Origin of the sequence: Nocardia spumae, assembly GCF_020733635.1 — a bacterium.
GTDB classification, from domain to species: domain Bacteria; phylum Actinomycetota; class Actinomycetes; order Mycobacteriales; family Mycobacteriaceae; genus Nocardia; species Nocardia spumae.
The window spans coordinates 4,882,030-4,939,700 of the sequence record NZ_JAJFZL010000001.1 but is presented as its reverse complement, the minus strand read 5'-3'; the positions used below and the strand labels follow the sequence as shown (position 1 = coordinate 4,939,700).

The 57,671-nt window shown below is 67.8% G+C and carries 44 protein-coding genes and 1 other RNA gene (2 of these 45 only partly in view); 13 read left to right on the top strand and 32 right to left on the bottom strand.

The features are described from left to right. Positions 1-557: the start of an alpha-hydroxy-acid oxidizing protein gene (locus LKD76_RS22065; protein WP_227983304.1), read on the bottom strand. It extends 607 nt beyond the left edge of the window; the window shows 557 of its 1,164 coding nt (coding positions 1-557); the start codon lies at positions 555-557; its stop codon lies off the left edge, out of view. A gap of 166 nt (positions 558-723) precedes the next feature. Here LKD76_RS22065 and rnpB point away from each other — a divergent pair. Further along, an RNA gene (rnpB, locus tag LKD76_RS22060) (RNase P RNA component class A) lies at positions 724-1,141 on the top strand. Positions 1,142-1,232: 91 nt separating this feature from the next. On the opposite strand, the gene LKD76_RS22055 is transcribed toward rnpB, so the two are convergent. The 7 genes from LKD76_RS22055 to LKD76_RS22025 all read right to left on the bottom strand — a co-directional run bounded on the left by LKD76_RS22055 (position 1,233) and on the right by LKD76_RS22025 (position 17,091). Beyond that, positions 1,233-2,813 carry an MFS transporter gene (locus LKD76_RS22055; protein WP_227983303.1) on the bottom strand — a complete coding sequence of 527 codons (1,581 nt, stop codon included), beginning with the start codon at positions 2,811-2,813 and terminating at the stop codon, positions 1,233-1,235. Between the two features lie 21 nt (positions 2,814-2,834). Beyond that, positions 2,835-5,153, bottom strand: coding sequence for a hypothetical protein (locus LKD76_RS22050; protein WP_227983302.1), 2,319 nt, complete (start codon positions 5,151-5,153; stop codon positions 2,835-2,837). A gap of 462 nt (positions 5,154-5,615) precedes the next feature. Further along, positions 5,616-6,395, bottom strand: coding sequence for an ATP/GTP-binding protein (locus LKD76_RS22045; protein ID WP_227983301.1), 780 nt, complete (start codon positions 6,393-6,395; stop codon positions 5,616-5,618). A gap of 31 nt (positions 6,396-6,426) precedes the next feature. After that, on the bottom strand, positions 6,427-7,386 hold the full coding sequence (locus LKD76_RS22040) for an AvrD family protein (protein WP_227983300.1): 960 nt from the start codon (positions 7,384-7,386) through the stop codon (positions 6,427-6,429). Further along, positions 7,383-13,688 (bottom strand): type I polyketide synthase, encoded by a 6,306-nt coding sequence (locus tag LKD76_RS22035; protein ID WP_227983299.1) that lies wholly within the window; start codon positions 13,686-13,688, stop codon positions 7,383-7,385. The genes LKD76_RS22040 and LKD76_RS22035 overlap by 4 nt, the downstream gene beginning before the upstream one ends. Before the next feature lie 183 nt (positions 13,689-13,871). Beyond that, complete coding sequence (locus LKD76_RS22030; RefSeq protein WP_227983298.1) at positions 13,872-16,115, bottom strand: MMPL family transporter; 2,244 nt, start codon at positions 16,113-16,115, stop codon at positions 13,872-13,874. Between the two features lie 49 nt (positions 16,116-16,164). Beyond that, positions 16,165-17,091, bottom strand: coding sequence for a ParB/RepB/Spo0J family partition protein (locus LKD76_RS22025; protein WP_227983297.1), 927 nt, complete (start codon positions 17,089-17,091; stop codon positions 16,165-16,167). 162 nt (positions 17,092-17,253) lie between these two features. Between LKD76_RS22025 and LKD76_RS22020 the strand changes: the two genes are divergently transcribed. Beyond that, entirely contained in the window at positions 17,254-17,805 is a 552-nt protein-coding gene (locus LKD76_RS22020; protein WP_227983296.1) for a TetR/AcrR family transcriptional regulator, read from the top strand. A 243-nt stretch (positions 17,806-18,048) separates the two neighbouring features. On the opposite strand, the gene LKD76_RS22015 is transcribed toward LKD76_RS22020, so the two are convergent. The 3 genes from LKD76_RS22015 to LKD76_RS22005 all read right to left on the bottom strand — a co-directional run bounded on the left by LKD76_RS22015 (position 18,049) and on the right by LKD76_RS22005 (position 19,603). After that, complete coding sequence (locus LKD76_RS22015; RefSeq protein ID WP_227983295.1) at positions 18,049-18,222, bottom strand: hypothetical protein; 174 nt, start codon at positions 18,220-18,222, stop codon at positions 18,049-18,051. A 108-nt stretch (positions 18,223-18,330) separates the two neighbouring features. Further along, positions 18,331-18,729: a nuclear transport factor 2 family protein gene (locus LKD76_RS22010; protein WP_227983294.1), complete on the bottom strand. Its 399-nt coding sequence runs from the start codon at positions 18,727-18,729 to the stop codon at positions 18,331-18,333. Positions 18,730-18,769: 40 nt separating this feature from the next. Beyond that, the gene (locus tag LKD76_RS22005) at positions 18,770-19,603 is read right to left on the bottom strand and encodes an oxidoreductase (protein WP_227983293.1); all 834 of its coding nucleotides are present in this window, start codon (positions 19,601-19,603) and stop codon (positions 18,770-18,772) included. Positions 19,604-20,434: 831 nt separating this feature from the next. On the opposite strand from LKD76_RS22005, the gene LKD76_RS22000 reads away from it, so the two are divergent. Next, positions 20,435-20,767, top strand: a complete 333-nt coding sequence (locus LKD76_RS22000; RefSeq protein ID WP_227983292.1) for a hypothetical protein — start codon at positions 20,435-20,437, stop codon at positions 20,765-20,767. Positions 20,768-20,782: 15 nt separating this feature from the next. Beyond that, complete coding sequence (locus LKD76_RS21995; protein WP_227983291.1) at positions 20,783-22,234, top strand: RNB domain-containing ribonuclease; 1,452 nt, start codon at positions 20,783-20,785, stop codon at positions 22,232-22,234. Positions 22,235-22,243: 9 nt separating this feature from the next. Here LKD76_RS21995 and LKD76_RS21990 read toward each other — a convergent pair whose 3' ends face one another. From LKD76_RS21990 to panB, 5 genes are all read right to left on the bottom strand, one after another. Continuing rightward, entirely contained in the window at positions 22,244-23,107 is an 864-nt protein-coding gene (locus LKD76_RS21990) for a CHAD domain-containing protein (protein WP_227983290.1), read from the bottom strand. Continuing rightward, a complete protein-coding gene (gene pip / locus LKD76_RS21985; protein ID WP_227983289.1) occupies positions 23,104-24,066 on the bottom strand; it encodes a prolyl aminopeptidase in 963 nt (320 codons plus the stop codon). Before pip ends, LKD76_RS21990 begins: the two co-directional genes overlap by 4 nt. Continuing rightward, positions 24,066-24,512: a hypothetical protein gene (locus LKD76_RS21980; protein WP_227983288.1), complete on the bottom strand. Its 447-nt coding sequence runs from the start codon at positions 24,510-24,512 to the stop codon at positions 24,066-24,068. Before LKD76_RS21980 ends, pip begins: the two co-directional genes overlap by 1 nt. 106 nt (positions 24,513-24,618) lie before the next feature. Further along, the gene (locus tag LKD76_RS21975; protein ID WP_227983287.1) at positions 24,619-25,530 is read right to left on the bottom strand and encodes a hypothetical protein; all 912 of its coding nucleotides are present in this window, start codon (positions 25,528-25,530) and stop codon (positions 24,619-24,621) included. A gap of 87 nt (positions 25,531-25,617) precedes the next feature. Further along, positions 25,618-26,496, bottom strand: coding sequence for a 3-methyl-2-oxobutanoate hydroxymethyltransferase (gene panB, locus LKD76_RS21970; protein ID WP_227983286.1), 879 nt, complete (start codon positions 26,494-26,496; stop codon positions 25,618-25,620). Between the two features lie 220 nt (positions 26,497-26,716). On the opposite strand from panB, the gene LKD76_RS21965 reads away from it, so the two are divergent. From LKD76_RS21965 to LKD76_RS21950, 4 genes are all read left to right on the top strand, one after another. After that, a complete protein-coding gene (locus LKD76_RS21965) occupies positions 26,717-28,255 on the top strand; it encodes an alpha/beta hydrolase (RefSeq protein WP_227983285.1) in 1,539 nt (512 codons plus the stop codon). Between the two features lie 73 nt (positions 28,256-28,328). Then, positions 28,329-29,666, top strand: coding sequence for a type I glutamate--ammonia ligase (glnA, locus tag LKD76_RS21960; RefSeq protein ID WP_227983284.1), 1,338 nt, complete (start codon positions 28,329-28,331; stop codon positions 29,664-29,666). 197 nt (positions 29,667-29,863) lie between these two features. Then, positions 29,864-32,872 (top strand): bifunctional [glutamine synthetase] adenylyltransferase/[glutamine synthetase]-adenylyl-L-tyrosine phosphorylase, encoded by a 3,009-nt coding sequence (locus tag LKD76_RS21955; RefSeq protein ID WP_227983283.1) that lies wholly within the window; start codon positions 29,864-29,866, stop codon positions 32,870-32,872. Positions 32,873-33,353: 481 nt separating this feature from the next. Then, complete coding sequence (locus tag LKD76_RS21950) at positions 33,354-34,757, top strand: bifunctional lysylphosphatidylglycerol flippase/synthetase MprF (RefSeq protein ID WP_227983282.1); 1,404 nt, start codon at positions 33,354-33,356, stop codon at positions 34,755-34,757. On the opposite strand, the gene LKD76_RS21945 is transcribed toward LKD76_RS21950, so the two are convergent. Beyond that, positions 34,736-35,230 (bottom strand): hypothetical protein, encoded by a 495-nt coding sequence (locus LKD76_RS21945; protein ID WP_227983281.1) that lies wholly within the window; start codon positions 35,228-35,230, stop codon positions 34,736-34,738. The genes LKD76_RS21950 and LKD76_RS21945 overlap by 22 nt on opposite strands. 285 nt (positions 35,231-35,515) lie before the next feature. On the opposite strand from LKD76_RS21945, the gene LKD76_RS21940 reads away from it, so the two are divergent. Beyond that, positions 35,516-36,970, top strand: coding sequence for a neutral zinc metallopeptidase (locus tag LKD76_RS21940; protein ID WP_227983280.1), 1,455 nt, complete (start codon positions 35,516-35,518; stop codon positions 36,968-36,970). A gap of 46 nt (positions 36,971-37,016) precedes the next feature. On the opposite strand, the gene LKD76_RS21935 is transcribed toward LKD76_RS21940, so the two are convergent. From LKD76_RS21935 to LKD76_RS21915, 5 genes are all read right to left on the bottom strand, one after another. Continuing rightward, complete coding sequence (locus tag LKD76_RS21935) at positions 37,017-37,484, bottom strand: 6,7-dimethyl-8-ribityllumazine synthase (protein ID WP_227983279.1); 468 nt, start codon at positions 37,482-37,484, stop codon at positions 37,017-37,019. A 9-nt stretch (positions 37,485-37,493) separates the two neighbouring features. Continuing rightward, on the bottom strand, positions 37,494-38,330 hold the full coding sequence (locus LKD76_RS21930; RefSeq protein ID WP_227983278.1) for an alpha/beta hydrolase: 837 nt from the start codon (positions 38,328-38,330) through the stop codon (positions 37,494-37,496). 122 nt (positions 38,331-38,452) lie between these two features. Then, complete coding sequence (locus LKD76_RS21925) at positions 38,453-38,860, bottom strand: DUF3224 domain-containing protein (RefSeq protein WP_227983277.1); 408 nt, start codon at positions 38,858-38,860, stop codon at positions 38,453-38,455. A gap of 37 nt (positions 38,861-38,897) precedes the next feature. Beyond that, a complete protein-coding gene (locus LKD76_RS21920; RefSeq protein WP_227983276.1) occupies positions 38,898-40,247 on the bottom strand; it encodes a M20/M25/M40 family metallo-hydrolase in 1,350 nt (449 codons plus the stop codon). 63 nt (positions 40,248-40,310) lie between these two features. Further along, positions 40,311-41,222, bottom strand: a complete 912-nt coding sequence (locus LKD76_RS21915) for an oxygenase MpaB family protein (protein WP_227983275.1) — start codon at positions 41,220-41,222, stop codon at positions 40,311-40,313. A 188-nt stretch (positions 41,223-41,410) separates the two neighbouring features. Here LKD76_RS21915 and LKD76_RS21910 point away from each other — a divergent pair, with 188 nt between their 5' ends. Continuing rightward, a complete protein-coding gene (locus LKD76_RS21910; RefSeq protein ID WP_227983274.1) occupies positions 41,411-41,578 on the top strand; it encodes a hypothetical protein in 168 nt (55 codons plus the stop codon). An 8-nt stretch (positions 41,579-41,586) separates the two neighbouring features. Here LKD76_RS21910 and LKD76_RS21905 read toward each other — a convergent pair whose 3' ends face one another. Then, positions 41,587-42,084, bottom strand: a complete 498-nt coding sequence (locus LKD76_RS21905) for a pyridoxamine 5'-phosphate oxidase family protein (protein ID WP_227983273.1) — start codon at positions 42,082-42,084, stop codon at positions 41,587-41,589. Between the two features lie 195 nt (positions 42,085-42,279). After that, positions 42,280-43,716: a type I glutamate--ammonia ligase gene (gene glnA / locus LKD76_RS21900; protein ID WP_227983272.1), complete on the bottom strand. Its 1,437-nt coding sequence runs from the start codon at positions 43,714-43,716 to the stop codon at positions 42,280-42,282. A 461-nt stretch (positions 43,717-44,177) separates the two neighbouring features. On the opposite strand from glnA (LKD76_RS21900), the gene LKD76_RS21895 reads away from it, so the two are divergent. Beyond that, positions 44,178-44,639 (top strand): RDD family protein, encoded by a 462-nt coding sequence (locus LKD76_RS21895; protein ID WP_227983271.1) that lies wholly within the window; start codon positions 44,178-44,180, stop codon positions 44,637-44,639. 44 nt (positions 44,640-44,683) lie between these two features. On the opposite strand, the gene LKD76_RS21890 is transcribed toward LKD76_RS21895, so the two are convergent. After that, entirely contained in the window at positions 44,684-45,238 is a 555-nt protein-coding gene (locus tag LKD76_RS21890; protein WP_227983270.1) for a TetR/AcrR family transcriptional regulator, read from the bottom strand. A gap of 88 nt (positions 45,239-45,326) precedes the next feature. Here LKD76_RS21890 and LKD76_RS21885 point away from each other — a divergent pair, with 88 nt between their 5' ends. Then, positions 45,327-46,190 carry an aldo/keto reductase gene (locus LKD76_RS21885; RefSeq protein WP_227985362.1) on the top strand — a complete coding sequence of 288 codons (864 nt, stop codon included), beginning with the start codon at positions 45,327-45,329 and terminating at the stop codon, positions 46,188-46,190. Here the strand turns inward: LKD76_RS21885 and LKD76_RS21880 are convergent, their stop codons facing one another. The 4 genes from LKD76_RS21880 to LKD76_RS21865 form a co-directional block, all read right to left on the bottom strand. Further along, positions 46,191-47,687: an aldehyde dehydrogenase family protein gene (locus tag LKD76_RS21880; protein WP_308188565.1), complete on the bottom strand. Its 1,497-nt coding sequence runs from the start codon at positions 47,685-47,687 to the stop codon at positions 46,191-46,193. A gap of 87 nt (positions 47,688-47,774) precedes the next feature. Further along, a complete protein-coding gene (locus LKD76_RS21875) occupies positions 47,775-48,410 on the bottom strand; it encodes a helix-turn-helix domain-containing protein (protein ID WP_227983269.1) in 636 nt (211 codons plus the stop codon). A gap of 10 nt (positions 48,411-48,420) precedes the next feature. Beyond that, positions 48,421-49,605, bottom strand: a complete 1,185-nt coding sequence (locus LKD76_RS21870; RefSeq protein WP_227983268.1) for an alpha/beta hydrolase family protein — start codon at positions 49,603-49,605, stop codon at positions 48,421-48,423. Further along, positions 49,602-50,855 (bottom strand): homogentisate 1,2-dioxygenase, encoded by a 1,254-nt coding sequence (locus LKD76_RS21865; RefSeq protein WP_227983267.1) that lies wholly within the window; start codon positions 50,853-50,855, stop codon positions 49,602-49,604. Before LKD76_RS21865 ends, LKD76_RS21870 begins: the two co-directional genes overlap by 4 nt. Positions 50,856-52,415: 1,560 nt before the next feature. Between LKD76_RS21865 and LKD76_RS21860 the strand changes: the two genes are divergently transcribed. Beyond that, the gene (locus tag LKD76_RS21860) at positions 52,416-53,816 is read left to right on the top strand and encodes a cytochrome P450 (RefSeq protein WP_227983266.1); all 1,401 of its coding nucleotides are present in this window, start codon (positions 52,416-52,418) and stop codon (positions 53,814-53,816) included. Positions 53,817-53,865: 49 nt separating this feature from the next. Here LKD76_RS21860 and LKD76_RS21855 read toward each other — a convergent pair whose 3' ends face one another. From LKD76_RS21855 to LKD76_RS21845, 3 genes are all read right to left on the bottom strand, one after another. Next, entirely contained in the window at positions 53,866-56,130 is a 2,265-nt protein-coding gene (locus LKD76_RS21855; protein ID WP_227983265.1) for an ATP-binding protein, read from the bottom strand. 353 nt (positions 56,131-56,483) lie between these two features. Further along, positions 56,484-57,227 carry a DUF4191 domain-containing protein gene (locus tag LKD76_RS21850; protein WP_227983264.1) on the bottom strand — a complete coding sequence of 248 codons (744 nt, stop codon included), beginning with the start codon at positions 57,225-57,227 and terminating at the stop codon, positions 56,484-56,486. Positions 57,228-57,350: 123 nt separating this feature from the next. Further along, a protein-coding gene (locus tag LKD76_RS21845) for an elongation factor G-like protein EF-G2 (protein WP_227983263.1) crosses the window boundary here: on the bottom strand, positions 57,351-57,671 show its end. The gene runs 1,890 nt beyond the window's last position; the window shows 321 of its 2,211 coding nt (coding positions 1,891-2,211); its start codon lies beyond the right edge, outside the window; its stop codon occupies positions 57,351-57,353.

The window sequence follows — 57,671 nt, the reverse complement described above, 5'->3', positions numbered from 1 at the left end:
CAGCCGGTGATCCAGGTGTCGAGGGTGACGACGATGCCCTTGTATCCGGCGTGCTCGGCCCGCTGCACCAGACTCGCCGCCAGATCGCGATCGGTGGGCGTGTAGAGCTGGAAGAACCCGGGAGTGTCCCCGAATTCGGCGGCGACGTCCTCCAGTGGATCCACGGTCAGAGTCGAGGCGACCATGGGGACACCGGTGCGCGCGGCGGCGCGGGCGGTGGCCAGATCACCGTGCCCGTCCTGCGCGCACAATCCGATCACGCCCACCGGTGCCATGAAAAGTGGTGTGGGAAGGGTTATTCCGAACAGGTCCACCGACAGGTCCCGCTCCTTCGCGCCGACGAACATGCGGGGGATGAGCCCCCACCGGTCGAAGGCGGTGACGTTGGCCCGCTGGGTCCGCTCATCGCCCGCACCGCCGGCCACATAGGACCAGATCGAGGGTGGCATCGCCGCCCGGGCGCGCTCTTCCAGTTCGGCATGGGCGACCGGGTATTCCGGGACCACGCCGCGCAGACCCTGGAAGTAGATCTCGTTCTGGAAATCTCCGAAACCCATATGCGCCGCCCTTCTGCCGTCGGTTCACCCCGGGCACACGCGCCGGGGTGAATGCGGGCTTCACTGTATGCGTAACCAGCGGTACCGCGCCACGACCCGCGCGACACCGGCGGCAGCGGGGGCCGGGGTGCGGGAGGCCGGGGGCGCCCGGCACAATGGTGCGCGACGAGTCGGTCGGGCGACCGCGTCGACGGGAACGGGCACCGCGGTGCCGCCGCCCGTCGCCGAGGAAAGTCCGGACTCCACAGAGCAGGGCGGTTGTTAACGGCAACCCGGGGTGACCCGCGGGACAGTGCCACAGAAAACAGACCGCCGGCGGCCTCTCCGGAGGTCCGCCGGTAAGGGTGAAACGGTGCGGTAAGAGCGCACCAGCGCCCCGGGTGACCGGGGCGGCTCGGTAAACCCCGCCCGGAGCAAGGTCGAAGGTCGCACTCTCACGAGTGCGACTGCGCAGGTGTTCGAGGGCTGCTCGCCCGAGCCTGCGGGTTGGCTGCTCGAGGTGCCCGGTGACGGTGCACCCAGATGGATGGTCGCCCCCCGGTGCGAACCGGGGACAGGATCCGGCTTACAGACCGGCTCGTCACCCTCAGGGGCACGCCGCACACCGCTACCCGCGGTGCGGCGGCGGCACCGCTGCGCGCCGCTCTCCGCGGAGTGCCGCGGGAGCCTTCGGAATCATTGTGGCGGAGACTGAGCCGGTGATTCGGACGCTGTAGTGGTGGGCAGCTGGTGCGGACCTCTCTCCGGCATCGACGCGGTCTCATGAGGTGCGGGCGGGGCGAGCTCGGCGGGTGGCGGTACTGCGGGCGCGGTGCGGACCTCGGCTTTCGACAACGGATCGGTGATGTCTTCCAGGGATTTGCCTTCGGCATCGACACCGAAGACCCATGCGATGATGCCGCCCGAGATCATCGCGGTCGCGCCGATGAGGTAGCCGATGGTCAGCGGTAGACGGTCGGTGGCGTCACCGATCAGCCGGCTGAACAGGAAGGGGGCGAGAACACCGCCTGTGCCTTGGGCGATGGCGAAGAAGAACGAAATGGCTTGTCCGCGCAGCTCCAACGGGAAGATTTCGCTGACGGTGAGGTAGGCCGAGGACGCGCCGGCGGAGGCGAAGAAGAAGATGACACACCACAGCATGGTCTGGGTGACGGCATCGAGCGCACCGGATTGGAATGCCCACGCCGAGAGCGCCAGGAGCGCACCGGAGCCGACATATGTCGCGAAGATCATCCTTCGGCGGCCGATACTGTCGAAGAACGGTCCCAGCACCAGCGGTCCGATGAGATTCCCCAGGGCGAAGGGGAAGAAATAGTATCCGATGTGGTGGTCGGGCACACCGTAGAAGTTGGCGAGTACCAACCCTTCGGTGAAGAAGATCGCGTTGTAGAGGAAGGCCTGCGTCGCCATCATCGTGAAGCCGAGAAACGAGCGTGAGGGATAGCGACCGAAGAAGATCTTGGCCATTTGCAGGTAGGAGATCCGTTCGGCATCAACGATCTCGAGGGTCTTGCCGTCGTCGACCGGAGGCAAGTTCACGCCCTGGGCGCGGGCCTGTGCTTCGATGTCGGCGACGGTCCGTTCGGCTTCCTCGGCCCGGCCGTGGGTCAGCAGCCAGCGCGGGCTCTCCGGGATATGGCGGCGCAGGAAGATGATGACGCATCCGAGCATCGGCCCGATGAAAAAGCCCAGCCGCCAGCCCCATTCGTTCGGGACCAATTGTTCGTTGAACAGGAACAGGCTCGCCATCGCGCCGATTGCCGCGCCGCCCCAGTAGGTTCCGTTGATCGCGATATCGACACGGCCCCGGTATTTCGCCGGCATGAATTCATCGATCGCGGAATTGATCGCGGTGTACTCGCCGCCGATTCCGGTGCCTGCGATGAATCTGAAGAGGTACAGCGACCACACGCTCCAGGACAAGCCCGCCAGGCCGCTGCCGACGAGATAGATCGCCAGGGTCAGGATGAACAGTCGTTTGCGCCCGAGTCGGTCGGTGAGCCGGCCGAATCCGAGTGCTCCGACGACCTGACCAGCCAGGTACCACGAGGCCATCGCCCCGACCTGGCCGCTTGTCAAGTGCATGGTATCCGCATGTTGCAGCGGCCCGCCCATACTGCTCACGATCTGAATCTCGATGCCGTCCAGAATCCACGACACACCCAGACCTATGACGATGAGATTATGGAATTTCGTCCACGGCAACCGATCCATACGTGCTGGAACGAGGCTGCGTACCGATTGTATGTGTGTCATTTATCCATCCCCGGTCATCTGTCAGTTCGTCCACGGCCCGATATTCGTACCAGAAATCCCCAAATCGATATTCAGGGCACGGTTCTTTCTTCTTCGTGCTTCTGCCAGTAGTGCATCGGAGGGATTCAGGTCATAATCACGGGATACATTCGCGAGGTCCCGGGCCAGTCTGCTGCCGATGTATCGGCGGGTATCCTCATCGGCCCGCTGCCACCTCTCCGGCGTGACCACCCTGCTGAACTCCTCGAAGTTCCGATAGTCGCGCAGCGAGTCTCGAACCAGTTGATTTCTCTCCCATTCCGCGTCTGTGCGAACTCGGCCGGGGCGGGGTGCGAGGCGGTAGAACATGGCCGCGGATTCGGCGAACTGCGCATTGTGCGCGGCTTGCTCCGGTCCCCCGTGGTCCCGGGCGCTCTCGGCCAGATCCAGTGCCGCGGCCGTCTGCGCCAGCGGCGAATACTGAATCTGGTTCTCGGCAGCCGATGTCATGACGCGGGCGTGAGCTTCGGCCGCCCACCTCCGGGTAGCCACCGGGAATCGGGTGGCGGCCAGAGCGGCCATGGCGTCGGCTCGGTCACCGCCGAGTCCGAGGACGGTCGTCATGGTCGCCGCGGCGGCCCGCGGGTTGGTGCCGCCGAATCCCGATGCCGCCGTTCTGGCCGCACTGTCATGCATATTCTTGCCGGTGGTGAGTCGCGCCATCCAGCTGTTGGCGGCCCGGGCCGGTACATTTCCGCGCAGTAACTCGTAATTCAGGTAGTTCATTTCCTGCATATGCTTGGAGTAGTAACTCAACGGCGACGAGCGTCCGAATATCCATGATGCGGCGGGGTTCGAATTGAATTCGGCGGCCCGACGCAGTGCCGCCCCCGCCGCGCGGCCCGGTGACAGGGCGTACCGCAGACTTCCTTCATCGATTCCGGAGGATCCTCCGCCGGCCGGTGCGGGTTTGCCTTCGAGTACCGCGCGCAGTCTGTCCGCGATGCGGCGCTGGCCGCCGATCATGTCCAGATCGAGCCGCTTCAACAGGATGAAGCCCGCGCTCGTTGCGAGCCCGCCGACGAATATGACGGCGATGCCGTTATCGGGTGCGGATCGGAACAAGGCGTCGAAGACGAGATCGTAGGTGCCCAGAAACAACGTGAAGGCCATCAGTGAGGCCGCGTCGCCGACCATCTCGACCAGGTTGCGAAGCAGGAACGCCTGGGTCGGACCGTAGATGAATCCGCCTGCGGCAAAACCGAATATGGCCAGGATGGCGTGGAAAACGGAGGACAATGCGGCGAGGAAGATCTTGACCGCGAGGTAGGCGAGAAACATCAGCAGGATCGCGCCGAAGACGAGGAGCACCAGCCCGGTGCCGATCTGCCCGTAGCTGGGGTTCTCGATCTTGCGGGCGGCGCTGTTGTCGCCGCAGCCTCGCATCTCTCGCGCCAACTGTGCGTCACTGCCCGTCCGCACGGCCGACGACCATGCCGCGCGACAGCGTGGTGAGTCGTCGACCACGTGACCGAGATTCCAGAGCTGTACCGGGTGGCGCGCGAAGTTGTCGGCAAGGGTCGCGTTCAGCCGGCCGACGATCGACTGCGCGTTCGGCTCGGAATCCCCGGTGAGCCCCGCCGCGACCGATATTCCGACGTCGCGTCCCTTGGCCAGTAAGCCGTTGGGCGAGAGCACATCGGCGACCGGATGTGCCAGATACAGGGTGCCGAACATGGCGACCAGGACCATCGTCAGCACTTGCAGCGTCGCCTTGGCGTGGTACCCGCGCAGAACGAACCACGCCACAAATAACGCGCCGATGGATACCGACACGGTCGCCATGAGCGGGGTGGCGATTTGACCGCTGAGACTGTCTGCGACCGCCGTCAGGGGTTTGCTCAGCCACTCCAGCCACCGGAAACTCACCACGAAGCCGGTCAGCCAGATCGCGCTGATCACGGTGACCATGAAGGCCGCGAAGAACATCCCGAGCACCATCGCCAAACCGGATGCCTTGGGGTTGAGGATGCTGGTCTCTGTGGCGAACATGTAGTCCGACAACGGAACTCCGTATGAGTCGCGAACGTCGGTCCAGGACAACCCGTCGATTGCCGACGCCGAGTGGCGCTCGGTCGCGGTGCTGGTGCGTGCGCGGGCCGGGCTGCCGCAGGCGACCCATGCCACCGCGAAGATCAGCGCCGCGACGAATAGGCGTGTCGCCATCCGCCGTATCCGGGTGGCGCGGGCCCAGGTGCGGTATCGAACCCGGATCGCCCGCGGGGTCCACGCCTCCGGATCCCAGGTCAGCTCGCGGCGAGCGGTGGATTCTGGATGAAATCTCGGCAGATGCAGTCGCATGTACCCTCACCTCGCGCTGACGTTCCACGTTGCCGTCGAGTGACGTCTTTGTTGAACCATCATTAAACGTCCCGTTACTTGGCGGCTCAATGTGTCACAGAGTAACTGAAACTTCGGCAGGCTGTGTACGGGATAGCGAAGGTTTTGCTAAAAGCGTTGCGGGAAGGCAACTTCCGTGCTCTGGGAGGACGTCGGCGCGAATTCCTCGACTGCTGATCGAGGGCGAAATGTGTTGCACGGTAACGGGTTCTGGCGCTGAGTGTGCGACTGTTGCGCGAATTACGCTGCGCTGAACACAGTTTCGACGCCGGCGCGTTCGGTCCGCGAGCGGTGATCGAGGATCGAACGCGCCGGTGACGGCACAGTGGTCGGACGCGGTGACGTCGGTCGCGCCGCGGCCGGCCCGCGCGTACGCGAGCCGGCCGCGATATCGGGCCTCGTCCGGTCTGCCGGACCGCGGTGCTACACCCGGACCGCGAAGCGGATCTTGCGGCCCATCGTGTGCGGTTGCGCCTGCGAGATGATCATCTCCTGGACTCGCTCGCGGCTGGTGCGCACGAATTCGACGGCCTCCTTCACCGCCACGTCGATATCCATGACGGTCGGGATGTCGAGCACCTTCACGATCTGCTCGAGCCGCTGTTCGGGAGTGCCGCGGACGGTCACCACCGGCACCCCCAGCTCACTGATGGTGTGCAGCAGTTTGCCGTCGGAGATGGCCCGATAGCGCTCATCCACCGGACGATGTCCGTCCGGATCCATGGGCACCTCCACCGGGAGGTGGAAGAAGATGTCGTACCCCTTGCGGGCGCGCTGGCGCGCCATCTCTCCGTAGGCGTTCAGGTAGCGCCGGAAGAACGGGCGGCCCGGCAGGGTCACGGTGTTCTTGACGATCTTGTGCCAGCGGCTGGATCCCGGATTGGGGCCGGTGACCAGACGGGTGGCGCCGTAGACCCACTCGTTGAGCACCGATCCGTCGGCGATGAAACCGTTGCCCTGCGCCTCCAGCAGGGTTTCCGCCTCGATGCGCAGTTCGAGGCGCCGGAAACCCAGCGCCATGAGCTCGGTGGTGCTCAGGTCCTGAAAGCGCATCCCCGGGAAGAATTCGGTCACCACCTCCCGGGCCGAGGAGGCGTCGACCCGGGGGATTCCGGTGAGCAGCGCCAGCGCGGTGGACGTCGTGGTCTTGCCGGTGGAGTAGGTGCCGGACACGACGATGCGTCGATAATCTGTTCCCGACATGGAAAGCCTTTCGAGAGAGGATGTTCGAGGTTCAGGCGGGTAGCTGATGGGCGAGGTCGTAGCGGATCGAGCAGCCGGCGAACTCCGCCTCCCAGTTCGAGATCCGCCACTTTCCCCCGCCGAAGCCCAGGACCATCGAGCGCGCCATGCGCGTGGTGGCCGAACCCGGGGTGTACGGCGGTGGGGGTGCGTCCGCGCGCGCGGTCATCCGGCGCATCCACAGCGTCTCGCTGTCCTTGCGGGCGATGTTGTCCAGCTCGTACAGCACGACCTGGGAGAGTTGGGCCAGGATCACCGTGGCATCGACCAGGGTGATCGAGGGCTGATAGGAATCCGCGACACCGGTGCCGACGGAATCGGAATCGACCGGCGCCAGTGCGAATTGCGCGCTCGCGCCGGTGCCGTCGGAGTCCAGCCGGATATCGCGCAGATATTGGCCGCGCCGGTAGACCGGACCCCGCGAGTATCCGCCCGCCGGTTCGGCGACCGGCCGGGCCGGCCCCGGTGCGGGCAGCCGGGGCGGGGTGGGCAGTGCGACGACCGCCTCCAGTTCCATTGTGCTGCCGAAGGATCCGGAGATGGTGAGCGTCGTCTCGGTGCTGCCGGTCACGGTCGCCTCGATCGGGAACCGGTCGAGGTTCTCGGTGGCCACCGTGCCGCTGCTGAACTGCACGTAGGGCATCCAGCAGCGGCCGATATCGGCGTCGCTCACACCGCACTCGCGCAATATCACCGCCAGCAGACGGAATCCGAAGATCGAGCAGTCGATACTGCTCAGATGCGGTGTGAGCACGCGGGTGCTCTTCTGTGACCAGTCCAGCGGATAGCGCACCCCGGCCACGGCCGACAGTTTCGGCCCCTGGGCCCGGGCTTCGACGGTGATATCGAAGATCTCGTGCTGGATGCGCTTGTAGCCCTCGCCGAAGAAGCGACCGGCCCGGTCGCCGAGGACGGCATCGATATCGGGGTAGGCGATCTGATCGGTACTCATGCCGCGTCCGCCTCGTCCTCCGGGTCGTTGTCCGCGGCCACGGTGGTGACCGGCCCGGCCGCGGGGGCGTCGCCGAACCGTTCGACCACGCGGGCCGCGATGCCGCGCAACGACAGTCCGCGACCGAGTTCGAGCGCGGACACCTTCACTTCCAGTGATTTCTCGGCACGAGCACCGAATTCCATTGCCATCAGCGAATCCATTCCCAGATTGGTGACCGGTTCGTCGATATCGACGGTTTCGGCCGCGACGCCGAGCACTACCGCCAGCTGCTCGGCGAGTTGCCGGGCCGCGAAGTCCGCGCGTTGTTCGGGCGGCAGCGCCAGGACCTCGCCGCGCAGGCTGCTCTGCCCGTCACCGCCGACACCGGCGTCAGCCAGCAGTTGCCGGAAGCGACGGGTCTCGACCGACGGTCGTGCGCCACCGGCCCAGACGCCCCAGTCGATATCGGCCACCGCGACCTGTGCGGTGTCCAGCGACAGGCATTCGTTGAGCAGCCCGGTCGCCCGATCCATATCGATCGGGCGGAACCCCAGCATCTTGACGTATCCGACGAGCGCCTCACTGCCGTCGGCCATCCCGCCGCCGGCCATGAAGCCCCAGTTCACCGACAGCGCCGCGGCACCGCGTCCGCGCCGGCTCGCGGCCAGGCCATCGAGTGCGGCATTGGCCGCGGCATAGCCGACCTGCGGGGTGATGCAGCCCAGCGCGCTGATCGAGGAGTAGAGCACGAACAGATCGGGCTCGATTCCGGTCGCGGTGAGTGCGCGGTCGAGGTTGTAGGCGCCGCGGACCTTCGTGAACAGGCCGTGCAGCGAGTCGCGGGTGATCTGCGGAATCGGCAGGTTGTCCACGACACCGGCCGCGTGGAAGATGCCACGCAGCGGCGCCGTGCTCCGGATGCGTTGCAGCAGCGCGACAGTCGCGTCGTAGTCGGCGATGTCCAGGCGTTCCTCGACGACCTCGACGCCGGCGTCGGTGAACGCCGCCACCTGTGCGACGGCCTGCGGTGTGACGGCACCGTGGCGGCCCACCAGGACCAGCCGCCGTGCTCCGGAACGGGCCAGCCAGCGGGCGGTCGCCAGGCCGAAGCCGCCGAAGCCACCGGTGACCAGATACACCCCGTCGGGGTCGATCACCGGATGCCCGAGCGCCGGCCGCACCGCCGGATGCCGCTCGCCCATATCCACCACCACCCGTCCCACATGCTGTGAGCGCGCGACACTTTCGAATGCGGCGGGCAGTTGGGACGCCGGATAGGCGGTATAGGGCAGATAGCGGTAGGTGCCCTCCTGCAGCCGCTGCTGCGCGATCCGCAACGGCGCCCGCAGGATCTCCGGATCGTGGGCGAGCGCACGGTCCATATCCACCGCGAAGAAGGTCAGGTTGCGGTCGAACGGGGCCAGGTCGATCACCCCGCCCCCGTAGATGTCGGCCTTGCCGATATCGACGATCCGGCCGAATTCCGCGGCGACCCGGAAGTTCTGACGCAGGATCTCGCCGGGTGCCGAACTGTAGACGACATCGACGCCGCGACCACCGGTCGCCGCCGCGATATCGTCGGCGAATCCGGCCGACCGGGAATTGAGGACCTCCTCGACGCCCAGCTGCCGCACCTGCTCACGCCGCGATTCGGTGCTGGCGGTACCGATGACGCGTGCGCCGATGTGCTGGGCGACCTGCACCGCGGCCATTCCCATACCGCCGGCGGCGCCGTGGATCAGCACGGTCTCGCCGGGTCGCAGCCGCGCCAGCGTCCGCAGCCCGAATTCCGCTGTCAGATACGGCAATCCGGAGCCGCAGGTCAGTGGGTCGTACTCGACCGCGGGATCGAGCCGATGCGGTAGCGAGGCACCCGCGTCGACCGGCATCGTCACATAGCGGCGCAGGATGTCACCGGCGCACACCATCATCCGATCACCGATCGCGACCTCGTCGACGTCCGCGCCGACCCGGGTCACGACCCCCGAGCCCTCCATGCCGACCGTCATCCCGAAATAGGTGTCGCCGAGCTCCTTCTCGGTGAGGACGCCGAGTACCTTCATGGCGTCCTTGTAGTTCAGGCCGACAGCGTCCATGCGCAGTTCGACCTCACGGGGTCCGGGGGCGCGCCGGGGGGATTCGCGCAGCGCGAGGTCCGACAACAACCGGGAGCGCGGAATCTCGGCCTCGAATCCGGCCTCCGGATCGGTGAGCGGCCGCGCCGTATCGCGCTGCCGCAGATAGTCGTCCAGATTCTGTTCGATCCGCACCGCCCACGCGGTACCCGCGCGCAGTGCGATCTCGTCACCGATCTCGTCGGCGGCGATCAGTGCGCGGCACTCGCTCCAGCCTGCCTCGTCCAGGTCCAGCAGCCGCCATCCGGCCGAGGGCTGTTCGTTGAGCAGGGCGCGCCGCGCCCCGACCAGCGCCCCGTGCTCGGGGTGGGTCGAGCTGTCCGACGGTGTGCACAGAGCGTGCTCGGTGAGCACCACGCAGCGCAGATCGGTCGAATCATCGTCGGTGAGCAGCGCTTCCACCACCGCCGCGATCCGGGTCAGGCCGTAGACGGTATCGGCGGCGGACGTGTCACCGCTCGCCACCACGGCGACGTGGCGGGGGCCGGGGGCCGAGGTGAGCGCCGATCGCAGCCGCTCCTCGTCGATATGGTTCATATCGGTGACCACCACGTTCGTGCGCTCATCCGGGCCGGCCAGTGCGGCCACCCGCGCGGCGGTGTCGGCGCCGAGCCCGATGACGACCGGATCCGCGGCCCCGGCGGGCATGTGCTCGAGCTCCACCTCCTCCCACACCTGCTGGTAGAACACGCCGCCCAGTTGATGGACGACATCGGGGGTGACCGATACCGGCCGGAATTCCACACCGCTCATCCGCATGGACACCGCGCCGTCCTCGTCGAGGATGGCGATATCGGCGCGCAGGGGAGCGGTGCCGCGCCGGGTGACGACCACCCGGGGCCGATGCGGCAGCGGCGCCAGCAGGCGCACGGCGCCGATGGCGGCGGGGACGATCGCCCCCGAGTCCGCGCCGCCGTCGGCGGCCAGCGCCGCGACGCACTGCAGCGCCGCGTCCACGACCGCGGGATGAGTCAGATGCGGATGCTCCGGATCGGCGGGCGCGTCGCCGGTGACACTCGCCAGCACGGTATCGCCGCCGATGACCGCGGAGACGATGCGCTGGAACGCCGGGCCGTAGTCGAGACCGCGTGCGGCCAGACCGGCATACAGATCCGCACCGGCTACGACAGCGGCGCCCTCCGGTGCGGTCATCGGTTCGACCGCGGTGTCGAAGTCGGTTTCGACCAGGCGCCCGACCGCGTTGCGCGTCCAGGTCTCGGCCGCGGCCGGGCGCGAGTGGATGGTGAAGCGCCGCGTGCTCTCCTCCACCGTGAGGCGCAGGACCGGGATCTCGTGTTCGTCGATCACCAGCGGCGCGACGAATTCGACATCCTCGAGCCCGATCCGGGTGCGGCCGGTGCGCGCGGCCGCCGCGCTCAGCGCCGCGTCGAGATAGGCCGCGCCGGGCAGCACCACGTGGCCGTCGACGACATGGTCGGCCAGCCACGGCAGTCGCGACACCGACAGTTGCACTTCCCATTCCGCACCCGACCCCGCCGTGCTCTCGCCGAGCAGCGCGGGGCTGTCGGCCGTGCCGAGCCGGTCGCGAGTCGTGATCGGCTCGTCGTGCCACAACCGTTTGCGCTGCCAGGGATAGCGCGGTAGCTCGGCATGTGGCGAGGCCGCCCGCGGGTGGCCCGGGATCCGGGTGCCGTCGAGCGAACCGGCGACATACAGATCCGTCACCGCCTGCAGGACGTGGCGGCGATCGTCACGGTCGCGGGACAGCGTGCTCACCGCCGCGCCGACCACGCCGCGATGGATCAGCAGTTCGCGAATGTTGCCGCTGAGCACCGGATGCGGCCCGACCTCGACGAAGACTCGATGTCCGGCATCGAGCAGGGCAGAGATCGCGTCGGCGAATCGCACCGGTTCGCGGACGTTGCGGCACCAGTACGCTCCGGTCCAGCCGGTGCCCTCCAGGGCATCACCGGTGACCGTCGAATAGCTGGGCACGGTGGCTGCGCCCGGGCTCAGCTCCGCCAGCGCATCGGTCAGATCCGCGAGAATCGGATCCATCAGGTGACTGTGATACGGCACCTCCACCCGCAGCATGCGGGCGAAAGTGCCGGTGGCCGAGAGCATATCGCGCAACATCTCGAGATCGGCGGTGTCGCCGGCGAGGGTGACGGCGCTGGGGCTGTTGACCGCCGCGATCGAGATGCCCGGGGTATCGGCGAGCAGGGTGCGCACATCCGCCTCGGGCATTCCGACGGCCAGCATGCTCCCGGAGCCGGCGGTGGTGGCCTGCAGCCGCGAGCGGTGGTAGCTGACCAGGACCGCATCGCGCAGCGACAACGCACCGGAGATGTAGGCCGCGGCGACCTCGCCGACACTGTGGCCGACGACCACGGCCGGGCGCACGCCGTACTCGGCGAGTTCGGCGGTCAGCGCCACCTGCAGCAGGAAGTTGGCCGGTTGCGCGACTTCGGTGCGCGCGACCTTCGAATCCTGTTCCTCGGCGAGCATTTCCGTCAGGATCGACCAGCCCGCCACCGCGGTGAATTCCGCGTCGACCTCGCGTGCCACCCGCGCGAACGTGGTGTCCGCGGTGAGCAGTTCCCGGCCCATTCCCCACCACTGCGGCCCCATACCGCTGTAGACGAAGACCGGTTCGACCGAGCCGTCGCCGACCGCACGGGCCGGCGCCTTGCCCGCACCCGCGGCGAAATCGCTCAGTTGACTGCGCAGGTCCTCGGTATCGCGATAGACGAAACCGGTGCGCAGCGCGTGGTGCGCGCGCCGGGTCCACAGCGCCGCGGTCACCGGGGCGACGGTGTCGTCGCTCAGGGCGCGCGCCAGCTCCGCCGCGGTCTCGCGCACGGCGGCCTCGGAGCGGCCCGACAGCGGCAGGATCGGTGGTACGTCGAGCGGCGCGCGGGTTTCGCGCGCGGCCGGGGCCTCGGTGAGAATCGCGTGGGCATTGGTGCCGCCGTAGCCGAATCCGTTGACCGCCACCGCCCGCCGCCCGGGCACGCCGGGGAGCGGCTCGCCGGCGAGCGGTACCCGTAGCCGCCATTCGTCGAAGGCGATCTCCGGGTTGGGATCGGACAACGAGAAGTGCGGTGCCACGGTGCCGTGATAAAGGGTCAGCGCCGCCTTGATCAGGCTCGCCACCCCCGCCGCGGCCTCGGTGTGGCCGAAGTTGGCCTTCACCGATCCGACCGGCACGGCAGCGGAGCGTCCGGCGACGGCGCCGTAGACCTGTCCGAGCGCCCTCATCTCGATCGGATCACCCACCGCGGTGCCGGTGCCGTGTGCCTCGAGGTAGCCGATATCGCCGGCCGGAATACCTGATTCGGCGCGCACCTGCTCCGCGAGCTGTTGCTGGGCAACGGGATTCGGTACCGGAATCGCCATGGTCCGGCCGTCCTGGTTGACCCCCGTCGCGCGGATCACCGCATAGATCCGGTCGTTGTCGCGTCCGGCGGCCTCGACCGTCTTGAGCACCACCGCGCCGGCCCCCTCGGCCCGGCCGTAGCCGTCGGCCGAGGCCTCGAAGGTCTTGCACCGGCCGTCGAAGGACAGGAACCGTCCCTTGCACATGGAGATGAAGGTCTCCGGCTGCAGCATCGCGTTGGCGCCGCCCACCACCGCGGTCTCGCACTCCCCGGCGACGATCGCCCGCACCGCCAGGTGGGTGGCCACCAGCGACGACGAACACGCGGTGTCGACGGTCAGGCTCGGCCCGTGCAGATCCAGCAGATACGAGATCCGGTTGGACAGCAGCGTGTGTGATGCGCTCATCGCGGTGTGGTTGTTGATCGCCGATCGCACCAGCGGCCCGCTGCGGCCGAGTGCGTTGTCGAGGATGAATCCGCCGACGTAGACCCCGACCTGCCGCCCGGATACCCGGCCGGCCATGCCGGCGTCGTCGAGCGCCTCCCAGGTGACCTCCAGCAGCAGCCGCTGCTGTGGATCGAGGATCGCTGCCTCGCGCTGGGCGATGCCGAAGAAGTCGGCGTCGAAGTCCCACAGCGGCTGGGTGAGGAATCCGCCACGGCGGGTGTACATCCGGCCGGGTGCGTCCGGATCAGGGTCGTAGTACTTGTCGATACTCCACCGGTCCGGGGGAATATCCACGATTCCGTCTCCGCGCCCGATCAGGAAATCCCAATAACTCTTCGGATCGGTAATGCCGCCTGGAAAACGGCAGCCGATTCCCACTATCGCAATGTCGACCATTGTCACTCCTGGCTGTGAACAGTGCCCGAATTCGTTCTCACGAGACTCGGCGTTGTCCAAATTCCGGACACCTGTACCGGATGTGTGCAGCCTATGATGTGCGATTCCGGGTGGTCAACGAATTCCGAACGCGCACAAATGAGCGAGGCGCCGGAAGAACCGGCGCCTCGCATATTCGATCGTTCAATTGTTGACGGGAACCGGATCCGGTCCCGGACGTGTTCGGGCATCCGGTTCCGGCCCGCCCTCGAGGGAGGCCGGCACTCGCCGCAGCCATCGCGGCCCCCACCAGTTGGCCGCGCCCAGCAGCCGCATCAGGGCCGGGACCAGGATGCCGCGTATCAACGTCGCGTCGCTGATCACCGCGAGTGCCAGGCCAAGGCCGAACAACTGGATGAAGGAGACGCGGGAGCCGGCCATGCCCGCGAACGCGATGGTCATCAGCAGGGCGGCGGCGGTGAAAATTCGCGCGGTGCGCGCCACTCCTATCGCAACCGACCGGGCGTTGTCTCCGGTCGCAAGCCATTCCTCCCGAATGCGGGACAGCAGAAATACTTCGTAATCCATGGAAACGCCGAAGGCGAGACAGAACATGAGAACGGGCATGGTCGGAACCAGAAATCCGGTAGGCGTGAAACCGAATATTGCCGACAGATGACCTTCCTGAAAAATCCAGACCATCGCGCCGAAGGTGGCCGACAGGGACAAGGTGTTCAGCAGTAGCGCTTTGATCGGGAGCCACACACTGCCGGTGAAGGCCAGCAGGACGAGCAGGGTCGACACCGCGATGAGTCCCAGTGCGAGCGGCAGCCGGGAGGTCAGCGCGTGGACCGAATCCGCGTTCTCCGCCGCCGCACCGCCGTACGACGCGGGACCCGGCGCCGCGACCTCGCGGATGCGGTGCAACAGGAGGGTGCCGGCGTCCGAGGACGGATCGGCCTCGGTGCCGATGCGCAGATAGGTCCCGGCCCGCGTACTCATCCCGTCCGGGGGCGCCGCGATCCGGGTTCCCTCGGCGAAGACCCCCGATGCCGACAACACCGAGGTCACGCCCTCGACCCGGGACAGGTTCGCGGCGTAGTGCTCCAACTCCGGCGTCACGGAACCGTAGCCCGGCAGCGTGACGACCACGGCGGCCATCGCGTTCTCCCGGAAGTCGCCGCGCAACGCGTCGCCGACCTGGTGACTCGACGCGCCGTGCAGCACCCGGTCGTCGGCGGAACCGAACCGCATCGACAGCGCCGGCGTACCCAGTACCAGCAGCAGCGCCACCACGGCGACGGCGGACAGCACCGGCCGGCGCATCACCGCCCGCGCCACTCGATACCAGCGGGTCCGGGTCGGATCGGCCGGCGCAGCGGCCGGTGACCGGCGGCGCAGCAGGCGCCGCAACGGAACTCGCAGATCGAATCGATCCAGATGTGGCGCCGCGACCGACAGCGCGGCGGGGACCAGCAGCAGTGTCGTGATCACGGCGGCGGCCAGTACGGACAGTCCCGCGAAGGCCAGTGATCGCAGGAAGTACAGCGGGAAGACCAGCAGGGTGCACAGCGAAAGCCCCACGACCGCACCGGAGAACAGCACCGTGCGTCCCGCGGTCCGCGCGGTGCGCACCACCGCCGCGCCGGTGTCGAGGCCGGCCGCACGCTCCTCACGGAATCTGCTCACCAGGAACAGACTCGAATCGATCGCCACCGCGAAACCCAGTGCGCTCATCATGTTCAGCGCGAAGATCGACACATCGCCGACCTCGGCCAACACCCGCAGCAGCGGCAGTGTGACCGCGATGGTGAACAGTCCGACCGCCAGCGGGATCGCGGCGGCGACCACGCTGCCGAATACGATGATCAGCGCCAGCCCGGTCAGCGGCACCGCGATCGCCTCGGTGACGATCAGATCCTTCACCACCTGCCCGCTCATCTGGTTCAGCGCGACGGCCTGACCGCCCGCGAGCACCGTGACGCCGTCGTGGTCACCGCCGATCCGGTCCACGAGTTCTCCCGCACGCTGCGGCGCGGTCGTGTCGTCTCCCTCGACATGTGCCAGCACCAGCGCCTCGGTGCCGTCCTCGCTGCGCAGCGCCGAGCGCAGATCCGGCGCCAGCTGCCAGTACGACTGCACCGCGTCGACATGATGGTCGGCGTGCAGCTGTGCGACCACCCGCTGTCCGGCCGTGCGCGCGGCCGCCGACTCGACTCCGCCGGGCGCCCGTATGAGTAGAACCACATTCGGTGCGGCGGAAGGGAATTCGCCGCCCAGAAAGGACGACACTCGCGACGACTGGGTATCCGGAGGTGAGAAGCCGCCGGTCTTCAGATGGGCCGGCGCGGTGGCGCCGAGGGCGATGCTGACGATGCCGATCAGCAGGCAGGCCGCGAGTACTGCGCGGGCGTGACGGGTGGCGAAAGCGGCGACGGTGGACAGCATGTGCCGAACCTCTCGAGAATACGACGGAACGAGTGGCGGGTCGGAACGGTCAGATTGCGGTGTCGGTGGACTGGATCCGGTCGGCGAAGGCGCGCCACTCCCGCGCATTTCGGCTGGCCAGTTCCGCGACGGTGGCGGCGAGGTGCGGTGGTACCGCCTCGGCCACGCGCGGCCACATCGTGCGGTTCATGGAATGGGAGTGCAACCAGCGCAGCAGATCTCGGCCCTGCTGACTGGCCCGCATCGCGGGATCGCGGGTGAGTTTCTGCAGCAGTAGGGCATTCGTGTCGGGACCGTCCTCGCCGCCGGCTTCCGAACACAACCGCTCACGCATCTTCTTGCGGATCGCGTGCGCGGTGCTGACCGACACATCGGCGGCTGCCGCCAGGGCACGCAGCGGCATATCCGGTGAGGCGGTGAGCAATTCGATTACCTGCTGACGCCGCCGGGAGGAATCCAGCGGCCGGGACCGGCCGTCGGCGCCGATGCGAATGTTCGACTGCGGAATTTCCCCGGTCGAACGCAATCGGATGCGGGCCACGGTCTTCGACGACAAACCCGTGCTGGCCGCGATCGTGCGATCCGATAATTCGGGCAGTGATTCCAGAATTCGCATCGCGGCCGCCTTGCGGTCCGGCAGCGTCAGCGGAAGTCCGTGCACCACATTGGATTCGACACCACGCAGGAAGGCCTCGGCGGCGGTGCCGTCGAAGAACAGCACCTCGATATGGGTCATTCCCTTCATCCGTGCCGCGTGTACACGGTGCATCCCGTCGATGACCCGCATGGTGGCACGGTGGACCAGGATCGGCGGCCACCGGGACTCGCTCTCGGCCAGTCGCACGATATGACGGCGATCCTCACCGGTGGAGCGCGGCGAATCGGCCGGCAGCAGCCGCTGCAATTCGACTCGATAACACGCATCGGAGGTCAGCGGCACCACTGCGCCGACATTCGCTTTACGCTGAGCGGACATTCCAGCCCCCAAAAGAAGTTCGTCCGAAACGGGACCGGTCACCGATGACCGCAATCGGCCGTACGAAACCCGGTGCCGGGCCGACCGATCGGTCACAGCGTAGGCGTGACCCAGGATCACGACTAGACTTTCCGAACAGAACGCTTCAGGAGTGCCCTCGTCATGACCGTCGTCGCCGAATCCGGCCGCGCCATCCTGCTCACCGCCGGCATGCTCGTAGCCGAACGCGAAGGACTACAGCGTCTTTCGATCAACGCGGTGGTAGAGGAGGCGGGCATGGCCAAGGGCACCTTCTACCGGCATTTCCCCAACCGCCACAGCTACCTCGTGGCGTTGTACCGCCAGTTCTTCACCTTGATCGGCGCGCGGGTCGCGGACGCGATCCGCGGTATGCCGCCGGGGCCGGACCGGCTCGCGGTCAGCGTCGACGCCTTTCTCGACGCGTGCCTGCACAGCTGCGGCACCGAGGCATTCATGATCCAGGCGCAATCGGATCCCGGATTGCGCACCGAGATCTCCCAGCGCCGGGAGGGTTTTCTCGCCGCCAGCCGCCCGGATATGGTCGCGGTCGGCTGGTCCGATCCCGACGCGGCGTCGATGTTGAAGGTCGCCATGGTGCGCGAGATCTGTATCGCCGAGCTGGAAACCCGTACTCCGCGTGTGGATCTGCGCACCGCCGCGAAGGCGATGCTCGCCGGCCGGGCGCCCCGGTAGACAGTCCCGATCTCCTCCTCCGGATCCCGGTCCCGGGACTTACGGCGGATGCGACCTCATCACCGGGTGACGCCCGGTGCGGGCCGGGACCTCGGGGTACCGGCGGACACGGGCCCACCCCCGGTCCGGATTCGGTCAGCGCGTTCGAGCGGTCCGCCAGCACACGCCGGCCCGGCGCCCACAGTTCGGCGATATCGGCGGCTGCCCGGTGGTCGGCTCCGGCGCCGGTCAATCGGCTCGTGTTCAGCAGTTGACGGTCGGCCCAGGTGGTGATGCCGTATCGACGGTCAGCAGTTTCGGCCGCAGGCGCTCGAGCACGCGTCCCATCGGATCCCGGTACATCGTGGCCAGCACGAGAACGATCACCGGCCATTTGAGCGCATTGACGAATTCGAGCGTCGACCGAGCCGCGTCCACGACTCGATCCTCATCGGCGTGCCGCGGTTTCACTGTCGACCACAGCCGTCGGGATCCGAGTATCGGCCGGCGGTCATCTCGGGCGAGACATCGTCGTAGACAACCGATTCACGGCCGCAGCGGTGTGCGGCGCGGGCGGACGATGCGGTGGGTGATCTTCCAGCCGTCCGCGGTTCGAGTGATGGTGTCCTCGTAGGTGACGCTGCCCGTCGACCCGTCGGTCATCACACCGAGGCCCTTCGACAGCGCCCGCACCGTTCCGTCGGCGACCTCGTTGAGCACGATATTGGTGACGTGGTGGGCGACGGGATTGTTCTCGCCCAGTGCCAGCGCGGCGTCGCGGCACGCTTCCAGGCCCACCAGCACGCCGCCGCCCAGGGCGCTGACGTCGTAGACGATGCCGTCGTCGAACAGGGCGGGCCAGCCGTCAAGATCGCCGTTATCGGTGAGATGGCCGTGCAGATTGATCAGATCGGTGATGGCGAAACGGTCTTCGACGGTGAGCATGGAACTCTTTCGATGTCGGGTGCGGGAAACCGGTACGAAGTCAGCGGAATCCGGTGTCGGCTGCCCACGGTTCGAGTTCGTCCAGATCGGCCAGGCGCTGAGTCAGGGTGGCGCGGATTCCGGCGAAGGCCTCGGGTCCCAGCGGCAGGCGCAGCGGTGGTTCCTCCATGGCGACCGCGCGCAGGATGGCTTCGGCGGCACGGGCCGGATCGCCGGGCTGGGAACCGTTCTGAGCCTGGAAGCGCTCGCGCTCCTCGGCGAAGATCGGCGTGTATTCGGAGATGGGTTCGGCCCATCGGATGGAGCGGCCGGCGAAATCGGTGCGGAACGGACCGGGTTCGACGATGGTGACTTTGATACCGAAGGGCGCGACCTCGTAGGACAATCCCTCCGACAGTCCTTCGACCGCGAATTTGCTCAGTGCGTAGGGGGTTCCACCGAGCCGGGCGCGTACCCCGCCCACGGAGGACAGTTGCACGATGTGACCGCTGCGCTGGGCGCGCATCAACGGCAGTACCGCCTTGGTGACCGCGATCAGTCCCCAGACATTGGTCTCCATCAGCTGCCGCAGCTGTTCGTCGTCGCATTCCTCGAGTGCGCCGCGCAGTCCGTAACCGGCGTTGTTGACCAGGACGTCGATGTGGCCGAACCGAACTCGCGCCGCCTCGACCGCCGCGGTGATCGAGGCCGGATCGGTGACGTCCAACTCCGCGATCAGTACCCGCTCCGGATCTCGATCACGAAGGTCCGCAAGGGATTCGGGGTTGCGCGCCGTAGCGACCACCCGGCCACCCGCGGCCAGCACGGCCTCGGCGATCGCGCGTCCGAATCCGGCACTGCTGCCGGTGATGAACCAGACGTGATCGGTGGACATGACCTCACTCCTGTCGGATCGTCGTGGAGAACCGGGTGGGGCGATCGCATCCGCCGCCCGTGGCCTGACGGATGCGATCGCGCGAACTCAGCCGGCCGGATTGACGACCAGGATCTGGGCCCAGTAGGTCGCCTGCTCGGGACCGATGAGAGGCAGCAGGTAGTCGTAGACGATGGACGACATTCGGTGTGGAACTCCTTTGATACTCGATGAACTGTGTACGCGACGATTCTCGTCGTAGGGCGAACTCTCGTTACCGCGCGGACTCTCTGATCGCGCGGATGCGACCCGGGAGTCGTTCGAGTTCGGTGGCGTCGGCGCGAGGGAGCGCCGGGCCCACCACCCGGTCACATTAACAGCGACCCCGGGCCGTTGCAGGGGCAGCGGAAAACGGACGCGACCGGCGGTTTCCCGGCCGTGGGGAGATGACCTGGACATCTGCCCGAATTGGGCAATCCATACCAGATCGCTATGGGTCGGCAATCGCTCCGGAGGGGTGTGGCCGGGCCGGCCCGGCGGGTCGGCGCCGTGGTGTCCGCCCACGCTGCCGGGCGTCGTCGCCGGTCGCGCGCATTGTGCGGTGCGCGCGGAGGCGGAGGGGAAATCGCAGGCCCCGATGGTGCGCGAGGTCGGCGGACGGGACGTGGTGTGCGGCGCATCACCGGCAAATCGGGCGTAATCCGCCGCCGACGGCGTGTCTGTGGCGACGACCCGCCCCGGAGTGGCCGCAACCGTGACCGACGTCATACAGTGTTGGCCGTTGGAAGTGTCGCTGCCGGGGGTGGCAGCGGCAACGGGTGCTACGAGTGTCGGAAAGCAGGTTCTGTATATATGCGAGCAGTTCGCAAGTTGGCGGCCGGTGCGGCGATCGCCGCGGCCGTGTCGGGTTTGGCGGTGCTGGGTGCCGGTTCGGCGTCCGCGGTCGCGGTGACGCCACTGCCGGGTGGTGTACAGGTCGACCTCAGCCCGGGTGACACCCAGTGGGTGCATCAGAGTCACTTCGGTCAGACGCTCGCGGTGCTGCCGCATCCGTCGGCCGCCTCGTTCGGTCAGGCTCTCGACTCCGCGGCGACGCTGTCGTCGCAGTACCCCGACGGCCGGGTCGTTTTCACCGTGTACGGACCGTTCGATCAACTGAACGGCACCATGCTGGCGCTCAAGTAGGGCTGCGCGCCCCGCGTGGAACCGCATTCCAGGATCGCCTCGGCGCCGGTCGATTTCGGTGTCGTGCGATCCGAATTCGGACTCGCCTCGGACTACCCGTCCGAGGCGGTCTCGGAGGCCCGCGACGCATCGGATGCGTTCGCGGGCGTCCGGGCCGATCGCACCGATATCCCGTTCGTGACGATCGACCCGCCCGGCGCGCTGGACCTGGACCAGGCGCTGTATCTCGAACGCACCCCGACCGGATTCCTGCTTCACTACGCCATCGCCGATGTCGGCGCGATGGTCTCGCCCGATGGGGCGCTGGCGCGGGAATCCCTCGCTCGGGGACAGAGCTTCTATCTCCCCGACGGCACCGTGCCGCTGCATCCGCCGGTGCTCTCGGAAGGGTCGGCCAGTCTGCTGCCCGGCCGGAATCGTCCCGCCGCACTGTGGACCATCGAATGTGACGATCGGGCCGAGCCCCTGCGCTACGCGGTCCGGCGTGCGCTGGTCCGCTCCCGCGCCCGACTGGACTATCCCGGTGTCCAGGCCGATGCCGACGCCGACCGGCTGCACCCCTCGATCGCCGCACTGCCGGACTTCGGCCGCCTGCGCATCGAGGCGGGCCTGGCGCGCGGTGCGATCGAATTGCGCCTGCCCGCCCAGACGGTGATCCCCGACGGCCACAATCGCCGCACCGAGCACTGGCAGCTGGTGATCGAGCCGCGCACCGAGGCCGATGACTGGAACGAGCAGGTCTCGCTGCTCACCGGCATCTGCGCCGCGCGAATCATGCTCGACGACACCGGCTCCGACGGACGGATCGGACTGTTGCGCACGATGCCGGCGCCGCCCGCCTCGGCCATCGCGGCGATGCGGCGCACCGCCGCCGCGCTCGGCGTGCGGTGGCCCACCGGCATGGTCGTCGGCCGCATGCTCGCGGGACTGGATCCCAACACCCCCGCAGCCCTGGCGCTGATGTCGGAGGCGACCGGGTTGCTACGCGGCGCCTCCTACACCGTGCTCGACGGTGAGGATCCGGATGTCTTGCAGCACAGCGGGATCGGCGCACCCTACGCGCACGTGACCGCACCGCTGCGGCGGCTGGCCGACCGCTACACCACCGAGATCTGCCTGGCCCGCTGCGCGGGCACGCCGGTACCCGGGTGGGTGCGCGACGGACTCGGCCCGGCCGCGGAATCGATGCGCCGCAGCGACGCCGTCGGTGGCAAACTCGAGCGCGCCTGCCTCGATCTCGCCGAATCGACCGTTCTGGCACCGCGTTTGGGCGCTGTCTTCGAGGCGGTGGTCATCCGTGAGGGCAACGGCAACCGCGCCGCCGAGATCTTCATCACCGATCCACCGGTTATCGCCAAATGCGCCGGATCACCACCGGAGGGGCAGCGGGTGCGGGTGCGTCTCGATATCGCCGATCCCGACAAGCGCCTGGTGGGCTTCGCTTTTCCGGCGGATCCGCCGGCGTAACCGCGTTGGTCAGGGCAGATACTCGTCCCGCAGGAACGCCACCGTCTCCGGATAACGATCCAGCGCCTTACGCGCGGCATCGGTCTCCGCGGCGACGAGTTGCTCGTAGGCGGTGACATCGGCGGTGCGGGCGTGCGCGGCATAGGTGGCGATGGCGGCGACCGCCTCGATCGCGTCACGATGATCGCCCAGCACACTTTGCACCCTCTTGGCATGGCGCGCGATCTCGGCCGCCGGACCGTCGAGCACATCGGTGGCCGCCTCGGCGCAGTAGCGTAAACGTTTGGCGGCCTTGCGGATTTCGTGCAGGATTTCCACCCGATCGGCGTCGTCGACATCGGGCTCGGCGCACACCAACCGGTCGAGCCGGTCGCGGTCGGCCCGCACGGCGGCGAAGAAGACCCGGTGTGCGTCGCGCTCGGCGATATGACGGCGCAGCGGCGGATCGGTGCGCATCCGCCGCAGTTCCGACCGCAGGCGCGCGTAACGGGCGCCGTCCAGCGCGTCGAGGACCATGCGATGGGCGTCGGCGTAAGCCGCCCGCTCGGCGCCGACCAGCCGGTGCCCCAGATGGTGTTCGACATCCGGATACTCGTCCAGCAACGCCGCGAACCGTTGTGCGCGCACTTCGGCGTCGCGGGCGGTGCCCAGTACTCCGGCCAGCCAGCGTAATTCGTCGCGCAGGGCGTCTATGTCACCGCGGTGGAACACCTTTCGATACGAACGCAGGACCGATCGCAGCCGCCGGGTGGCGACCCGCATCTGATGGACGGAGTCGTAACGATCGGCGCGCACATCCGGCTCGGCGGCCAGCAGCCGGTCCACGTCGTCGCCGAGCACGGCGACGACGGCGGGGCCGGCCGCGGCGTTCACCGGCGGTCTCGGAATTCGTCGGTGGCCTCGACGAGGTGGTGGGTGGTGCCCGGTTCGGCGGCGGCATGTCCGGCATCGGGCACCAGGTGCAGTCGCGAATCCGGCCATGCCCGATGCAGATCCCATGCGCTGACCGCCGGGCATACGATGTCGTGGCGGCCCTGCACGATCACCCCGGGGATGTGCGCGATGCGATCGATATCGCGCAGCAGCTGTCCCTCGTCGAGGAATCCGCCGTGCACGAAGTAGTGGTTCTCGATCCGCGCGAAGGCCAGCGCGAAGCGTGGCTGCGCGGATTCGGCGACCCGCTCCGGTTTCGGCAGCAGCGAACTCGTCGCACCCTCCCAGCTCGACCAGGCCACCGCGGCCGCGGTCGCGATCCGCGGATCGGGGGAGTGCAGCAGCCGGTGGTAGGCCGTCACCAGATCGCCGTCGCGATCGGCGGCCGGGATCGGGGCCAGATACTTCTCCCACTCGTCCGGGTAGACGAAGCCGGCGGCGCCGTTGTAGTACCAGTCGATCTCCTTGCGCCGCAACAGGAACACCCCGCGTAACACCAGTTCGGTGACGCGGTCGGGATGGGTCTGGGCATAGGCCAGGGCCAGGGTGGAACCCCAGGAACCGCCGAAGACCTGCCACCGGTCGACACCGAGGTGGGTACGCAGCCGCTCGATATCGGCGACCAGATGCCAGGTGGTGTTGGCCTCCAGGCTCGCACCGTCGGCCACGTGCGGTGTCGAACGGCCGCAGCCGCGCTGATCGAACAGCACGATCCGGTATGCGGCCGGATCGAAGAACTGCCGGTGCGACGGATCTGTTCCGCCACCGGGGCCACCGTGCAGGAACACCACCGGTTTGCCGTCGGGGTTTCCCGACTCCTCCCAATAGATGTGCTGCCCGTCGCCGACATCGAGCATGCCGTCGCGGTGGGGCTCCAGGGGCGGATACAGGGTGCGCATCAGAATGCGATTCCCGAGGCGAGATCGGGCAGTTCCAGGGCCTGCAATGCCTGTGTGCGGACATCCGAGCAGCTCTTGGTGGTGATCCGGTCCACCACGGCCTTGTCGCCGAGGACGGCGAGGTTGATCCCGCCGTTCTCCGCCGCCCACTGGTGCACGGTGAGGTTGAGCGCCACCCGGCCCAATGTGGGACCCTGCACCCGCCAGTCCGACAGCTGCGGGGAGATGGTGTCGCAGAGGTTCTTCGCGACCGGGTCGGGGACCTCGACCGGGCTCGCCGGGCCGGCCTTGGTGGTGACACCGGCCGACCCGCCGGGACGTGCGGACGTCGAGGTCGCCTTGGTGCCCGACCCCGCGGGTTCGGGTGATCCCGGCTCTCCGCCGCCGCATCCGGCGACCAGCGCCACGGCCAGTGCACCTGTGACGGCGAGCGCTCCGCGAGTCATCCAACGGCTCTGCGACATCTGTTCCCTTTGTTCGATTCCGGCATCTATTCGATTGTCATGCTGTGGACCTACGAGTCTGCCACCGCGGAACGCGCGGCCCCCTCCCTCACGCGAAGTTCGACCGCAGCCGAGCCAGCATCTCGGCGACGAACGGCGCGAAGCGTTCGCCCGGGGTGCCGGGACGGGTGTCGATGGTCAGCCACGAGTGCAGGGTGGTCAGCGGCGCCAGCCGTGCCGCCAGCGTGATCTCACGATCGGTGATCGTGGTGAACGTCCGCCAGGCGTCGAAGTACACCGCCCGCCGCGGGTCGGTGTGGGTGCGCACGGACAGGAACGGGTGGGTGATCACCGAGTCGCCCCAGTCGAACAACGTCGCACCGGCGCGGAAGACGTGGCCGGGATACAGATCGTTGTGCTCCACGCTGATTCGGCCGAACCGTTCGAGCTCGTCCGAGGCGGAGGCGATGGCGTACTCGAGGCCGGGGGCCCGGTCGGCGAAACGGCGGTAGATGTCGACCAGCCGCGACGGCGGCACATCCGGAGTTCCGGTGGCGCGCAACGATTCCGCGTGCGCCCCCACCGAATACTGCAGGCCGGCGTAGGAGCGCATCACCGAGTCCCACTCCGGTGGGCGCGGCGGCGGCGCGGCGCTGTCGCGGGTGATCTCACGATCGAGAACTCCGCCGCGCATCGTGTCGCCGCCGTCGGGACTGAGCATCCAGCCGTTGTCGCGATGTACCGCAACGGGTTTCGGCGCCATTCCCGGCGCCAGTCGATCCAGGATCTGCAATAGCGGCCCCTCGTGGGCGAAGGCGCGCGCGCCGGCCTTGGCCCAGAACGACCCGGCGCCGGTGTGGATCCGGGCGAGCAGCGTCCAGTCCCGCCGCCGCATCTCCTCGGCGCCGGTGACGGTGTGCCCGTGCGCCGCGAGTTGCTCTGTGGCCCAGTCGATCAGAGGTTGCAGCGGCTGCGCCGCCACCGAGACAGGGGCGTTCGCCGGTTCTCGCACCGCAGCCATCCGCTCAACCTAACCCACCGGCTCGGGCGCCGGCCAGTACGAAAGCCTCGGGTGCGGGCCGTGCTCGGCCCGCACCCGAGATCGTTCTCAGAAGCTGTGCTCGGGCCCGGGGTAGGTCCCGCGCGCCACTTCCGCCGCGTAAGTCGCGGCCGCGGAGCGCAATTCGTCGCCCACCCGGCCGAAGCGCTTGACGAACTTCGCCGTCTTGCCGCTGGTGTAGCCGGCCATGTCCTGCCAGACCAGCACCTGGGCATCGCAGTCGCTGCCGGCGCCGATGCCGACGGTCGGAATGGTCAGCTTGTGGGTGACCTGACCGGCGAGTTCGGCCGGCACCATCTCCATCACGACCGCGATCGCCCCGGCCTCGGCCACCGCGATCGCGTCGGCGATGAGCTGTTCGGCGCCGTCGCCGCGGCCCTGCACGCGGAATCCGCCCAGGGTGTTGACGCTCTGCGGCGTGAAGCCGATATGCGCCACCACCGGGATACCGGAAGCGGTGAGCCGAGCGATGTGCTCGGATACGCGTTCACCACCTTCGAGTTTCACCGCGTGCGCACCGCCCTCCTTCATGAAGCGAGTGGCGGTGGCCAGCGCCTGTTCCGGCGAACCCTCGTAGCTGCCGAACGGCAGATCGGCCACGACCAGGGCGTGCGGCGCGCCGCGCACCACGCCGCGGACCAGCGGAATGAGCTCCTCGGCGGTGATCGGCACGGTGGTGTCGTAGCCGTAGACCACATTGGCCGCCGAGTCGCCGACCAGCAGTACGGGAATGCCGGCCTCCTCGAAGAGCTTCGCGGTGGAGTAGTCGTAGGCGGTCAGCATCGCCCACTTCTCACCCGCGGCCTTCCACTGCTGGAGATGGTGCACTCGCGTCTTCCTCCGGGAAGTCGCCGGTGCGGCACCGTAGGCAGTGGTTTCCGCGGGAGCATGGGTGTCGGAAGCAGAATTGTCCTGAGCAGCGGACATCGTCGTCCCTTTCGTCTGTCCTCGAGGCCCGAACGGGGTCCCCGGGTTGCTATGACCTGTCCAGTCTGCCACCGCGGCACCTGCGCTTCTAAGGCGTGTACAGGATGGGATTGGTCACATGCGGTGGGAGCGACGCGGCCGGAGGGGGCGGCCTGCGTCACCACGGAGGCCGCCGCGGACACCGCCACGGTGCACAGGCGGGGATGGAAGGATGGCGCGCATGTCCTTGTCGCGATCCGGTCGCGTCGCAGCCGCGGTAGCACTGATGTGTGTGGCCGCCGCCTGCTCGTCGACGTCGAAGAATCACCCCGCACAGCCGTCGGCGCCGAGTGCGGCCGCGCTGCAGAAGTACTACACCCAGGTCCCGAAGTGGGGTAGCTGCGACGGCTTCGGTGATCCGTCGACCACATTCCCCGACGGCACCGAGTGCACCCACATCTCGGTCCCGATCGATTACGACAAGCCCGAGGGCGATACCGCGCAGATCGCCGTCTCCCGGATCAAGGCCAGCGGTCCGCGCATCGGCTCGCTGCTGTTCAACCCGGGCGGGCCGGGGCAGGCGGGTCTGTGGATGGCCGCGCAGGGCCAGGACACTCCGCTCGCCCAGCGTTTCGATCGCGTCGGCTTCGATCCGCGCGGCGTCGGCGCCTCCACCCCGCTGATCGAATGCCTGGACGCCCAGCAGTGGGACCACCAGCGCGCCGAACCGCCCAAGGACTACACCCCGGCCGGCATCGCGGCCGCCGAGCAGGAGAACAAGGACTTCGCCGGGCACTGCACCGAGAAGACCGGGAACGAATTCCTGGCTCATGTCGGCACCCGAGAGGTGGTGCAGGACATGGATATCATCCGCGGTGTGCTCGGCGACGCGAAGCTGAGCTACGTCGGCTACTCCTACGGCACCCGGCTCGGCTACACCTACGCCGAGAAGTTCCCGGACAAGGTGCGCGCCATGGTGCTCGACGGCGCGCTGGACCCCGATGCCGATCCCGAGAAGGAGTCGGTGCAGCAGGCCGCCGGTTTCCAGAAGGCGTTCGACGCCTACGCCGCCGACTGCACCGCCAAACCGGACTGTCCGCTCGGTCAGGAGGCGAGCCGGGCGGTCGCCCGCTTCCACGATCTGGTCGACCCGCTGTGGGAGCATCCCGCCGAGACCCGCGATGGGCGCGGCCTGACCTACAGCGACGCGATCACCGGCGTGCAGAACACCCTCTACGCCGAGGACAGCTGGAATGTGCTCAGCGCCGGATTGGCCCAGCTGGCCAAGGGGCAGGGCAATATCCTGCTGCAGCTGGCCGATCTCTACGACGGCCGGCGCAAGGACGGCAGCTACGACAACTCGCAGGATGCCTTCCTGGCCATTCACTGCGTCGACGATCCGGCCATCACCGATCGGACCGAAACCGATAAGCAGGACGCCGAATTCCGCAAGGTCGCCCCGTTCCTCGACGACGGTCACGCTACCGGACGGGCGCCGCTCGAGATGTGCGCGTTCTGGCCGGTGCCCAACAGCGGCGCGCCGCACAACATCTCCGCGCCGGGGTTGCCCAAGACGGTCGTCATCTCCACCACCGCGGATCCGGCGACGCCCTATCAGGCCGGCGTCGACCTCGCCCATCAGCTGGGCGCGGCCCTGATCACGAACAAGGGAACCCGCCACACCGCGTTCCTGTCCGGCGGTGTGCCGTGCGTGGACGATGCCGTCTTCGCCTACCTGACGGACCTGACGACACCGCCGGAAGGGCTCACCTGCGGCTGACGCCACACACGCGGACCGGCGGTTGTTGCACGATGTAACACGGATTTAACCGCGGGTGCCTACGCTCGCGCGTATGGATCGCCAGAAGGAATTCGTGCTGCGGACGCTCGAGGAGCGGGATATCCGCTTCGTGCGACTCTGGTTCACCGACGTCCTGGGATATCTGAAGTCCGTCGCGATCGCTCCGGCGGAACTCGAGGGCGCCTTCGAGGAGGGCATCGGATTCGACGGATCGGCGATCGAGGGCTTCGCCCGGGTCTCGGAGGCCGATATGGTCGCCAAGCCCGATCCGTCCACCTTCCAGGTGTTGCCGTGGTCCACCAGCAAGGGCCATCAGCACTCCGCGCGCATGTTCTGCGATATCGCGATGCCGGACGGTTCGCCCTCGTGGGCGGACCCCCGGCACGTGCTGCGGCGGCAGTTGAACAAGGCCGGTGACCTGGGCTTCAGTTGCTATGTGCATCCGGAGATCGAATTCTTCCTGATCCGCTCGGCACTCAAGGACGGCCGTCCGGTGGCCGCCGACAACGGTGGCTTCTTCGATCAGGCCGTGCACGACGAGGCGCCGAACTTCCGCCGTCACGCCATCGACGCGCTGGAGTCGATGGGCATTTCGGTGGAGTTCAGTCACCACGAGGGCGCGCCGGGCCAGCAGGAGATCGATCTGCGCTACGCCGACGCGCTGTCGATGGCCGACAACGTGATGACCTTCCGCTACCTCATCAAGGAGGTGGCCATCGACGAAGGTGTACGGGCCTCGTTCATGCCCAAACCCTTCGCCGACCATCCCGGATCGGCCATGCACACCCATATGAGCCTGTTCGAGGGGGAGCACAACGCCTTCGCCGACCCCGACGATCCGAACAACCTGTCCGAGACGGCGCGGGCGTTCATCGCCGGCATCCTCGAGCATGCCAACGAGATCAGCGCGGTGACCAACCAGTGGGTGAACTCCTACAAGCGGCTCATCCACGGCGGCGAGGCGCCGACCGCCGCCTCCTGGGGCCGGTCGAATCGCTCCGCGCTGGTGCGGGTTCCGATGTACACACCCAACAAGCAGTCCTCGCGCCGGGTCGAGATCCGCAGCCCTGATTCGGCGTGCAACCCCTACCTGTCCTTCGCGGTCCTGCTCGCGGCGGGCCTGCGCGGGGTCGAGAAGGGCTACACGCTGCCTCCGGAGGCCGAGGACGACGTGTGGTCGCTGACCTCCGCGGAACGCCGGGCGATGGGCTTCCGCGAACTGCCCTCCACCCTGGACGAGGCGCTCAAGGCGATGGAACGGTCGGAACTGGTCGCCGAAACCCTCGGCGAACATGTCTTCGACTTCTTCCTCCGCAACAAGCGCCACGAATGGGCGACCTACCGCAGCCAGGTCACCCAGTGGGAGCTGCAGGAGTACCTCACACTGTGATCGCTTGCGCGAGACCGGCTTCGGATACCGCGGCCGGTCCCGCGCCGATCCGCACGGCCTCGCATCGGAACGGGCGAAAACCCGCATTCCGGGCCGGGCCTTGCTATACCTATGAGACCTGTCCCATTGCCGGGCCACCCGCTGCGCCCATCCGGGGTTGTGCGCGGACCCGGCCCTCGCAGGGGTAATTTGAGCATATGGTCCGGCCACCGACTGCACGTCCCGCAGTGCCCGGTGCCGGTCGGCTGGGATTGCTGGAGCCGACGGCAGCCGCGTCGTTACGAGAGCTCGCCTGGGATAATGTCGACAGCGTTGCGCTGCTGTGGGCATTGTCGCGTTCGCCGGACGCGGATCTCGCCCTGCTCACCCTGGTCCGACTCCGTGAGGCGCTCGGATCCGGTTGGGCGGCATTGGATTCCGCACTGCGCACCGAGATCTCGTTGCGCGGCAGACTGTTCGCGCTGATCGGTTCGTCGAGCGCGTTCGCCGACCATCTGGTCGCCGATCCCACGTCCTGGCAGTTGCTGCGGCGGGAACTGCCGGCCGCTCCGGATATCCTCGCCGACCTGCTCGACGCCGTCGGCGCCACCGCCGAGACCGGCCCCAATGCCGCCCCGATGCTCTACCGTGCGGCCCACAGCGGCCCCGACGTCATCGCCACGCTGCGCAAACGCTACCGCGATCAGTTGATGGTGCTGGCCGCGCACGACCTGGCCGCCACCGTCGAGAACGAGCCGGTGCTGCCCTATCAGCAGGTCGGCCGCCATCTCACCGATCTCGCCGATGCCGCCCTCACCGCCGCGCTGTCGGTCGCGGTGGCGCGGGTCTGCCCCGATGAGCCGGTCCCGGTCCGGCTGGCCGTGGTCGCGATGGGCAAATGCGGTGCGCGCGAACTGAATTACGTCTCCGACGTCGATGTGGTGTTCGTCGCCGAACCGGCCGACACCACGGCTACCCGGCTGGCCGCGGAGATGATGGGTGTGGCCGGCAACGCCTTCTTCGATGTCGATGCCGCACTGCGCCCCGAGGGGAAGGCCGGCGCCCTGGTGCGCACCCTGGACTCGCACGTCACCTACTACAAGCGGTGGGCCCGGACGTGGGAGTTCCAGGCGCTGCTGAAGAACCGGCCCTGCACCGGTGATCTGGAGCTCGGCCGCGAGTACAGCGACGCGCTCATGCCCATGGTCTGGAGCGCCTCGGAACGACCGGATTTCGTTCCCGACGTGCAGGCGATGCGGCGCCGGGTCGAGGACCTCGTCCCCGAGGATCTGCGCGAACGTGAACTGAAACTCGGCCACGGCAGCCTCCGCGATGTCGAATTCGCGGTTCAGCTACTGCAATTGGTGCACGGCAAGGCCGATGAGTCGCTGCACGTGCAGGACACCGTCGAAGCGCTGACCGCGCTGGCCGCCCGCGGCTACGTCGGCCGCGACGATGCCGCCAACCTCACCGCCTCCTACGAATTCCTGCGGCTGCTCGAACACCGGCTGCAGTTGCAGCGGCTCAAGCGCACCCACACCCTGCCCGCATCCGACGACGAGGAGGGCATGCGCTGGCTCGCCCGCGCGGCCCATATGCGGCCCGACGGCCGTCAGGACGCGGTCGGGGTCCTGCGTAGCGAGATCAAGCGCAACGCACTGCGGGTGCGGCGGCTGCACGCCAAACTCTTCTACCGCCCGCTGCTGGAATCGGTGGCACGGCTCGACGCGGCCGCGCTGCGCCTGAGCCCGCAGGCCGCGGTGCGCCAGCTCGCCGCGCTGGGCTACGCCGCGCCCGAGAACGCGCTCGGTCACCTCAAGGCGCTCACCGGTGAGGTCGGCCGCAAAGGCCGCATCCAGGCGCTGCTGCTGCCCACCCTGCTCGAATGGCTCGGCGACACACCGAATCCCGATGCCGGCCTGCTGGCCTATCGGCGGGTGTCGGAAGGTCTCGACGATCAGATCTGGTTCCTGCGCGAACTGCGCGACGAAGGCGCCATCGCCCAGCGGCTGATGATCGTGCTCGGCTCCTCGGCCTATCTGCCCGATCTGCTGATCAACGCGCCGGAGACGATCCGGATGTTCGCCGACGGACCCGACGGGCCGCTGCTGCTCAGCCCGAAGGCCGAGGACGTCCGCATCAGCATCCTCGCCGGCACCGCCCGCTACGAGGATCCCCGGCGCGCGATCGCCACCGCCCGCTCGCTGCGCCGCCACGAACTGGCTCGGATCGCCTCCGCCGATGTCCTCGGCATGCTGGAGGTGCCACAGGTGTGCCGGGCACTGTCCTCGGTCTGGGTGGCCGTACTGGAAGCCGCGCTGCAGGCCGTCATCCGCGCCTGGGAGAACGAGCACGGCGGCCCCGCACCCGCGGACTTCGCGGTCATCGGCATGGGGCGGCTCGGCGGGATGGAACTCGGCTACGGCTCCGACGCCGATGTCCTGTTCGTCTGCGACCCCCGCCCCGGCGCCGACGAGACCGTGGCCGTGAAATGGGCGATCGGCATCGCCGAACAGGTGCAGCGGCTGCTCGGCGCACCCAGCACCGACCCGCCGCTGCAGGTCGACGCCGGCCTGCGCCCGGAAGGCCGCAACGGAGCCCTGGTCCGCACGCTCGCCGCCTACCGCGCCTACTACCACCAGTGGGCTCAGCCCTGGGAGGTCCAGGCGCTGCTGCGGGCGCACCAGGTCGCCGGCGACCAGGAACTGGGTGTGCGATTCCTGCACTCCGTCGACCCGGTCCGCTACCCGAAGGGCGGGGTCTCCGAGGAATCCGTGCGCGAGATCCGGCGCATCAAGGCTCGTGTGGACTCCGAAAGACTGCCGCGCGGCGCCAATCCCGCCACGCACACCAAACTCGGCCGCGGCGGTCTGGCCGATATCGAATGGACCGTGCAGCTGCTGCAACTGCAGCACGCCCACGAGGTGCCCGATCTGCACAACACCTCCACGCTGCAATGCCTCGCGGTGATCGAACGCGACAAGCTGCTCGATGCCGAGGATGTCGAACTGCTGCGCGACGCCTGGCTGACCGCCACCAAGGCCCGCAACGCACTGGTCCTGGTCCGCGGCAAACCCGCCGACCAACTGCCCGGACCCGGCCCGCTGCTGTCGGCCGTCGCCCGGGTGGCGGGCTGGCCCACCGACGACGGCAGCGAATTCCTCGACCACTACATGCGTGTCACTCGCCGCGCGAAAACCGTGGTCGAGCGCGTGTTCGGTGTCTGATCGCCGCCGCCGCGGCGGGGGCCGGAGTCGCGGTCCGGTTATCGAACTGATGCCTGATCGCGGCTGTGGTGCTGGTCACGCCGTTGACCGGCGGCGACGGGGCGCGTGCTCGTCATCGGCGGGCGGTCGGGGCCCGGTGCGGGGGCGGCAGGAAGCGAAATGGTGTTGCGGGGAACAGCGGCCGCGCGATATCGGTTGATATCGGAGTGTGCTGTGCCGTCGTGATCGTGTCCTCGATGATCAGCACCGATTCATTGGGAGCTACCGATGCCGGTTCGTCTGCGCGAGGGTGTGCCGCGAACGAAATGCCGTGTCGTCGCGGTGCATCTGATGGGGCCCCGCCGAGCTGGAACCAGCGTTCCGCATACAGTGATGGAACGCGACCATTCGGAAGGACCGCCATGGTGAGGATGTTCGTGGACGTGCGCAACGGCCACCGGTTCGACGACGCGCGCACCGTGCCGTGTGATCGGAGAGCGTGATGGCAGAACTCAACTCGGCCGTCGCCGGTTATCGGACCTACCGGCATGCCGCGCTGAATCCGACACGTGCCGTGCGGGTTCCGCTGATCGTGGTCCTGGTGCTGGTGGGTGTGGTGCTGCTCTACGCGGCCGATCGTGCCTCCCGCGAGGGTGTGAACCGCGGCTGGTTCGTGGCGGTATCGCTGTCGGGACTGTTCGTGGCGCGGGGTCTGCATCTGCGGCGCCCGATCACGCTGCCGCATTTCACCGTCGCGGTGATCGTGCTGGGGGTCTCCAATATCGCCTACCGCAGCGATCACGCCACCGTCGGCTTCGTCTGCCTGGCCTCCACCGGCCTGATCCTGATGTTGCCGCAGGGTTCGCGTCCGCAGCCCGATCAGCTGCACCGCATCGCGGCGCTGGTCGATCGCACGGTCGAGGATCCGCTGGCTCCCTTCGCCCTGCATTCGGCGAAGTCGTACTACTTCAGCACCGATTCCACCGCCGCGATCGGGTACCGGGCGCGTTTCGGCATCGCCGTGGTCGCCGGCGACCCGGTCGGTAGCTGTGCCGAATTCGGCACGCTGATCGCGGAATTCTCCGATTTCGCCGCCGGTCGCGGCTGGCGCATCGCCGTCCTGGGCGCCAGCCCGGCGGTCACCGAACTGTGGCGGACCAGGGCCGGCGATCATCATGGGTTGCACGCGATTCCTATCGGCCGCGACGTCGTCATCGATGTCGATTCCTTCGATATGGTCGGCCGTAAGTTCCGCAATCTGCGCCAGGCGGTCAGCCGCACCCGCAATTTCGGCGTCAAGACCGAGGTGATTCCGGAACGCGAACTGGACCGGGAAACCCGTGCGACGCTGCTGGACATCGTCGACGAGTGGGGGACCGGCCACCAGACCCGCGGCTTCTCGATGATTCTCGATCACCTCCTCGACGGCCGTCATCCGGGCATGCTCGTGGTACTGGCCCGGGACGCCGAGGGCGCGGTCGCCGGATTCCAGCGCTACGGATCCTCCAACAACGGCGGTGAACTCAGCCTCGACGTGCCGTGGCGGCGCAAGGACGCCCCCAACGGCCTGGACGAGCGGATGATCGTCGACCTCGTCGACTACGGGCGCGACCACGAGGTCCATCGAATCTCGCTGGCGTTCGCGGCCTTTCCCGAATTGTTCGCCGACAAGGAGCGATCACGCTCCAAGCAGGCCATCTATGTGCTGGCCCGCACCCTCGATCCGTTGATCAAGCTGGAATCGCTGTATCGATTCCTGCGCAAGTTCAACTCGTTCGGCAATCAGCGATTCGTGCTCATCCGCTGGCGTGAGATCGTGTTCACCGCCGCCGCTCTGCTGACGTTGGAGTTCGTCCCGCATCGCAAGCAGGACGCGGCGGTGGCTCAGGCCAGATTGCCTTCGTAGCACAGGCTCCCGGTGCGCCAGGTCGGTTGCGGGGCAACGCTTCCGTGATCGAACTGCCAGGCGCTGATCGGCTCGGTGGCCTTCCAGAACAGGGTGCCGTCGTTCGCGCGCGCTACCTGATAGACGTCTTCGGTGCCCGCGATCAGCTGATTGCCCACACAGTAGTCGTTGTAGTCGGTGCCGGGCTGGCGCGCGCCCAGGCTGAAGCGGTCGGTGGGATCGGCGCCGGAGCCGGGATTGCTCACGGTATCGGCGCGCTGGGATATCGCACCGGCCGACCAGATCGGTGTGCCGAGACCGTCCGCGCCGCAGGTGTAGTCGCGGCCACCGGCGATCACCGTGGCCCCGGTGGGATGGGTGGTACCGGCCCACAGGCAGTCCGTCGCCGGCTGTGCGGCCTGTCGCCGGCTCTCGGACTCGGCTTCGGCGGGAGCTGCGCCGAAACCCAATCCGGCGGCCGCCAATGCCGCCATCGCGGGAAGGGTGAGGGAGATACGAGGGATGCGGGGCATGGGATCGGCCTCTCTGCTCGCCGTTGAGCATCTACTACCTACGTAGGTAAATAGTAGATGAACATCCGACCTGTTCGCCACGTTGTGACTGTCACGATCGCGGTGGCGGACGTATGGATCGCACACCGTTACGCATCCGCCGGTATGCCCGATTACGATGTGAGCGCTCGGGAGATGGGGGGAGCCGCTGTGCGGAATCCTGACCGTCGTCGGTCCGGGCGCCGACACAGAATCGGGGAGGACTCCATGAGTGACAACAGGCGGCTGCGGCTGGCCGCGACGGCGGGGCTGCTGATACTCGGCGCCGCGCTGGCCGGATGTGGCAGCGATGCGAAAACGCCGGTGGCGCAGGAGGTTGCGGCCACCGGCGAGAATCCGTGGGCGCTCAGCGGCGCCGCACCCGACCGATCGGGCCCGAGTGGACCGCGGCCCGGTGTGCCCGACGCGCCTCTGCGCGCCGATAACGGCGACGGCGGGGAGATGGATCGGCTGGCGCTCAATACGCTGTCGGATCTGCAGGACTACTGGGGCTCGGAATACGGCAAGGACTTCCCCGGCGCCTTCAAACCCGTCGACCATTTCATATCCTGGGATGCCAACGCCCCCAAGGAACAGTCGGTGACCTTCTGCCGCTCGAGTACCTATCGGGTGGTCAACGCGGCGTACTGCAAAATCGACAAGACGGTCGGCTGGGACCGCGGCAAATTGCTGCCGTTGATCTCGGACAAGTACGGGAAGATGGCCGTGGTGATGGTGCTCGCGCACGAGTACGGGCATTCACTGCAGGACCAAGCTCGGCTCAACGGCTTCTTCACGCCCGGGATCGTGCTCGAACAGCAGGCCGACTGCTTCGCCGGAGTCTTCTTGCGCCACGTCGCCGAGGGGGGATCGGCGCACTTCACGCTCAACACCACCGACGGACTCAACGGTGTCCTGGGCGCGACGGTCGCGGTGCGCGACCACGACCCGGACAACCCGAAGAATGTGCACGGCTCGGCGTTCGAACGGGTCACCGCGGTCCAGATCGGCTGGTCCGACGGCACCGCGGGCTGCAAGAACATCAACAAGAAGGAGATCCAGGAGCGGCGCGGCGGTCTGCCGACCACCTTCGAACCGGGTGACCGGGAGAGTCAGATGCCGGTCGACATCGACGGTCTCGATGCCGTGGCCGCCGCGCTGGGACGCCTCTACCCGCTGGCGAAGCCGCCGTCGTTCGACTACTCGGGCATCGTCGAGCTGTGCCTGAAAAACCAGGCGGTGGAACCGGTTTCCTACTGCCCGTGGATGAACAAGATCGGCACCGATGTGCCGGAACTGGCCAAGCGCGCCGGCGCCCAGCCCGGTGACGAGGAGCCGCTGACCGCGGTGGTCGACGGCAACTACAACGCCTACGCGGTCTTCATCTCCCGCTACGCGCTGGCGGTGGAGAAGGATCGGAGTCTGTCGCTGACGGGTCCGGAGACGGCCGGTCTGCGTACCGCCTGCCTGACCGGTGCCATCACGACCAAGCTCAGCGATCCGGCCAGCGACCCGCGACTGACCGCGGGCGATCTGGATGCGGCGGTCTCGGGGCTGCTCGCCGACGGGCTGGTGGCCTCCGATGTCGACGGCAAGGTCGTCCCCAGCGGCTATCAGCGGCTGGACGCGTTCCGCAGCGGTGTGCTCGACGGTGAGGGCGCCTGCCTGACCAGCTACCGGTGAGCGCCCGGGTGCGGCCGGACGCCGGTCCGGCCGCACCGTGGCGACATCAGGCCGCGCCGGTGGGCAGGGTCTGCAGCGAGCTGAGGGTGGTCGCGGCGGCTCGCGCGGCCTCGGCGCCCTTGGTGTGGAAATGCTTGGTGAAGTAGTCCACGTGCTCGCTGTGCTCGTGGAAGTGATGCGGGGTCAGCACCACCGAGAACACCGGGACGTCGGTCTCGAGCTGGACTCGCATCAGCCCGTCGATCACCGCCGAGGCCACGAAATCGTGCCGGTAGATGCCGCCGTCGACCACCAGCGCGGTGGCGACCACCGCGGCGTAGCGGCCGGTACGGGCCAGCCGCTGGGCGTGCAGCGGAATCTCGAATGCGCCGGGCACGTCGAAGACCTCGACCGAGCCGGCCGAATACCCCAGATCGCCGTACTCGGCCAGGAAGCCCTCGTACGCCTGGGTGACGATCGATCGGTGCCAGTTGGCCCGGATGAAGGCGATACGCCCCTGGTCGGTATTGCTCATCTTCGGATGCTACTGCGCGCCGCTGTGCTCCTCCAACCAGCCGAGCAGGTCGCCGAGGACGGCGTCCTGTTCGGGTTCGTTGAATATCTCGTGGTAGAGCCCCGGATAGCGGAGCACCGTGAGATCGGTCGCGGTGGCGCCGGCCTCGATGCGGTCGGCGCCCACGGGCGCGGCCAGAGCGTCGGCGCCGCCGTGCATGACCAGCGTCGGCACTCGCAGCGCGTCCAGATGGCCGAGGACGAATTCGGCGCCGCGCAGGATCTCGGTGGCGGTCCGGGCCGGCAGTTTGCCCCGGAAGACCAGCGGATCCTGATCGTAGATGCGAACCACTTCGGGATCGCGGCTGATCATCGCCGAATCCAGTTGCAGCACGCCCAGTTTCGGGGCCCAGCGGCTCAGTGCCGGAGCGAGCAGGCGCTGGACGGGGTTACCGGCCTCGATCACCACCGGAGGCGCCGAGACCGCGATGCCGGCGACATCCAGCGGCGCGCGGGTCGCCAGGTACAGCGTGATCAGGCTGCCCATACTGTGCCCGAGGACGAACCGGGGCAGATCCGGGTGCTTGGCGCTCGCGATACCCAGCATGGTGTTCACATTGTCGGCGGCAGCGTCGATCGATTCGATATTCGCCTGCGAGCCCGCGGAACGCCCGTGTCCGATGTGGTCGAAGGCGTAGACCGCGAAACCGCTGTCCGCCAGCCGTTTACCCACATGGTCGTAGCGTCCGGAGTGTTCGGCCACCCCGTGCACCAGCACCACGACCGCTCGCGCCTGTTCCGGCAGCCACGCCCGCCAGAAGATCTGCCCGCCGTGCGCGTCGAATTCGCCGGTATCGCCAGTTGTCATCGCCAGCCTCCGTAATCCGCGGGACACCCACACCTGGTCGGCGCGGTGAGCCGCTGCGCCGATTGTCGCGCATGGCGGGCCGGAATCGGTATGTATCGGCCCGGCTGCGTCGCGTGGGCCGGTCAGCCCAGGTCGTAGTCGAACCAGATCCGATGGGTGCCGTCGGCGTCGACCGCCATACCGCCGGTTCCGGTGATCTCGCTGAGCTCCCCGGTGCCGCTCGACGGCACGATCGTGAAGAATTCCGCCGAGCGATCGGCGCCGGATGTGGTCGCCGAGTGCGCGAAGTTGAAGGTCCCCGCCAGCCCGTTGAGCGATCCCTCGAACGATTCCATCGCCACGTAGGTGCCCTGACCCGTGAGCTGATCGAATGCGGCGGTGAACAGCGTGGCCGACCGTCCGACCGCCTCACCCTCGAAATGCTTTTCCAACTGCGCGATTCCGACCGGCGTGGCGGTGGGGATATCGGGATCGGGAAGCACCTCGGTGGCGACGAAGGATTTGACGGTGAACATTGCTGTAGCTCGCACCCGCTGAGCCTAGCGGCGGACTACGACATTACCGGCATCAGCCGTCGACGGTGGTGTAGTGCGCGAGCAGGCGCCGGTTGAATTCGATCAACCGCGCGTAGTTGGCCCGTGAGAGCCGTTCGTCGGTGCCGTGGATGCGTTCCAGATCTGCGGCGTCCACCATGATGGGGGCGAAATTGCAGCGGGTGGCGGCCAATCCGTCGTAGTGCCGGGAGTCGGTGGCGCCGGGCACGATGCCCGTGGTGACCACGGCCTCGGGGACGAGTGCGCGGGTGATCCCGGCGATCGTGTCGAAGGCCGGGCCGGGGCCGGTGATGTGCGAGGGCTCCGATGCCGCCCCCAGCAGCTCGATCGTGACCTGCGAATCGGCCACCACGCGGCGGCAGTGCGCGAGCACCTCCCGCACCGAATCGCCGGGCAGGATACGGAAATTCACCAGTGCCTCTGCGTGCTGCGGCAGCACGTTCTCCTTCACGCCGCCGCGGATCACGGTGGGTGCGGTGGTCGTGCGGACCAGCGCCTCGGTCTGTGCGCGGGCGGCCATCAACCGGGTAACGAGGCCGCTCGCGACCGGCAACAGCCGTAGTGCCGAACGTCGCGGTTCGGCCATGGCGGGCCGCATCCGCGCCAGCATATCGGCGATCACCGGTGTCATGCGCAGCGGCATCGGCTGGTCCTGGATCCGGGCGACTGCCCGTGCGATCCGGCCGACGGCGGTTTCGCGGCCGGGCATCGACGAGTGACCGCCGGGTGCGACGGTCAGCAATCGCACAGTGGCCCAGCCCTTTTCGCCGAGCATGATCGAGGCGACCGGTGCGGTGGCGCCGTCGGCGACACCCTGGGTGATTACCCCGCCCTCGTCGAGCAGCACATCGGCCCGCACCCGGAGTTCGCGCAGCCGGGCGGCCATGCGTCCGGCGCCGGTGTGGCCGAAGACCTCCTCGTCGTGGCCGAACGCGAGGTAGATCGCGCGTCGCGGGCGGTGCCCCTGTGCGAGCAGGGATTCGGCGGCTTCGAGTATCGCCATCATCCGGCTCTTGTCGTCGATCGCGCCGCGGCCCCAGATGAAGTCGTCGTCGACCACTCCGGCGAACGGCGGATGGGTCCAGCGCTGCTCATCGTCCACCGGGACCACATCCTGGTGGGCGAGCAGCAGCGCGGCGGTCCCCGGCTCGGACCCGGCCCAGCGATACAGCCTGCTGTGGCCGAATCGCTCGAGCTCGAGCCGCGCGTGCACCAGCGGAAAGCAGGCTTCGAGGTGATCGGCGAGCCGGTCGAATTCGGCCACATCGGCCTCGGCGTCGTCGCGGGAGACGGTGACACAGCGCAGCGCCTGGGCCAGGCGTTCGGCGGTCGCGTCGTCGATATCGATCTTCTCGAGCACCATAGGACTATCGAGTGTGCACCGCCGCCTGCCCGGACCGCCGCACCGGGGTCGAATACCCGGCCCTCACATGGGCCGCAGATCCAGCACCTTGCGCAGCCGCGCCCGGTCGCGCTCGAGGCGGCGGGCCTCGTAGGCGATGGGGAAGTAGCGGATCCGCTCGGGCAGCAGCGGGACCAGTCGCGCGATCAACCAGCCCAGCACCCGCAGCGTGCGCTCGTCCGCGGCGGTCCAGGTCAGGCCGAGTTTGCGGCGAGCGGGTTCGGGGGTGGTGCCGACGGTGCAGAAGTACTGCAGGCGTCCGACCGGCGAGACCGCGGCATTCCACAGCGGAATCAGCGGCTTGGGCATCCCCTTCGGGGCGGCCACGTGCCGGATGGTCTTCAGGTAGTCCCGGGCGGTGTCGGTCGCGACCAGATGGTTCTCGACGGTGTCGGCGAAGAACACCTCGAACTCGGCATAGGTCGCCGGGATCTCCTTGGGGGCCACCGAGAACATGCGCAGCAGCTGCAGCACCTCCTGGTAGTACTGCTCCTTCTCGGCGTAGGTGAGCGTGGTGCGGCCGAAGTACTTCGAGCCCTCGGTGAAGGCGAAGGTGCCGGTGTGCAGCACCCAGGCCCACGGGCCGGACGCCAGTGCGGAATGCCGCTTGCCGGTCTCGTCGACGGTGTTGAGCGAGGCGTGCATGCGGCGCAGGCGGTCGGCCTCGGCGACGGCCTCGTCACCGGCGTAGGTCCAGGTCATCACGGCCGCGAGGCTGCGCAGCGCCCGGCCCATCGGATCGGTGCGGAAGGTGGAGTGTTCGTCGACGACCGCGGAGATCGTCGGCTCCATCGTCTGCAGCAGGAACGCGGATCCGGCGGTGAGGGAGAAGGTGATCAGCCCGACCTGATCCCACATGCGAGTTCCGGGCTGGATCGGCTGTCGTGGTCCGAGCTCATGGGGCGTGTGCTCGGTGCGTGCGACGGTCGCGGTCATACGGTGATCTCCTTTGACCCCTGGACACGATGAGAGGATTACATGCGAATCATCTCATCATGTCCAGCTCTTGGCAAGGAAACGGGATTCCGGGTCGGAGCGGCGTAGAGATCCTGAAATTCGGGTGACCAGGTGGAAGAATGGTGTTCCACTCGAACCGGCACGATCGGGGGAGGAGGGAGCCGGCCATGGCCCACATGCACACTCACCCATCGGTATTGCGCGGTGTGCGCGACTACATCCGGCGTGCGCTGGCCCGCCACACCCTGACCCGTCAGGAACGCCGTAATCTCGCCGCCGCGCACGGTCACCCCGCGGTGTACACCGCATCGCTGGGCAGCCATCCGCATCTGTGACGGCCGCGCTAGGCGGGCCGGCGTTCCGCGCGCTCCCGGATCAATTCCTCGACCGCGCTCGGCAGGGTGGTCTCGAAGTCGATGAGCTTCACCCAGGTCGGCGTCACGACGATCCGGACCATGCCGTCGTAGAGGGAACGGACCTCGGCCTCCCACTCCACCCGCTGCGCGGCGGTCATCTCGTAGCTGCCGTTCATCTGCAGATATTCCGCGGGGATGCCCTCGACGGTGTCGAGTTCGGCCCGCCCGCGCATCAGCAGGATCTTCGGCGGATGCACCTCGGTATCGATCGTCAGCGCGACTGCCGGATTGTGCCGCAGTGAGTGCAGCTTCGGCGCGTTCTTCGCGGTGCACATGATGATCTGCGCGCCGTTCCAGGCGATCGCGATCGGAATCGACCGCGGTGTGCCGTCTTTCGCGACATAGGCCAAGCGGGCCAGATCGCGGGCCAGCAGTTCCCGGCTCGCCGGACGGTTCAGGATCTCGGTGATCTCGTGCTGGTGCATGACGGGCCTCCCTGGGTCGTGCGGCCCCTGTCGGCCGCTCATATCCAGGGGACGGAGCCGTGATCCCGTTCTCGACATGTGCCGCGAAGAATTCTTCGGAAAGGTGGGAAACGGCCGGAGCCCCGGTCGGCAATCGACCGGGGCTCCGTGAGAACGTTTCTCCTACCACCGCATGACACGGCTCGCCGTGGCGACTTACACGTCGTAGTAGAGCTCGAACTCGTAGGGGTGCGGACGCAGGTTGACCGGCGCGATCTCGTTCTCGCGCTTGAGCGTGATCCAGGTCTCGATGAGGTCGTCGGTGAAGACGTTGCCCTCGGTGAGGTACTCGTGATCCTGCTCGAGGCGATCGATGACCGACGCCAGCGAGGTCGGGGCCTGCGGGATGTTCTTGGCCTCCTCCGGCGGGAGCTCGTAGAGGTCCTTGTCGACCGGGGCCTTCGGCTCGATCTTCTTCTTGATGCCGTCCAGGCCGGCCATCATCATGGCGGCGAAGGCCAGGTACGGGTTACCCGAGGAGTCGGGCGCGCGGAACTCGATGCGCTTGGCCTTCGGGTTGTTACCGGTCACCGGGATGCGGACCGCGGCCGAGCGGTTGCGCTGCGAGTACACCAGGTTGATCGGAGCCTCGTAGCCCGGCACCAGGCGATGGTACGAGTTCACCGTCGGGTTGGTGAACGCCAGCAGCGACGGCGCGTGGTGCAGGATGCCGCCGATGTAGTGGCGGGCCAGATCGGACAGGCCACCGTAGCCGGCCTCGTCGTGGAACAGCGGCTTGCCGTCCTTCCACAGCGACTGGTGCACGTGCATGCCCGAGCCGTTGTCACCGAACAGCGGCTTCGGCATGAAGGTGACCGACTTGCCGGCCTGCCACGCGGTGTTCTTCACGATGTACTTGAACAACTGCAGGTCGTCGGCCGCGCCGAGCAGCGTGCCGAACTTGTAGTTGATCTCGGCCTGGCCGGCGGTGCCGACCTCGTGGTGGCCGCGCTCGAGCTCGAAGCCCGCGTTCTGCAGGTTGGTCGAGATCTGATCGCGCAGGTCGACGTAGTGGTCGTACGGGGCGACCGGGAAGTAGCCACCCTTGTTGCGGACCTTGTAGCCCAGGTTGCGCGAACCGTCCGGGTTGAACTCGGCACCGGTGTTCCACGAGCCGGAGACGGACTCGATCTCGTAGAAGGCGCCGTTCATCGCCGAGTCGTAGCGGACGCCGTCGAAGATGTAGAACTCGGCCTCGGCACCGAAGTACGCGGTGTCGGCGATACCGGTCGACCGCAGGTACTCCTCCGCCTTGCGCGCGATGTTGCGCGGGTCGCGGGAGTAGGCCTCACGGGTGAACGGGTCGTGCACGAAGAAGTTCAGGTTCAGGGTCTTCGCGGCACGGAACGGGTCGATCCGGGCGGTGGAGTAGTCGGGCAGCAACAGCATGTCCGACTCGTCGATCGACTGGAAACCGCGCACGGAGGAGCCGTCGAACGCCAGACCCTCTTCGGCCAGGTCGGCGGTGAAGGACTTCGCCGGGATCGAGAAGTGCTGCTGAACGCCAGGGAGGTCCGAGAAACGAACGTCGACGTACTCGACGTTCTCCTCCTTGATGTGCTGGATGACCTCGTCGGCCGTGCTGAACGCCACTTAGTACTCCTTACGGATCGGTTCCCAGCCTGTGCCGATTGCTGGGTTTCAGCGTCGAACGGTATGGATGCGGTGTTTCCCCGCAATCAAGGCTGTGTTTCGCCAGTGTTACACGTGCTGCTGGACGGGGTGGCGGCCTCCCCGCGCGTCGCAGCATCACGGGGCGGTCGAGATGCGGCGCCGGACCAGCACGCTTATCCTGCCATCACCGCCGCGCGCCACTGCCGCAAGGATCGTGAATCGTGGCCGGTCGAGGGGTGTGCGGCCGAGAGTTTCCCGGCCGCAACCGCTTTGGTGAACGCTTCCGGGCGGGTGTGCCGCCGCCCGGCGGGTGCCGCGCGCGTCACCGCGGCACCGGCCGCGCGTGCGGCGAGCGGGTGGCCGATCCCCTTCCTCCGCGGAGTCCCGCTCAGGGACGGGTGTGACGTAATCCTCACCGCCCGCGCGCCTAAGCTGGAGTCATGTCGCGAATTACCGGTTCCTGGCTGTCCGGCCCCGATGCGGCCCGCCCGGGGGAGCCGCAGCCCGACGAGTACCGCGGTCAGCAGCTGGGTCTGCCGCAGGCCGGTGCGGGATCGCTGGCGCCCATGTCGCGCCGCATCGTCGCGCTGTTCGTGGACTATTTCATCGCGATGGGCATCGCCGCGCTGATCGTGCACGGCTCGGGTTCGCTCAACACCGTCACCTATCTGGTCTGGTTCGTGATCGGCGTCGTCACGGTGGCGGTATTCGGGTTCACGCCGGGGCAGTATTTCCTTCGGATGCGTACGATCCGTGTCGATGCGCCCGCGCATGTCGGATTCGTCCGCGGTATCGCCCGGCAGGCACTGCTGACCTTCGTGGTGCCGGCGCTGTTCACCGATGGTGACGGACGCGGTATGCACGATCGGGCGACCGGGACCGCGCTGGTCCGGTCGCGGTAACGGCAGGAGCGAATCGGCCGGGCCGGGGACGCCGCCTCGGATCCCTAGCGGGCGCGCACCCCGTCGACGAGTAGATCGAGCAGGCGATCAGTCTGCGCGCGGTCGGTACCGGCCAGCGTCGCGCCGGCCATCGCCGCTGTCACATCCTCCGGCCGGATATCCCCGCGCAGCGTTCCCGCTGTGCCGCCCGCGGCCAGTATCGACGCGATCGCGGCGCCGAGCCGTTCGCGGGTCCCGGCCGAGGTGACCGCGCCGGAGGCGATGACCTCACGCAGCGCCTGCGCCATGCCCTGTTTGGTCGCGACGAAATCCGCGTAGCGGCCCAGCCAGGTGCGTAGCGCCTCGGCGGGCGGCCGGGTGTCGAGTAGCGGACCGGCCTCGTCGCACAGCCGTTCCAGTTCGTTGCGGTAGACGGCCTCGATCAGCGCCTCGCGGGAGGGGAAGTGCCGATACAGCGTGCCGATTCCCACACCGGCCGATCGGGCGATCGCCTCGAGGCTGATGGTGTCCGGCTCGTCGGTGAACGCCGCGAGCGCGGCATCGAGGAGCAGTCGCCGGTTGCGTTGCGCGTCGCGGCGTCCGCTCGGCTGCGCAGACAAAGCGGAGGTGCCTCCGTTTCTGTATCATGGAGTCAAGCGGAGGGGCCTCCGCTTCACTTCCGAGGGTAGCAAGGAGTCGGTCATGACGATGACGACGCAACCCCGCGACGGCGAACTCGCCGGCCGGGCGGTCGGCAGGATCGGTTACGGCGCAATGCAATTGGAAGCCGGTGGCGACGGTGTCGCGGTCCTGCGCCGCGCGGTCGAACTGGGTGTCGATCACATCGACACCGCCGGGTTCTACGGTGACGGCGCGGTCGACGCGCTGATCCGGCGGGCATTGCATCCGTATCCCGAGCGGCTGATGCTGGTCGGCAAGGTCGGCGCCGCGCACGCGGACGGCGGGCTGATCCCCGCGCAACGTCCGGAGCAGTTGCGGGCCACGGTGGAGGCGGATCTGCGCGGACTCGGCGTGGATCGGCTCGATGTGGTCAACCTGCGGCGGGTCGACGGTCCGCCCGGCATCGTGGCCACCGGCGATCAGATCGTCGACCTCGACGATCAGCTGGCCGAACTGATCTCGCTGCGCGCGGAGGGCAAGATCGGCGCGATCGGGCTCAGCGCGGTCACGGTGGAGCAGCTGATCCGGGCCGCACCCGCCGGTATCGCCTGTGTGCAGAACATGTACAACCTGCTGGAGCGGGAGCACGAGCCGATGCTCGCCGAATGTGCCGCGCGCGGAACGGCTTTCGTGCCGTTCTTTCCGCTCGGCTCCGGATTTCCGGGCCGCCCGAAGGTGAGCGGACATCCGGTGGTGCGCGCGGTCGCGGCCCGGCTCGGGGTGACGGGCAACCAGGTCGGGCTGGCCTGGCTGCTCGGCCGCGACCCGCATGTGCTGCTCATCCCCGGCACCCGCAGCCTCGCCCACCTGGAGGAGAATGTCGCGGCGGCCCGGGTGCGCCTGGACGATCGGGCCTTCGACGATCTGAATGCCGTTGTGCCACACGGGTGATCAGAACATCATCTGAACGGTCTTCTCCTCGGTGTAGGCCCCGATTCCGGCCGGGCCGAGTTCGCGGCCGATACCGCTGCCGGCCCGGCCGCCCCAGGGCGTGGTCATATCGGGGATGCCGAAGGCGTTGATCCACACGTTGCCGACTCGCAGATCGCGGGCGGTGGTCGCCGCGGTGTGCAGATTCTCGGTGTAGATGATCGCGTTGAGGCCGAAGCGGCTGTCATTGGCCAGTGTGAGCACATCGGCGGTGTCGGAGAACGGGATGATCGTGGCGACCGGGCCGAAGATCTCCTCCCGGGCGATCCGATGGTCGTGACGGCCGAGGAAGACGGTCGGTTCGACGAAGTAGCCGGACCGGTCGGCCAGGGCGCCACCGGTCACCAACTCCGCGCCCTCGCTGATACCGAGATCGAGATAGCCGCCGATCCGCTCGTGCTGCTGCCGGTTCACCACCGGTCCCATGGTGATGTCGGGGGCGAAAGGGTCGCCCAGCGTGAGGGTCTCGGCATAATCGGCCAGCCGCCGGGTCACCTCCGCGACCAGGCTGTCGTGCACGTAGACCCGGGTTCCGGCCGCGCAGACCTGGCCCTGGTGCAAGAAGTTGCCCACGGCGACGAACGGCAGCGCGCGATCGAGATCGGCGTCGGGAAAGACGATCTGGGGATTCTTGCCACCCAATTCCAGTGTCACCTTGCGGAACTGGCCGCCCGCATGGGTATTCATCGAGGCGCCGACCTCCGGGCTGCCGGTGAAGGTCAGTTTCGCCAGGCCGGGATGGCGGGCCAGCGCGGCGCCGGCGGTCTCGCCGCGGCCGGGGACAACGTTGAACACGCCGTCCGGGACCCCCGCCTCGGCGAGGATCTCGGCCAGCCGCAGGATCGACAGCGCGGCGTCCTCGGGCGGTTTGATCACGACGGTATTGCCCGCGGCGAGTGCCGGTGCGACCTTCCAGCCGGCCACCACGATCGGGTTGTTCCACGGCGTGATCGCACCGATCACGCCGAGCGGTTCACGCAGCGTGTAATTGAGCCGATGACGACCGGCGTAATCGGGGAGTTGCACCGTCGAGCCGTGCAATTTGTCGGCGTATCCGGCGTAATACCGGAACGTCGCGAGGGTGGCCGGGATATCGCCGAATACGCCGTCCTTGTAGAGTTTTCCGACCTCCAGCGTCTCGAGTGCGGACAGATAATGGGTCTGCGCTTCGATCAGTTCCGCTGCCCGCAGCAGGATCCGGCCACGTTCGGCGCCGCCCCTCTCCTTCCAGCCGCTGTCGTCGAAGGCCGCCTGTGCCGCGTGCACGGCGTCGTCGACATCCTCCGCGGTGGCGTCGGCGATATCGCAGATGTGTTCGCGGGTGGTCGGATTCTCGGATCGGTAGGTCGCGTGGTCGCTCGCATCGCGCCAGCGGCCCCCGATCCACAGGCGGCGGGGCGGGAAGGTGGTCGGTGGCTGCGCTCCATCGGCGTGCGCGGTGGTGGTGTAGTCGGACACGGCTGCTCCTGGACGACTGAACGAGAGTGTGAGCAGGCTAACGCCGTGACCGAATAATATGAAGTGAAATCCGATTATCGGACGGTTTCAGCCGAGTGTCTCGTGCAGGCGAGAGGCCGCACGCCGGACCGCCTCGGTCATCGCCGCAGTCTCCTGGCCGACCAGGGTGACGACCCCGACCGCCGCCGGCGGGCCGGGCAGGCCGGGCAGCGCCGCCACGATGCCGTGCGCGCCGGCCACCAACTGGCCTTCGCTCTCGAACAATCCCATCTCGCCGCGCTGCGCCGCCTCGATGGCCGCACCGAGCGCGCCCTGACCGCGCGCGGTGCGGGCGCCGACCCGATAGGCGACATGGAAGGTGGTGAACGGTGGTTCCACCACCGCGACCGCGAGCACATCGTCACCGTCCGCCACACAGAAATGCGCGGTGGCCTCCGCCTCGCGGGCCAGATCCTCGAGGATTTCGCGGGTCGCCTCCCGGACCGACCCGAGCACGTTCTCGGTGAGCATCAGCGCGCCCGCGGAGATGGCCACCGTCCCGTCCGCGCCCCGGCGCACCAGTCCGTGCTCGACGAGGGTCCCGACCAAGCGGTAGATGATCGTGCGGGACAGGCCGAGTTCGGTCGCCAGCTGGGCCGGGGTCCGGGCATGCGGACTGCTGGCCAGCACCTTCAACACGTCGAGTCCGCGGCTGAGGGTCTGCGAGGTGTCGGGGACCGGCATGGCCCAGATCCTACGTGGGCGCCGGGACGATCAGATCCCGCTCGGCCGCCCACTGTTCGACGTATTCGAGACAGGTGCGCAGGTGGTCGGGCTGTCCGACGTAGTAGTGCGTCGCGCCCGCGATCACCCGATAGGTCCGGTCCGGAGTAGCGAGCGCGTCGCGCACGATCGGATTGTGGGTGGCCGGCACCGCGTCGTCGGCGGAGTTCTCGATCTGCAGGACCGGACCCGCGGTGATCCGGGCGGCGTTGCGGGCCCCGCCCGCCACCGAATGGTCCAGGCTCCACTGGCTCAGCCATGATCGCAGCGTGGTGTAGCGAGCGAGTCCGACCGGTCCGACATTGGCGGTGCGCGGGTCGCCGAGATAGCACCAGTTGGGGCGGCGATCGTTGGGATCGACCGCCGGATCGATCCAGCGCACATCGCACATGGTCCGGTGGACCAGGAAGGGCTGCTCCTGTTCGGGCCCGTCCGCCGCACGGAGTTCGGCAAGCCGACCCAGCGCCCACTCGGAGATGCGGCGGTTGCGGGCGCGCTGGGCCGCCCGGAATCCGGCCACGAATTCGGGATCGAACGGCGGCTGTCGCCGGGCGTTGTCGGCGTAGATATCCCAGGTGGCATCGCGGTGATAGGGGTCGGTTTCGTCGATCACCGACGGATCCAGCCATTCGGTGAGCGTTTCGGCGCGCGACAGGTGGGCCGCGATGAACACGACCCCGTCGGCGGGGGAGAGTCCGGCACCGGCGATATCCACCGGATCCCCGGCCGGTGTGGCGGTGATGGTCGGATCGAGTGCCTCGGCCTGATACAGCAGCGACAGTGAACCGCCGCCGGACCAGCCGACCAGGATCACCCGCTCGTAACCGCCGGTCTCCCGGGCCCAGCGCACCCACGCTCCGAGATCGAGGACCACCTTCTCCATCACCAGCGCGGAATCGTTCTTGGGATAGCGACCTGCCGCGCACAGCACATGATGGCCGCGCTCGGCGAGTGCGGTGGGCATCGGCAGAAGGTTCAGGGTGGAGGTCGGATGCTGGAAGACGAAGACGGTCCCGCGGCGCCGATCGCCGGGCGGGCGCAGCAGTTGCCCCTCGAGGACGACACCGTGGCCGCCGGTGAATCCGTAGGTCTCGCGGACCGTGGGCTGATTCTCGTGCCGCAGGATCACCGGGATCCGTTCGAACGATTCGCTCACTGGCTCTCCTGTCGTGCGGTGGATTCGCTCCCGGCGTGACGCCGGCCGGCGTGCGGTTTGTCCGACCAGCTCCACGGATAGCCGGGGACATCGCTGGCGGTGCCGCCCTCGGCCACCTCCAGCGGGCGGAAGGTGTCGACCATGAACGCCATCTCGTTGGGCTCGGTGAATCCGGGCGAGTCGAGGTAGGCCTGGCGACGCGGGCCGTGGGTGTAGGCGGCGGGGTGCAGGGTGATCGAACCGGTGCGGATGCCCGAACCCTTGCGGGCGGCGGTCTCACCGGCGAAGTAGAACATCACCTCGTCGGAATCCACGTTGGAGTGGTAGTAGGGCACCTTGATCGCACCGGGCGCGAATTCCAGTGGGCGCGGAACGAAGTTGCACACCACGAAGCCCTGCCCCTGCAGGATCTGATAGGTCGGGGGCGGCTGCAGTACCGCGCCGACCACGGGGGAGAAGTCGCGGTAGTTCAGGGCGTAGGGATACAGATGGCCGTCCCAGCCGACCACATCGAAGGGATGGTGGTCGTAGACGACGACCGTGCCGTGCAGGCCGGCGCCGGCGCGATGTCTGACGTAGACCTCGGTATCGGCATCGGCCTGCGCGTCGTCGGCCAGCAGCGGCCCGACCGGTCCGCGTAGATCGCGCTCGGTGATCGGGGAGCCCTCCAGGAACTGGCCGTAGCGGGTGCGATGTCTATCGGGTGGGCGCACATGTCCGGCGCCCTCGACGCACAGCAGTCGCAGCGGTCCGGCCGCCGCGTCCGGGAGCCAGCGGTGGACGGTGGCCCGGGGTACGACGACGTTATCGCCCTGGCGCACCGCGATCCGGCCGAAGACGCTGTCCAGGGTGGCCGCGCCGGACTCGACGAAGATCACCTCGTCGCCGACGCCGTTGCTGTAGAGCGGCGAGACCCGGTCGGCGACGACATAGGAGATCCGGACATCGGCATTGGCCAGTACCGTGCGACGGTCACGCACCGCGTCGCGGCCGGTGCTGTCGGAGAACAGATCCGGCGGGTGGAAATGGCGGGGCAACAGGGGAGTGTTGGCGTTGAGCGCCTGGTCGCCGAGATCCCAGTCGCGGGCGTCGACGAGGGCCGAGGGCACGCGGCGGTGGTAGAGCAGGGAACCGGCCCCGGAGAAGCCCTCCTCTCCGATGAACTCCTCGAAGGTCGCGGTGCCGTCACCCAGGGTGAAGGCGACATGACGCTGCCGGGGAAACTCTCCCACCGCTCGGTAGTACGGCACCGCTCCTCCTGCACATGTCCGACATTCGTGACTCGAAGTCCTATATTCGAACATAGGGGAGGGTGCGCGATCCTGTCCACGGTATCGAAACGACACTGCCGCCACCCGCGTATCACGGTGTGGCGGCAGTCGATTCGCGAGCGGTGCCGCTAGCGCTCCCCGGCCGCGCCGCGCTTGCGGTGGGGATGCCGATGTGGTGTCATCGGCAGTCGAATGCTGGAGCCGCAGATCGCTCGTTTCGGATTATGCACTCGCTCATCGGGATTCACGTCCGACGTGGGCCGGTTTTCGCTCGTCCGACTATCCGGTGCTGCCGGTCGATCCTCGTATTCGCCGTGATCAACATGCCGGCACCTGCTCGGCCACGGCGACCGGGGCGAATTGTCCCCCCGCATTATCGATTCCGTTGCGGTACGTGCCGCCCGAGCTGCTCCGGGGGCAGTGATTCGCCTCGGCGCAAATGTGCTGAGCATGAGTAGGAGGGCCGCCTGCCATTCGGACATGTCCGATGGCCTCGGCCGGTCGTCACCGCGAACCGTTCCGGTTGTGGGCAACTCGATATCGGCGGACCGCCGGGACGGTGTGGTCCAGGTGCCGCTGTCACTGGGAAAGCGAATCTCGTGCTGAATTCCCGTGTCGGACGGGTCGGTCCGCCAGCGCTTGCGGCAGAGGGGAACGCGGTGCACACGCAGGCCGCGTTCCTCCAGCCGGTCCGCGATGTCGGTCATCACATCCAAGGTGTCGGCGAGCTGGGACAGCGGGTCCGATCCGGCGAGCCCTCGATTCGCCGTGGCGGAATTCGCCTGGCGAGGCGCGCCGTCGACGACGATGAACGCGGCCGCGGTATTCGTGGCGATCTGCCGTATCGCCCGAGCCGCCATATCGCTCCACCGGGTGTCACCATCCTCGACACCGACCGATACGAGCAGGCAATCGAAGAACACCCTCCGCACGCCCACCTCCGACGGTGCCACGATGCCCGGGAACGGAGCGGTTATCGCGTACTCCAGCGTGCGATAGCGATGACAGGTGATTCGCATGATCGATCGTGTCCCTTGCAAGAGGCTGGCTAGTGGTCCGATATCGGTCGCCGACTGCTGCGATTGTCATCGGGAAAGCCCGTGTGCCGCATCGGTGAAAACACCCCTCGGCGGCCTACGTACTTCGGTGGACATCTGTTCCCGGCCCGTCACCGCGATCGGGAAAATCACGCAGATGCTCTGCTCGATACGGCAACACGATCGAGCTGGTCCACGGGGGGATGTGGTGGGGGAACAGGCTGTGACCGGCGCCGGAGTCCGCATTCGCTTCCTGGAGACCACGGTGAGTTCACGGCCGTGCCGAAAACGGGTATGGGCGTGGGTATTTCTACGGTGGCCGGTAGTGCCCGGGCATCGGAGGCTGTACGGGTAACGCCTGGCGCCCCACTCCATGGCCGGTAACAGCGGTGCTTGGCCACGACCAGAAGGCTCGTCGTGACATCGGATGTGTTCGGGAATTCGATCGGCCCCGAAAGCTGCACGTCCGTGTTGTCCGGCGATCCCCGCAGAGGAGATCGTCATGTCGGTAATGTCATCGTCGGCCCCCCTATTCGAGGGACGTGAACTTCCACCGGGCCCGCGGAGGAAGCTGCGGGCGACACTGGCGTTCCAGCGCTCGCCGTTGCAATTCCTGTCCCGGATGATCGAGGACCACGGCGATATCTTTTCTCTCGATCTGCTCGGAATGCCGATGGTGCTGATCAACCATCCCGACCACGTCGATCACATCCTCAGAACCCGCCACCGGAACTACGATCGGGGTGGCCCCGCCTACGACATCATGCGGACGTTGTTCGGCGCGGGTCTGACCGTGGCGTCCAGACCGGGATGGCTGTTGCAGCGCCGGCTCTTGCAACCCGCCTTCCACCGCGAGCGGGTCGCCGCCTTCGGTGAGCTCATGACCGACACCGTCGAATCCATCCTTGATGGTTGGGAGCAAACGCAGGGCAGACCCGTCGATTTGCGTGCCGAGATGAACCGGCTCGCGTTGCGGGTCGTGGTTCGCGCGCTGTTCGCGATGGATCCGGCCGACGCGATGATCCGGCGCTTCACCGATGCGGTCGACACCGCGACCGAGGAGCTGGCCGCCTATCTGAGATTTCCGCTGGTGCCACTGTCGGTTCCGACCCCGGGACATCGGCGTTTTCATCGCGCCCTGCGAGTCGTGAACGAGATCACCCATGAGGTGATCCGTCAGCACCGGCGGGACGAGCACGATCGCGGCAGCCTGCTGTCGATGATGATGCGGGCCCGCGACGAAGACACCGGTGAGGGTATGAGCGACACCCAGCTGCGCGACGAGGTGTTCGCCATGCTGTTCGCCGGACACGAAACCAGCGCCAGCACGCTCACCTGGGCTTGGTATCTGATCGGTCGTCACCCCGAGGTCGAACAGCGACTGCGCGCGGAGGTCGACACGGTGCTGGGTGGGCGTCGGCCGACCATGGACGATCTGCCGCAGCTGAGCTACACCCGCCGTGTCATCGACGAGACACTGCGGCTGTATCCGCCGGGCTGGCAGCTCGTGCGGCAGGCGGCACACGAGGACGAGATCGGTGGTTATCGCATTCCCGCCGGCAGCACGATCTTCTTCAGCAGCTACTTCGTGCACCGTCACCCGGACTTCTGGGACGCCCCCGAACGATTCGACCCGGACCGCTTCGCGGACTCGGAGGGTGGGAGACGAGACAGACTTGGTTACTTCCCCTTCGGCGCCGGCCCCAGGCTCTGCATCGGAAACGTATTCGCCATGGCCGAAATGCAGTTCACACTGGCGATGACCGTGCAGCGCTACCGGTTCGTGCCGTCGTGCCGGACACCGATCGAACCCAAAGCTCTGATCACCCTCGGAATGGCCGAGCCGTTCACCGTCCATCTCGAGCCTCCGCAGCATCGAGTCGCCACCGAAGGGTTCGGGTGATCCGGTCTCGTAACCGCCTGCCCGCCAGGCGATTACGGGAATCTGGAGGCTAGGGTCCGGGCTGCGCGGTGGCCCATGCGGCGATCTGGGCACGCGAGCTGAATCCGAGTTTGGCGAGGATATGCTCCACATGCCCTTCGGCGGTGCGCGGTGAGATCACGAGGCGGGTGGCGATCGCCTTGTTGGTCAAACCTTGGGCGACGAGATCGGCCACCTGACGTTCGCGCTTGGTCAGATCGCCCCCTGATCGGGGCTCCGTGGCCTCGGCGGGCTCGCCGAGTGCGAAGCCGACGGCGGTATCGAAACTCATCGCGGCGCCGTCCGCACCGGCCGTGTCGAATGCGCGCACGCCGAGCGCCGCGCGGCTGCTGGAAGCGCATTTCTCACGATAGGAGCGCAGTTCCTGAAACATGAACGGGGAACCACCCACAGCGCGGCCCAGGGAATCGGCGGCACCCATCAGGACCGCGGCGCGGCGCGGGTTGTGCTGCTCGGCCGCAATCCACGCCAGCATCTCCAGGCATCCGGCAGCGACGAGCGGGTCAGCGGCCGTGCGAGCCGCTCGAAGGCCCCTCCGCAACAGCTCAGCGGCGCGCTCAGGTTCATTGTTTCGCCATACGGCAAAACCCGCCGCCCACGATCCCCACGAATGGAACATGGTCTCACCGGCGGATGCGGTGATTGCCAGCACCTCGTCGAGGTACCCGAGAGCCTGCGCTGTATCGCCCTGTAGTGCGCAGACCCATCCCAGCGAAATCATGACATCCAGCTGCAGCGTGACGTCGCCCGCACTCTCGTAGATGTCGACGGCATCGGCCAGCAGGGCCACGATCCGCGCCGGATCACCGTCACCGGTGCCGAGATGAAGATTTCCCGCGGCGTCCGTGGCCAGCGCTCGCACCAGTGGTTCTGCGGTCTGCTCGGCCAGGGCCGTCAGCTGCGCTGCCCGGTCGGTCGCCGCGGGCAGGTCACCCTGCATCGCGGCCATCACATTGGCCCCGTAGAGCGCTTTGGCCCGGTCTACGGTCCGCGCGCCGGTCGTACGGTCGAGGACACGCTCGCACCAGCGGCGTCCCTCGCCGAGTCGTCCACGCAACACCCAGAACAGGTAGATGGCGGTGTTGATCCGCAGTGCGGTCTCGCTTGCCTCGGCCAGGCCGAGTTCCAGTGCTTTCCGGAGATTGGGTAGCTCCCGCTCCAGTCGGGCGAACCACTGGACCTGATGCGGGCCTATCCATTCCGCCTCGGCCCGCAGGGTCAATCGCTCACACCAATCTCGGTGCCGCCGAACGTATTCGAGATAATCTCCGCTGTCTTCGGCTTTATCTCTGCCGTACTCTTGAACGGTTTCCAGCATCCGGAAGCGGATCGTGCCCTCGGTTTCGTCACGAATGAGGACAGACTTGTCGACCAGCGCCGCCAGCGCATCGTGCAAGTCCCATTCGGTCAGTTCGGTGTCGCAAACATCCGCGGCGGCGTCGAGTTCGAAGCCGCCGGCGAAGACCGACAGCTGATTCCACAGTCGCTGCTCCATCGAGGTGCACAGGTCGTAACTCCAGCCGATGGACCACCGCAGAGTCTGCTGGCGTTTCGGGGCGCCACGGCTTCCGCGGGTCAGCAGTGTGAATCGGTCATCGAGCCGGGACAGGATCTGCTCCGGTGACATCGTCCGCAATCGTGCGGCGGCAAGCTCGATCGCCAGCGGCAGGCCGTCGAGCCTGGCGCAGATCCGGGCCACGGTGAGCCTGTTGTCGTCGGTGATCGCGAAGCCGGGCACGGCCGCGGCCGCGCGTTCGGCGAACAGGGTCACCGCATCGAAGCGTGCCGCTGTCCGCAGTGACGGCTGGTCGGTCACACCGGGAATCGCCATGGGGGGCACCGCGAACACCGATTCCCCGCCGAGGCCCAGGGCTTCGCGACTGGTCGCCAGAATTCGCAGGTTCGGGCAGGTCCTCAGCAGCGATTCGGCGAGTTCGGTGACCGCGTCGATCACCTGCTCGCAGTTGTCCAGCACGAGAAGCAGGTCGCTCGGGGACAACTGTTCGATGAGCATCTCGAGGATCGGCCGGGCACCGCGGTTCCGCAGGCCGACGGCGGCGGCCACGACATCGACCAGCAGGTTCTCATCTCGCAGGTCCCCCAGCTCGACCAGCCACGCGCCGCCGGCGAACTCGTGTTTCACCTTGTGAGCGACACGCAGCGCGAGTCTCGTCTTACCGACGCCGCCGATTCCGGTCAGCGTCACCAGGCGTGAACTCGCCAACCGGTTTCCGACCTCGGCCATCTGGGCCCGCCGATCGATGAAGCTGGTCAATTCGAGCGGCAGATTCCCCGGACCATTCGCTGTGACGGGCCCTGATCTCACCGATGATGCCGGGGCCGCATCGGGCCGCGGTGGCATGTCATCGACCGGGAAACTGTGATCGCGTTCCGCCTGCCGGATACCCATGCCGACATCGTGTTGCGTCTCGAACGGATCCATCTCCACCATCGACTACTCGTGACCCGAAACAGCGGGCACTGGGCACGATACCGTGTGGTCCGCCTCGGACTACGACGTTCGTGGCCACCGACCGGCATCGCTCGGCAAACCCGCATCCGCGGGATGCGGTCCTGCCCGAACCGTGCGGCGGACGACCACGAACACGACCGGGTCGGGTGCCCGTCCTAGCGGCGGCGGATGGTGCGCTGCACTCCGCGCATCTTGGCGCCCCCGGGCAGCGGGCCCTTCGGCAGCGCCGGGCCACCGCGGGTGGCCAGTGCGGTGAGACGGCCCTCGATGAGGTCCATACGCTTGGCATCGATATTGCGCGGCAGCTTGGTCAGGTGGCGCTGCAGGCCCTTCAGCGGAACCTGGCCCTCGTCGTTGCCGATGACGATGTCGTAGATCGGGGTATCGCCGACGAGTCGCGCGGTCTTCTTCTTCTCCTGCGCCAGCAGCGATTTCACCCGCTGCGGCGAGCCCTCGGCGACCAGGACCACACCCGGCAGGCCGATGACGCGGTGGACGGCGTCGAGCTGGGTGGTCGCGGCGACGGCCTGGGTGGCGCGCCACTTACCCTGCAGATTGTCCAGCACCCACCAGGCCGCACCGGCCTGGCCTTCGGCCTTGGCGTAGACGTTCTTCTGCACCCGGCGGCCGAAGATGATGAAGGCGACCAGCGCGCCGAGCAGAATGCCGACCGGCAGCAGGAACCACTGCATGTCGAACAGGAAGCCGACCAGGAACAACACCACGGTGATGCCGACCAGCGCGCCGATCATCAGCGGCAGCAGCAGCTTGTCTTCCTTGCGCACCATCTGGAACGTCTGCCAGAGCTGCTGACGCCGCTCCTTCGACGCCTGCCTGCGCGCAGCCTTCGCCGCGGCCTTGTCTTCCTTCGACGGTGTGCCGCCCTTACCTGCTGCCATGCCCTCCAGGATAGTGGGCGAGCCGGGCATACCCCGCACGGGCTGGGCGAGGCCGTGATCGCGCACCCGCCGCGGTCGCGGTGCCGCCACGGCGCGTCATCCCCCCGCCGGGCCCCGCGATGCCTAGACCGCCGATTCGGTGCGGTCGCGCAGGTCCGCGGCGACCTGACCCGGCATCGATTCGTGCCGGACGTAGCCGCGGTCGAACTGCGCCGCGCCGCGGGTGAGCGACCGCAGGTCGATGGCGTAGCGGATCAACTCCAGCTCGGGGACCTCGGCGCGGATGACGGTGCGCCCGGCACTCGCCGGCTCGGTGCCCAGCACCCGGCCGCGGCGACCGGACAGATCACCCAGAATGGTGCCGACGTGCTCGTCGGCGACGGTCACCCGGATCTCGGCGATGGGTTCGAGCAGCTTGATCCGGCACGCCCCCGCGGCCTCGCG

Coding starts and splice junctions, on each gene's coding strand:
- LKD76_RS21955 (WP_227983283.1), top strand. CDS start 29,864: ATGGTCCGGCCACCGACTGCACGTCCCGCAGTGCCCGGTGCCGGTCGG.
- LKD76_RS21940 (WP_227983280.1), top strand. CDS start 35,516: ATGAGTGACAACAGGCGGCTGCGGCTGGCCGCGACGGCGGGGCTGCTG.
- LKD76_RS21915 (WP_227983275.1), bottom strand. CDS start 41,222: ATGACCGCGACCGTCGCACGCACCGAGCACACGCCCCATGAGCTCGGA.
- LKD76_RS21905 (WP_227983273.1), bottom strand. CDS start 42,084: ATGCACCAGCACGAGATCACCGAGATCCTGAACCGTCCGGCGAGCCGG.
- LKD76_RS22010 (WP_227983294.1), bottom strand. CDS start 18,729: ATGCTCACCGTCGAAGACCGTTTCGCCATCACCGATCTGATCAATCTG.
- LKD76_RS21945 (WP_227983281.1), bottom strand. CDS start 35,230: ATGGCGGCATTGGCGGCCGCCGGATTGGGTTTCGGCGCAGCTCCCGCC.
- LKD76_RS22020 (WP_227983296.1), top strand. CDS start 17,254: ATGACCGTCGTCGCCGAATCCGGCCGCGCCATCCTGCTCACCGCCGGC.
- pip (WP_227983289.1), bottom strand. CDS start 24,066: ATGCGCACCCTGTATCCGCCCCTGGAGCCCCACCGCGACGGCATGCTC.
- glnA (WP_227983284.1), top strand. CDS start 28,329: ATGGATCGCCAGAAGGAATTCGTGCTGCGGACGCTCGAGGAGCGGGAT.
- LKD76_RS22000 (WP_227983292.1), top strand. CDS start 20,435: ATGCGAGCAGTTCGCAAGTTGGCGGCCGGTGCGGCGATCGCCGCGGCC.
- panB (WP_227983286.1), bottom strand. CDS start 26,496: ATGTCCGCTGCTCAGGACAATTCTGCTTCCGACACCCATGCTCCCGCG.
- LKD76_RS22025 (WP_227983297.1), bottom strand. CDS start 17,091: ATGTCCGCTCAGCGTAAAGCGAATGTCGGCGCAGTGGTGCCGCTGACC.
- LKD76_RS22050 (WP_227983302.1), bottom strand. CDS start 5,153: ATGCGACTGCATCTGCCGAGATTTCATCCAGAATCCACCGCTCGCCGC.
- LKD76_RS21910 (WP_227983274.1), top strand. CDS start 41,411: ATGGCCCACATGCACACTCACCCATCGGTATTGCGCGGTGTGCGCGAC.
- LKD76_RS22040 (WP_227983300.1), bottom strand. CDS start 7,386: ATGAGTACCGATCAGATCGCCTACCCCGATATCGATGCCGTCCTCGGC.
- LKD76_RS22035 (WP_227983299.1), bottom strand. CDS start 13,688: ATGGTCGACATTGCGATAGTGGGAATCGGCTGCCGTTTTCCAGGCGGC.
- LKD76_RS21885 (WP_227985362.1), top strand. CDS start 45,327: ATGACGACGCAACCCCGCGACGGCGAACTCGCCGGCCGGGCGGTCGGC.
- LKD76_RS21950 (WP_227983282.1), top strand. CDS start 33,354: ATGGCAGAACTCAACTCGGCCGTCGCCGGTTATCGGACCTACCGGCAT.
- LKD76_RS21920 (WP_227983276.1), bottom strand. CDS start 40,247: ATGGTGCTCGAGAAGATCGATATCGACGACGCGACCGCCGAACGCCTG.
- LKD76_RS21860 (WP_227983266.1), top strand. CDS start 52,416: ATGTCGGTAATGTCATCGTCGGCCCCCCTATTCGAGGGACGTGAACTT.
- LKD76_RS22055 (WP_227983303.1), bottom strand. CDS start 2,813: ATGACACACATACAATCGGTACGCAGCCTCGTTCCAGCACGTATGGAT.
- LKD76_RS22030 (WP_227983298.1), bottom strand. CDS start 16,115: ATGCTGTCCACCGTCGCCGCTTTCGCCACCCGTCACGCCCGCGCAGTA.
- LKD76_RS21895 (WP_227983271.1), top strand. CDS start 44,178: ATGTCGCGAATTACCGGTTCCTGGCTGTCCGGCCCCGATGCGGCCCGC.
- LKD76_RS22005 (WP_227983293.1), bottom strand. CDS start 19,603: ATGTCCACCGATCACGTCTGGTTCATCACCGGCAGCAGTGCCGGATTC.
- LKD76_RS21935 (WP_227983279.1), bottom strand. CDS start 37,484: ATGAGCAATACCGACCAGGGGCGTATCGCCTTCATCCGGGCCAACTGG.
- LKD76_RS21975 (WP_227983287.1), bottom strand. CDS start 25,530: ATGGCTGCGGTGCGAGAACCGGCGAACGCCCCTGTCTCGGTGGCGGCG.
- LKD76_RS21965 (WP_227983285.1), top strand. CDS start 26,717: ATGTCCTTGTCGCGATCCGGTCGCGTCGCAGCCGCGGTAGCACTGATG.
- LKD76_RS21875 (WP_227983269.1), bottom strand. CDS start 48,410: ATGCCGGTCCCCGACACCTCGCAGACCCTCAGCCGCGGACTCGACGTG.
- LKD76_RS21930 (WP_227983278.1), bottom strand. CDS start 38,330: ATGACAACTGGCGATACCGGCGAATTCGACGCGCACGGCGGGCAGATC.
- LKD76_RS21850 (WP_227983264.1), bottom strand. CDS start 57,227: ATGGCAGCAGGTAAGGGCGGCACACCGTCGAAGGAAGACAAGGCCGCG.
- LKD76_RS22045 (WP_227983301.1), bottom strand. CDS start 6,395: ATGTCGGGAACAGATTATCGACGCATCGTCGTGTCCGGCACCTACTCC.
- LKD76_RS21980 (WP_227983288.1), bottom strand. CDS start 24,512: ATGACTCGCGGAGCGCTCGCCGTCACAGGTGCACTGGCCGTGGCGCTG.